The following is a 44,353-nucleotide window of genomic DNA, read 5'->3' on the forward strand; positions in this document are numbered from 1 at the left end:
TGGTGACTTCATTTTATAGGACTCAGGCTATGAGTTCTTTTTTATTTTTTTCTTACTTGTTGCACTTCAATTGTAAATTCGTCATACATAATATAAGTCTACGCTTAGCATAGCCATGATTAACTTAACGGAGGAAAATCAATGATCAAATTAATCGTAAGTGATATCGACGGTACCCTAGTCGACAGTCAAGGACAGTTATTACCGGCTACAATTACGGGAGTTCAAGCAGCGGTTGCACGGGGGGCACAAATGGTGTTGGCCTCAGCACGTTCGCCTAAGGGGATGTTTGGAATTGCACAACAACTAGGAATTAATTCGACCATGATTGCCTATAATGGCGCGCTAACGGCTACGACCGATGTGAATGATCGACTAACTGTTTTTGAAGAGCAAGCCGTTGACCCTAAACTAGCACAAGCTGTGCAAACGGTAGTAGCTCATGATTGGCCAGCTGCCTCAATTAGTATTTATTCGAATAATAACTGGTTGGTGGCTACTAATGGCCCGTGGGAACAGCAGGAAGCGACGGGAATTGGTTATGCACCCCATGTCACGGATTTGGGCACATGGTTGCAACGGATGCCGACGCCAGTGCATAAAATGATGATCATGGCCGATCCAGATATTATTCAGGCGATTGAACAACGATTAAGCCGTGATGAATTTAGCGGCTTAGCAGTTTATCGTTCGAAAGAAACTTATTTAGAAATCGTTGCGGCAGGCGTAACTAAAGCAGCCGCATTAATGAAATTATTACAGGATGATCAAGTTACCCCTGCTGAAACGATTGCGTTTGGCGATAACTTTAATGATGTTGCGATGCTCCAGACAGCGGGGATTGGTGTTGCGATGGCTAATGCGCCACAACCCGTTAAAGAGGCAGCGAACATAGTAACAACTGATAATAATCATAATGGTATTCAGCTAACCTTAGCTCAGTATTTTGCTGATGTTACGCGCTAATTAAAAGGCCATTTACGAATCATTAAAAAATAGGAAGCCCAACGCCATGTTCGTTGAACTTCCTATTTTCGTATTGTAGAAGATATTTAAGAGAAACTTACAGCTAGCTCGTTATTAGCGCGCTAAGATTTCTTTAATAGCTACACTGGCTTCCAATGGTTGACGTCCCAAGACATGAGCTAAGTCGGCTGACTTTTCAGCCAGCGCACCATCATTGATTGGGGATTGGAATGAGGCAAACAAAGCAGCGGTATCATGATTTAGACCAGTCGTTTCAAGGAATTGCACGTACGCATCCTGACTGACTTGGGTAATCTTAACTTGGTTGCCAGTTGCTTCTTGGAGTGCTTGACCGAGTGCGGCATAAGTGAGGGGTGTCCCAGCAAATTCGTACACTTCTTGAGGGGCATCTGCCATCAAAACGGTTGCTGCCGCTTCGGCATATTCACGTTCCAAGGCCCAGCCAGCTGTATTATTAGCCCAGTACAAGGTTTCTTGGTTATGGGCACCACTTTGTAAGAAGCCCATTTCGTTTTCTAAATACCAGTTGTTACGAAGAAAACTGTGCGCAATATCAGTCGCTTTTATGGCATTTTCGGTGGCCTGATGATCATTGGCTAAGGCGCTGACTGCTGCCTGTGCGTTGGGAAAACTAGTGTAGGCGACAAATTTAACATGAGCGGCGTTAAGGGCAGTCACGACGTTTTTATGAGCGGTGGCCCGGTCAACGGGACCACCAGGTTGTGATGAAACGAAGAGCACGCGTTCAACGTTCTCGAAGGCTTTCGTCATTGAGTCGACATCATCGTAATTCCCGGTACGAATTGGATTATCAGGAAACAGCTGAGCAGCTTTGTCCTGATTACGAGCAATTACTAAAACATTTTCTGCACCAACTTTAGCATTCAGCGTACTAACGGCGCTTTGACCAAATTTACCAGTAGCGGCAGTGATGGCGTATTTCATAATTAAAACATCCTTTCAAATTGCTGTAGCAATAAAAATTACAGTGATTAGCTTATCACATGTAACTTCAAAGTCAACAAGTTTGCTTCCAATAACCGAAAAGACAATTTTCGTATGCTGACATTTAATGAATGGCTAAGAAAAATAAAAACGAGTATTAGTGCGAATTTCTGTGACTAATGAAGTTTCACCGCTATTGATTTATGTCCGAAAAAATAGGATTAGACAACTTGGTGTTATCTAATCCTAATTTATAAAAGTCAGCGATAAATGGTGGCGTTTACTTATTATTCAACGACGTCAAAATTCGCTGTGATGCCTGTCCGTTGAAGTCATTGGTTTGTAGCCGTTCAAAAACGTCTTTCATAATGTGCATTAATTGTTGATCGGACAAACCTTGGGCAGATAATGTATTGAGCATGACTTGCAGCAAGTCGATTGGTAGGACCGGTCGCTGTTCAGGATGCGCACTGAAGAATTCCTGAACGGCTTGGTCGTGTAAGCGCCAGTAAACTGGGTTTTGGACATCATCAAAAATCGTTTTTAGTTGCTCTAGGGCCGGTGATAGCGGAATGTTTTTGGCAATAATCGTCGTTAGCATCCCATCACGAGCCGGGATACGAACATCCGCCACGTAATCTTTTAATAGTAAGAAATGAGTCTTGAATGGTGGCCGTAACGTAAAGGTCATCGTTAATGCAATTTGACTATCAGTAGCTGCCATGATGATTCCCCCTCATATGATTGGCAGTGAGTGGCAAATTAATGACGCTTCGTGAAGCGGACGACGGCTTCGCAACGAGCTGTTTGTGGGAACATGTCGATCGATTGAATATAGTCGACTTGATATCCGCGGGTAAGTGCTTGTAAATCCTGAGCAAGCGTCGATGGGTTACATGAAATGTAGACGAGTTTTTCCGGTGCGCTTTGTAAGATGGCATCAATTAAGACGTTATCTAAACCAGTACGGGGTGGATCAACGACCATTGCATCAGGCGCAAAACCGCTCGCTAACCATTGCGGTAACAAGACTTCCGCCTCACCAACTTCGTAATGAGCATTAGTGATTTGATTGCGTTGGGCGTTGGCATTGGCATCTGCAACGGCTGCCGGAATGGTATCCATTCCCCGAACTTCCTTAGCCACGTCGGCTAGTGATAAACCAATCGTTCCGACGCCCGAATAAGCGTCGACCAGCGTCTCATTAGGCGCTAAGTTCAAAGCTTCGCGTGCTAAGCGATAGAGTTTCTTGGTTTGCTGCGGGTTCAATTGGAAGAAGGCCCGAGCAGATAAATCGAAGACTAGGCCGTCTAGCTCCTCCGTAATAGTTGGTTTGCCGGCCAGTAATGTTGTTTGGTCACCCCAGATCAATGAAGTTTTACCAGCATTGATATTTTGCATGACCGACACGACCATTGGCAGTTTTTCAGCGATTTTCATCAATAATTGATGCTTTTTCGGTAACTTGGGTGTATTTGTGATGAAGACCAGCTGAATTTCACCAGTGGCGGCCGCTTCACGCACAACGATTGTCTTGACGATGCCAGAATTATGTTCTTCATCGTAAATCGGTACTTGGAGTTCCTCCAGCCAAGCCACGACTTGACGCATGACTGTCATTGTCGCCGGCATTTGCACCGAACAGGTCGGTAAGTCGACTAGGTCATGACTATTTTCTTTATATAAGCCAGCAGCGACGTGCCCATCAATTAAACGAACTTGAAATTGGGCTTTGTTGCGGTATTCATAAGGATTAGTCATCCCAATGGTGGGCCGAACATCATAGTGTCGATAACCAGCTGGGCGGTATTTTTCGAGTGCTTGACGAATTAAATCTTGCTTAAAGGCTAATTGGGCCGGGTAGTCGAGGTGTTCTAATTCAAAACCACCGACTTCGCCCGCATAGGCATCGCGGGGATCGACCCGGTCAGGACTAGGCTTGCGAATACTACGAATCTTAGCTTCTAGGTAACGTGGGTGCACGGCGGTTACTTCAGCAACAACGACTTCTTCAGGAAGGGCGCCCTTGACGAAGGTGATGACGTGTTTGTAATAGCCAATACCTTCACCGTTAATGCCTAAACGCCGAATGGTCAGTGGAAAACGCTGGCCGATGTTAACGGTCGCTTGCACTTTTTCATCCGGCTGTTGTCGGCGCCGATCATTGTGCGATCGGGATTGGTGCGAATAATGATTAGATTGTGGCATAAGTTTGATTTTGACCTCGTTTTTCTGTGAACTGTGTTAACCTCCATTATAGCATGTGGAAAGACACAGGATAACTGAGGAGGATTGTTTGAAAGTCGCCTAACAGTCAGGTTATAATGATTCTAAATTAGTAATCGGGGGTGGGCATATGAATTCATTGATTAGTTTAGAAAAAGTTAATTATCAAATCGCTGATCAACATATTTTACATGATGTTGATTGGCAGATTTCAGCTGGGGCTCATATTACATTGACGGGACCATCCGGTGGTGGGAAAAGCACGTTATTACGGATCATTGCGGCCATGATTTCTAAAACAAGTGGGACCTTGATTTTTGATGGGCAGCCGATTGAAAGCTATGACCCAATCATGTATCGGCGGCAAGTCTCATATTGTTTCCAACAGCCGACGCTATTTGGTGAGACGGTGGCAGATAACTTAGCTTTCCCGTACCAAATTCGTAAGCAAGTCATGGATACGCAACGAGTGGTAACGGCGTTAAATAATGTTGGGCTGTCCGAACGAACCCTGCATCAGCCGATTACCGAGCTTTCCGGTGGTGAACGGCAGCGGGTCGCGCTGATTCGCAACATCTTATTCTTACCAAAAGTGTTGTTATTAGATGAGGTGACAGCTGGTTTGGATGAAAATAATAAGCAAATCGTGCACGCCTGGTTACGACAGTTAAATGAGCAGGATCACGTGACAACGATCATGATTACTCATGACGCGACAGAGATTGCTGCGGCAGATCAATTAGCGAAAGTGGTTGCTGGCAGATTGGAGGTACATGCATGAATTTAGCAGTTAATAATACGTCGCTATTTTTGGCGGCAATGTTAGTGCTCGTCGCGTTAGGAATTAGTTTGTGGCAGAAACTTGGCTTGGATAAGGACATCGTCATTGGTGTCGTGCGGGCTGTTGTACAACTATTTATCGTGGGTTACTTGCTAAAGTATATTTTCCGAGTCAACAATTTGTGGCTAACGTTGGCGATGATGGGCTTCATTATCTTCAATGCGGCTTGGAATGCGAAAAAACGGGGGCCGGGGATTGACCATGCATTAGCCATTTCGTTATTAGCCATTTTTGTTAGTACGGGGGTAACACTCGGCGTCCTCGTGCTATCTGGTGCGATTAAGTTTGTGCCATCGCAAATGATTCCCATTTCTGGTATGATTGCGTCGAATTCAATGGTCGCAATTGGGCTGGCTTATCGCAGCCTCAATAGTCAGTTTCATGACCAGCGGCAAGGTGTGCTTGAACGGTTGGCGTTAGGGGCTGGTCTACTCGACGCTTCGATTGCCATCGTGCGTGAGGCGATTCGTACGGGGATGTCACCAACCATTGATTCGGCAAAGACTGTGGGTCTAGTCAGTCTGCCAGGGATGATGTCCGGTTTGATCTTTGCAGGGGTCGATCCAGTACGGGCCATTAAGTATCAAATTATGGTCACGTTCATGCTCTTATCAGCGACTAGTTTGGGGTCAATCATTGCGTGCTATTTAGCTTACCGTAATTTCTATAATGAACAAAAACAGTTGAAGTAATGACTCCTGATTGCAGTCCCGCGGGGAGTCCTTTATGATGGAAGCTGAAATAAAACTTAATGCGGGGGTATTGATGTGAATGACGCAGCGGTTTGGGTTCCAGTTCCAGCAATGTTTTACTGGGGCTGGTTAGTACCACTCATATTTGGAACCATTTTTGGTTGGCGTTATCATCGCGATAAGGTTCGCCTAGGTAACGGTATTTGGTTTTCGCTATTTTTCTATTCGTTTTTAACCATGCTGGCGATTACAATTTTAGGTAGCAATATCCACTGGTTGATCATTATCAGTGGGACGTTGTTTGTGTTGCTGATCCTGTTGATTGGGCTGATTTTTACCTTACAAGCCTTCTTGCTCTTATGGAATGCGTGGATCATGTGGCGTCATGAGAGTCATACGTTGGCGAATATGCTGACCTTGTACTTGGGACTGGCCATTCTGATTTTGCCATTTTTAGGCAATCTGTTGAGTAGTCATGTGCCGCAGCCCGTGAGTTATTTTTTGACGGTATTTCCGAATCTGGTCATTTTTTACCTTGGTTTTTGGTTTTATAACTATCTGACGATGCTGACGATTTATCAATTCAATTGGCCCCGTCTGCGACAAGATTATATTATTGTGCTTGGGGCTGGCTTGTTAGATGGAGACCGTGTCTCGCCATTGCTAGGGCAACGAATCATGCGTGGACTGCGCTTTTATCAGAAGCAACAACGCAAGACGCATCATCGGGCCGTGATGATTTTCTCAGGTGGTCAGGGTGGTGATGAAACGGTTCCGGAAGGCCAAGCCATGCTGGAATACGCCATTGCGCATGGCCTTCCTGCAACGGATGGCTGGGCGGAGACGCAATCGAAGACGACCTTGCAAAATATGCAGTTTAGTAAGCAATTGATTGCACAGGGCCCTGTTAAAAATCCACGCACGATTTTTGTTACAAATAATTACCATACCTTTAGAGCCGGGATGTTTGCCAAGCAAGCAGGTCTAAAAGCGGATGGTATTGGTGCGCGGACGGCGCGATTCTTCTTACCGGATGCGATCATTCGTGAGTATATTGCGATATTTGTCCGAAATAAATGGTGGCACGCGGTGGCGATGCTTGGTATCTTGATTGTGTCGCTATTATTGACGTGGTTTGATGTCTATCAAGCATCGTTATAGCGATTACTAAGGCTGAATCAGTAATTAAAATATTCCAAGTCAGGTGCACACTGGCTTGGAATATTTTTTTGGCTGGAATGTTAAAAATGAAGTTATCGAAATGGCAGGATACTTCCATTTTTTTACTGGTGGACTAAATGTTTTAAGGGCAAACGTTTTTAGTGAATTCATTTTGAAAAACCAATTTGTCTTGACAATTACTTGAAAGGTCGTTATATTAATTATGGAAACGATTCCAAATAGGGGGTGAGCTTAAATGACAACGATTAGTGAAATAGCAGCTGAGGCTGGTGTAGGTGTTGGGACTGTTTCACGGTATTTAAACCATCGGCCTAGTGTTTCAGTTGCTAAGAAGAAGCAAATTCAGGCAGCGATTGAAAAACTGGATTACACCCCGAATGCCATTGCGAGTCAGCTACGCGCGCAGAGCACTAATACGATTGGTGTACTGGTATCAAGAATCTCTAACCCCTTCTTTGCACAGTTATTTGATGCATTGGAACGGGAGTTAAACGGATACGGGTTTCAAGTGATGGTAATGCAGACTCATGATGATGCGTTGGCAGAACAACACTTTCTGGATAAACTCAAGCAGCAACAAGTGGATGGCGTCATTCTGGCATCCATTGAAAATCAACAACTAGTGGCACAATTGTCGGCGACATATGCTAATCAGATGGTGCTGTTGAATGAAGAAGCTACTGATATTGGTATTCCAATGATCAGTTTAAATCATTATCAGGCAACTAAAGATGCTTTGGCATACTTATATCATCAAGGTCATCGGCGAATTGCCTATGCCACGGGTGGTGATTTTCCCAGTACGCATCATGGACGTTCGCGGACGCAAGCCTATTTAGATTTTTGTGAAGAGCAGCAGTTAGTTGTAAACAATAGCTGGGTTTTCGCACAACAACATACGATTGCGGATGGACAAGCGTTGGGGAAGCAATTAGCGTCCTTAAACCCTATTGATCGCCCGACAGCGGTGTTTACAAATTCTGATGAGGTGGCCGTTGGGGTAATTGATGAGTTACAGCAACAACATTTTCGCGTGCCAGATGATATGGCCGTGATAGGATATGACGATCAACCATTTGCGGCGGTGGCCCAAGTTCCATTAACAACGGTTCGACAACCGGTCGCGGCAATGGCTCAATTGGCGGTCGATCAGCTATTACATCACTTGGGCCGGTTACAACGACCTGAGTTAACGATTGATCTAAGCTTAGACTTAATCAAAAGAAAAAGTGCTTAAGCCTTTTTCTTTTGATTAAAGTGGAATCGATTCCAAATATAGGAGTAGTAATTATGCAAAAAAATTGGTGGCAAAAAGAAGTTTTTTATCAAATTTATCCGGCATCATTTAAAGATGCTAATAACGATGGCATTGGGGATTTGCGTGGAATCATCCAAATGTTACCCCGGTTGAAACAGCTGGGAATTACGACTATCTGGTTATCTCCAATATATCAATCACCCATGGTTGATAACGGTTACGATATTTCTGACTACCAAGCTATTGATTCTCGGTTTGGAACGATGGCTGATTTTGATGAGTTGATGGAAGTAACTAAACGATTAGGATTAAAAGTCATTTTAGATTTGGTTATCAATCATACCTCTGATCAGCACGTGTGGTTCCAATCTGCAATTAAATCGCCGACGAGTCCGTATCGTGATTTTTATATTATTCGGCGTGGGGCACACGGCAATCCGCCTAATAATTGGCGATCAAACTTTGGTAAAGGCTCGTCATGGACGTTATTGCCAGGAAGTCAGGATGAGTATTATCACCATGTCTTTTCTAAACAACAACCGGACCTAAATTGGGAAAATCCGGCTCTAAGGAAACGAATCTATCAAATGATTAATTGGTGGTTGGCAAAAGGGGTTGCGGGTTTTCGGATCGATGCAATAACATTCATAAAAAAAGATCAAGATTTTGCCAGCATTAGTCCTGATGGTGTTGATGGGTTAGGTAAAGTCAAACGTAAAGCTGAAAATCGACCTGGTATTGAAAAGTTCTTAGCTGAATTGAACACGGCTACTTTTAAACCAGCTAACGCGGTGACGGTTGGAGAGGCTTCGGGGGTTAGTTATGACCAACTTGGACAATTTATTGGTAAAAAAGGTTACTTCTCGATGATTTTTGACTTTCATTACGCAGATATTGATATTGCATCCGGATCAGAGTGGTATCGACGAGTTAAGTGGACACCGACGGACTTACGGCGCGCAATTTTTAAAAGCCAACTGGCGATTCAAAATGTCGGCTGGGGAGCTAACTTTTTTGAAAATCACGATCAGCCGCGGAGTATTGATAAATATATTCAGACACCAGCTTATCGGAATGAAATTGGTGCCAAAGCACTAGCCTTACTTTATTTTAACTTGCGCGGTTGTCCATTTATTTATCAAGGACAAGAGCTGGGGGTGACAAATGCACGGCGTGACTCAATCACCATGTTTAACGACTTGAGCAGTCACGATAATTATGATCGTGCTATTGAAGAGGGATATTCAGCAAGCGAGGCACTTGCCTTTGTAAATGCTCGTTCCCGGGATAATGCGCGATTACCATATCCATGGGATGATTCCGTCAATCAAGGCTTTAATCAGGGTGCCAAGCCATGGATTACACCAAAACAGTCACATGATAGGGTAAACTGGCAAAGCGAACAATTAGATTCAAATTCAGTTTGGCATTTTTATCAGTCATTGATTAAGTTACGGCAAATATCAAATTTAAATCAGGATTTAATAGTCGGTGATTTTAGGCCAATTACTTGTGATTGTGACCAAGTGATTGCTTATCAACGTGGTCGAAGGGTACAGGTGTATGTTAACTTAAGCGCAAAACGGTTATTACTAACGTTACCTAATGGCCGACCTCGATTAAATAATTACGCACATTATCGACTCAATACGTTGGAACCATATCAAGCCATTCTTTTTGAGGTGAATTCAAATGAGTAAAAACTATCAGGTACTTGCGAAAAAAATTATTGATATTGTTGGTGTTGACAATGTTGAATCGGTTACTCATTGTCAGACACGGTTGCGGTTTGTTGTTAAAGATCCTAAGCAGATTGATAAAGCAGCGCTTGAAGACTTAGATGAGGTTAAGGGAGTCTTTTTCGGTTCAGGACAGTATCAGGTCATTATTGGCACTGGTGTTGTTAACGATGTGTATGACGCGATTGAAAAGTTACATTTAGTTAATGCAATTTATAGTCAGGAAACGACGACTACGCCGACTCCTGATAATCAGAAGTCACCATTGCAACGATTCATGGCAATGCTTTCGGGAATCTTTATTCCAATTATTCCGGTGATTGCAGCTACTGGACTTTTCTTGGGATTACAAAGTGCTTTGACTAACAATCAGGTTTTACAGTTGTTTGGAACTTCATCTGCCGCGATTCCGGCAAGTCTTAATACAGTAATTTCAGTTTTAACGGGGACTGTTTTTTCATTTCTGCCAGCTTTAATTGTTTGGTCCACATTTCGCTATTTTAAAGGTACACCAATTGTCGGTATTGTGATTGGACTAATGCTCGTTTCCCCTTCACTGCCTAACGCGTATTCAGTTGCGGGTGGTACAGCGAAAGCGATTATGCTTTTTGACAAGATTCCAGTTATCGGTAGTCAAGGATCCGTATTAACAGCGTTAGTTGCTGGTTTTCTTGGAAGTAAACTGGAGCATTACTTTCATAAACACGTCCCTAACGTTCTCGACCAAATTTTAACGCCCTTTTTAACGATGTTAGTTACTTTTGGTATTATGATTTTAGGGGTTGGCCCGGTTGTACACTGGATTGAAAATGTGATGATTAGTGGTGTTGAAGGGTTGATTAACTTACCATTTGGAATTGGTGGTTTTTTGATTGGAGCCGCTTATCCGTTAATGGTGCTAGTTGGTATTCATCAGATGATGATTGCCATCGAAACGTCACTATTAGCAGCTACCAAGCTCAATCCGTTAATTACTTTAGAAGCCATGTATGGCTTTGCTAATCTGGGGGTAGCTTTGGCGATGATTTTACGAGCAAAGTCACAAAAGGCTAAGGCTAATTTTATTGGCGCATTTTCCTCGCAACTATTTGGTGTTTCAGAACCAACCTTGTTCGGGGTCTTGATTCGCTATAATTTCAAGCCGTTGGTTGTAACCGTTTTAACCAGTGGGATAGGTGCTGGCGTACTGAGTGTTATGAGTGTGGCAGCAAATTCATATGGTCTAGCCGTTGTTCCCTCTTATCTGATGTATATTTACAATGCTCGTGATTTGCTGATTTATACGGTCGTCTCGTTATTGACGGTAGCAGTGGCTTTTATTGCCACTAATATGTTTGCGATTCCTAAGGACATATTAAAATCTGATCAAGTACAACCAAAGATTGTAGATGATACGATATTTTCACCAGTTTCTGGTAAAAGTATTGCCTTGAGTACGGTTAACGATCCGGTCTTTGCATCTAAGATGATGGGGGACGGCATTGCAATTAAGCCACAGGAACAGGGGCCGGTAAAAGTCTGTGCGCCACAAAGTGGTCAGATGAGTGTTGTAGCCGATACAGGACATGCCTATGGGTTAACAACCAATAATGGAGTTGAGTTGTTGATTCACATCGGTATTGATACGGTGTCATTAAAAGGGCAAGGCTTTAAAGTTATCGTTAAACCGGGGCAAACTGTTCAAAAGGGTGATCTCTTAGGTGAGTTTGACTCAACGGTGTTAAAAGCTGCTAACTTAGATGACACGGTCATGGTGATTGTGACAAATAGTAAAAATTATCAACGGATAGAATCAGAACCTAATCAGTCTATTCAGTCGGGAGCAGCACTGCTGGCGATTCAAGGGCGTCCGGAAATGACGACTGCAACAGCATCCTAAACGTAAGTACGATAAAACCGCGATTTGCCATGAGCAAGTCGCGGTTTTATTTTGAAAATTTGAGTAAGTGCAGTACTAGCATGGACTAGCTAGCACTAACCGTAATATCACCATTGCTGGTCGTCAGTCGGTATTGTACGGCTGCCGATTGGTTGACCTGGTAATCACCGCCATCGGACTGGAGATGATTGAAAATATGCAAGTCCCCATCGCTAGTGCTAGCTTTAACACCGGTTGTCCGTGGCGCGGTTATTCGAATATCACCGTCACTGGCTGTAGCGGATAAACTTTCAGTGATGCGATTATTATTGAGCATAATATCACCTTCGCTACTTGTTAGCTTAAGGGCTTTGAACTGATTATTGGTTAGATGGATGTCGCTATCAGCGGTTATAATTTTTGAAGCAGTCTTGGTAAAATGACTGTCGGTGATGCTGATATCTGGATCGCTATTGATTTGTAGACTAGGCGCCGAGACACGAGTTAACCGTAAATTATCGCCGGTCAACGTCAGCGACTGATTGACTTTGACATCCGTTAAATTAATATCGCTATCCGTACTAAGACTTTTCAATTGGTCGACGGTGACGTTTTGCAACGAAACGTTACCACTTTGACTAGCTTTGGCGGTTATTTGATGAATAGTAGTTCCTTTAGGCACCGTAATTATTGTCGTGTCAGCAAATTGTCCGACGTTATCGAACATGAAGCCCACGGTTTTGGCGTTGTGTGTCGTTGAAGTAACAGTGACGTGACCATTGTTGGTCGTAACAGTTGGTAAGGCGCGCGTGGCGGTAACCGTGATATTAGCAGCTGTGCCTTGCTTAATAGTAATATTGTTGGCCGTTGCAATCGTGACATCTTTTAGCTGACTGACGTGATAGCGTCGCGTCTTATGATGAACGATATGGAAGCCTTGATCCCAATAAACGCTTTGAATACCGTTATTGGCGATTCCAAACATGGTCAAAATCAGTCCAATGACTAATAAAATAATGCCAACTCTAATTGTCCTTCGCATGGTGGTGACCTCCTCGTTCCGCCCGATTTTTCTTAACAAATCGGTGGTATAGGTTTTGTACGATTTTGGCAATTCCTTGCAGAATAACGCTAATAAGCCAGATAAATAGTGGTAAAACTAATAGCTCGGCACCAATAATAGCAAGACCGCTACCTAGGTAGAATAGTGCGACCCATAGCGACTGGCCGAAGATACCGATGCCGGCTGTTAGCATGGCAAATGCGAGGATGGTCACGCCAATTAAGATGGCACCCGCTGCAATCACGAATGCAAAGACGGTAACGGCCAAGGCAAAGAAGACCGCTAAAATAGCTATTAATGCGGGAATTGTGATCGGTGTTGATAATAAAGCAAGCACAATTAGCCAAATCGTGCGTACGGTTGCTTGAGATTTTTGCCGTTTAGAAGTATTGGCATTGAGATTTTCGTTAAAACGAATCGAATAATCGGCTAACACTTTCCGAGCCAATTGTTTAGGCGTTCCCAGTTCGGCAACGCAGTCATCATAATTGGCGATTGCCGCGTCTAGTAAGTATTCGCGATAAAATTCAACGACCTCGTCGCGTTCATCATCGGTAAGTTGAACGAGTAACGCGTTAAATTTGGATAAGTAGTCGTTCATGGTTCATCCTCCCCCTGAAGTAAGTGGTTAATGGCCAAATAATAGGTTTGCCACTCTTGTTGAATCGCACTCAATTGTGTCAGGCCGGCGCTCGTAATCTGATAATAGCGTCGGTTGCGGCCTTGATAGGCCTGATCGTAAGTCTTGACCCAGTCATTTTTCTTGAGTCGTCGAAGCACTGGGTAGAGCGTCGATTCGGACACCGAGATGGCGGCTTGCAAGCGCTGCGTTAGCGCGTAACCATAGTAATCTTGGCCTTTAAGGCAGGCTAAAACGCACCCGTCCAATAACTCGGAACTAATTTGAATGGCCATTGCTATTCCTCCTGCTATATTATACGTCGTATAGTATTGCTCAATGAGTAGTATACAGTGAAGTGAAACTAACTGTCAAACTTAAATATTAAAATAATGATAAAAGGTAAACTACCTTTAGCCACTAGTAAACGCAAAACGTGCTTGCTAACGGTGACTGAAATAGGCCCGTACTAAAGCTTAAAATCATGATGCTCAGCGAATACCAGCTGTCCGGTACGCAAGGGTGATACTATACTGATCTGATAAGGCCTAGAAAAATGACTGATTTCGATATATAATCATTATATTGAAATATTAATACGGTTAATTGTCATGGCTGAGTTAATTATTATCGATAATATTATGACGGAGGGCAATTATGGAAACGGACATGAAGAATTGTGTGGTTTGTGGTGAACGAATTCCCCAAAGTGCCCAGTATTGTGAAAAATGCGGCAGTGGACAACCGACAGTTGCTGAGGATAAGCGTAAAGACGCGGAAACGACGACTTTAAAGCAGCCGCATCATCAAAAAAAGAGCTTACGGACGTGGTGGTTTTGGTTGCCACCAGTTATCTGTGCGCTAGTCATTGTCTTTGAGATTGGATTTAATTTGTATCAGGCTCGGGAAGCTAATACGCTTGCAGCCAATATTCAATCAGAAATCAGAACGAATAAAGCTGAATATGGCAAGGTTAAAGTGAGTTGGAATGGTGGTGCCATGCGTGTGCGAATATCAAAGCAAGCGCCAGTTATTGAAAGTGTCGATCAAGGCAAGACCGCTTCGTGGCAGTCACTAGCCAAGACACTGCAAAGCCGCTCTGAAAAAATCGCGAAGAATCACAATCAAAAATATTCACATATTGAGGTTTTGTCGCCTAAGAACACCAAATATATGTGGTTGGAAGTCAATCATGGCAAGATGAAATTCAATATTGCAAATCAGTTGAATTAGCTGACCGGGTTCACGACATAAGCAATGGTGTAAATGGTCCCGGATGGTTTTTAGCAACACAATGAGTGATAAAAGATGGTCGCTGAAAGACGCCGACACACACAAAAAGCCCGGTTTTCCGGGCTTTTTGTGACTATCAACTGGACGCTATCAAATAGATTGCGATGGCTATTGGTTTGTGACGTTACCACCAAAGTATTTATTAGACAGTTTCTTTAAGGTGCCATCTTGACGGAGTTCTTGAATCGCTTTAGACAGTTGTTTTTGGAGTGAGGCGTGCTTTTTAGTGACAATTGCGCCAATCTTTTGTGTTTTGATTTCTGAACCACCACTAATGAATTTCAAGCTGGCCTTTGGATTCTGCTTGAGGTAAGCATAGAATGCTTCCCGTGAGTTGATTGTTCCGGCGACGCGACCTTGGTTTACGAGGTCGATCGATTGTTGAAAGCCATCGGTCGGTGTGACGGTCGCACCTAAACGTTTAGCATCGGTCGCGTTATTACTAGTCGTTGTTTGGGCAACTTTCTTGCCTTTGATATCCGTGATCTTGTTAATTGAGGACCCCTTCTTGACCGCTAATTCGGATTTAGAGTAGATATAAGGCGTAGAGAAGAGGTATTTTTGTTTACGTTGCGCAGTTTCAGCGATATCGTTGATGACCACGTCGTATTTGTCGACATCCAGGCCAGCAATCAAGGAGTCGAATTTCGTTGGGACGAACTTTGCCTTGAGACCGAGCTTCTTAGCGACGGCTTTACCAAGGTCGACTTCAAAACCAGTCAACTTACCGTCTTTGCGATAGCTATAAGGCTGGAAGGTGCCTTCTAGCCCGATCGTCAACGTGCCGCTTTTTTGCAATTTGAGCTGACTACTCGTGCTAGAAGTGCTGCTTTTAGATGAGCTAGAATTACCGCATGCCGTCAAGGTGACTGTTAGTGCGAGTCCTAAAATTGTTAAACTTACTGCCTTGAGCCATTTTTTCATATCGATTACCCCCGTAGAGCTATATTTTTTTGACAAAAAAAGTCGTCCTTTATCGAAAAAGGACGACTGCTGATCGTGGTACCACCTTAGTTTCCAAGCGCGTGCACAACGCTTGGCTCAATGAGCTAATTCACTCAGTACACTAACGGGTACGACGCGTTACTGGCTTGCTAATGCTCACCAATACCATTTAGAGACCATCTTCGTATCACTGTCCGACCGTTTTACACCAACCAACGGCTCGCTTTGCGTGGCAATCACACTACTCATCTCATCACAATGTTTAGATATTGAGGCTAGTCTACAAGATTAAATAACAATTGTCAAATCGAAATCACATTTTATATTAATCTAAATGCCATTTGTTGTGAATGCGCCAGATCGATGGTTGACGTGAGACGCTAGGGGGTGCTAAAAAACGTGCATCTGACTGGGATTTTCCAGTTAGATGCACGTTAACTCAAATGAACGCTATTGGTTTGCTTTGTCTGAAATCGTGGTGAACGTCATCGCGGCTAAGAAGTCGGCAATTCGTTGCGTTGGCTGCTTAAAGAATTCAGCGGGTGTCCCGTCGAACAGAATTTTGCCATCTTCAACAAATAGGATCTTATCCGCAACTGCGCGGGCAAATTCCATGTTGTGAGTGACGATAATCATGGAGTCTTCTTCCTGAGCGAGGGCTAGTAGAACGCGGAGCACACCAGCTTCGAGTTCGGGGTCTAGCGCACTAGTTGGCTCATCTAACAAGATGAATTCGGGATCCATCGCTAACGAGCGCGCAATCGCGACCCGTTGTTGTTGCCCACCGGATAATTGTTCGGGGTAGGCGTCGGCCTTATCTTGCAAGCCGACCCGGGCCAACAATTCTAGCGCGGACTTTTTAGCCGTCGCGGAATCCTTTTTTAAGACTTGCACGGGGCCTTCCATGACATTTTTAACAACGCTGAGATGGGGAAACAGATTATAACCTTGAAAGACCATCCCAGTTTTGCGTCGAATATTGAGAATTGTTTTATTAGTCAACGGCTTAGTAAAGTCGATAGTTTCGTCATTGAAGTGGTATAAACCTTGTTCGGGCCGTTCAAGCAAATTTAGTGACCGCAGTAAGGTTGATTTACCAGAACCCGAGGGGCCAACGATGACGGTCGTCTGGTGTTCTTTAAATTCAGTATTGATATCGGTTAACGCCTGGTGATTGCCAAACGTCTTATTTAAGTGTTCTAATTTGATCATTCGACAACCTCCTAATTAAGTGGCCGTAAGTAACGTGACGTCCGCTTTTCCAAGTAGCCTTGTAGCCAGCTGAGAATCGTACATAGAATTGCGTATAGGGCAGCAACCAGGGAGTACATCACAAGTGGTTGATAATTTTGAGCAGCAATTTGTTGGCTGACTTCGAACATTTCAATAATCGTGATTGAAGCGGCCAAGGAGGTGTCCTTGACTAAGCTAATAAAACTATTGGATAGTGGCGGTAGTGAGACTCGCGCAGCTTGCGGCAAAATAATTCGTTTGAGTACTTGTGACTTGGTCATGCCAATCGAGTAGGCCGCTTCCCACTGACCTTGAGGAATGGAGAGAATGGCTGCTCGAATCGTTTCCGCACAGTAAGCCCCGGTGTTCAGTGAAAAAGTGGCAATCCCAGCAGTCCAGGGGTCGAGCTGGACCCCATTTGGAAAGAGCCCTTTGATTTTAAGGTAGGGAAGCCCGAAATAGACGATAAAGAGTTGTACTAGCAGTGGGGTACTCCGAAAGAGCCAGACGTAGAAGTTAGCGATGGCTTTTAGAATTAAAAACCAACCACGACGAGTCGAAATCTTGACGAGGGCCGTGAAAATCGCAAGTATCAAACCGAGAATAAACGAAATAATGGCAATCGGAATGGTATATTTTAAACCCGCTGCAGCAATTTGCGGCGTTGATGTGACAATGATGTGCCAGATTGAATCCATAGGGAGCCTCCTGTAACAAATTAGAATTTGGTGCTATGTATCCCGCCATAATAGCGGGCAATGGTACGTTACTTATCAGTAACGTTACCACCAAAATACTTATTGGACAATTTCTTTAACGTGCCGTCCTTACGTAATTCTTGGATTGCTTTCGAGATTTGTTTTTGCATCTTAGGGTGTTGCTTAGTGACGATGGCCCCGATTTTCTGTGAGGCAATGTGATCGCCGGAATCAATCAGCTTAATGTTAGCCTTCGGATTCTGCTTGAAGTAAGCATAGAAGGATTCACGAGAATTAATAGTCCCAGCGACGCGGCCTTGTGAGACGAGGTCGATCGACTGTTGGAAACTATCGGTTGGGGTGATGGTTGCACCTAAACGTTTAGCATCCGTTGCGTTATTGCTAGTCGTTGTTTCGGCAACTTTCTTACCCTTAATATCGGTAATCTTACTAATCGATGAGTTCTTCTTGACGGCTAATTGTGATTTAGAATAAATGTAAGGGGTCGAGAAGAGATACTTCTTCTTTCGGGCCGCCGTTTCGGACATGTTATTCATGACAACGTCGAATTTGTTTGTGTCTAAACCAGCTACTAACGAATCGAACTTCGTTGGTACAAATTTAGCTTTTAGTCCCATCTTCTTGGCAACGGCTTTCCCGAGGTCAACTTCGAAACCAGTTAATTTACCGTCTTTACGGTAGCTATATGGTTGAAAAGTGCCTTCTAAGCCAATCGTCAACGTCCCCGATTTTTGCAATCCGAGGTCGTTAGACTTTGAACTGCTGCTAGTGTTACTACCACAGGCGGTCAATGTAACTGCTAAACCTAACCCAAGCACTGCAACGCTTAATTTTTTAACCCATGACTTCATGATTCACACTCCTAGAAATTTTTCACAACACTCCTAGTTTATCCGAAAATGAAGCTGTTAACAAAAAATAAGCATTGAGTGTCGCAAACGGACCAATGCTTATTTTATAATCGGCTAGTATAGCGTTAGTGTAGCGAATCAGAGAAGGACTGTCAAACCCTTTTTTATCAGTAAAAGCGACGCAAGCGCGGGTGCTCAAACTGATACAGTATAAATGGTCGTAAAGCGTACGGCTTATTTGATGTGGATCCTGATATAAAAAGTGCTAATATTCAGGATCACGACCACTCATTACAGCTGACAGATGTAATCAAAAAATGCGACTAATCGCAATTATTACGGTTAGTCGCATGATGAGTGGGTCAAGTTAGAATTGGGGTGCGAACGATGCTGCTGGAACAATTACTGGTGCCGGTTGTAAGATGTGGCCAAGGCGTTTAATTCCCAGCGTAATCGTTTCGACGTCGAGACTGGTGAAATTCAACCGGAACCCGTTTTTAACCTTGCGACTTGCGAATTGGCAAGCGGATGGCACATAGGCAACGTGTGCTTGCGGTAAAACAACGTCATTGAGCAAGGTTTTAGCATCAATTCCTTCTGGCAAGGTTACCCAGATGAAGAAGCCCCCATTAGGACGGGTGTAGTGGACATTTTGCGGGAAGTATTGATCGAGTGCGGCTAACATCGCGTCACGTTTAATCCGGTATGAAGTACTAATAGTTGCAACGTGATCGTCGATGTCGTGTTGATCTAGGTAGCTGTTGATAGCAGCCAGTGTTACATTTGGCGATTGAACATCGATTGCGGATTTCAGTCCGACCAATTCGTGCATGATTGCGTCGTCAGCAACAATCCAGCCTGTTCGCAAGGCCGGGGAGAGAATCTTTGAGAAACTTGAGATAAAGATGACGCGGCCTTCAGTATCGTAGTGTTTGATAGCCGGAATATTTTGACCACTATAACGGAGGTCCCGGTACGGGCTGTCTTCCAAAATAATGACGTCGTACTGATTGGCAAGGGCAACGAGTGCTTGACGACGTTTGGCACTCATCGTCGTACCCGTTGGATTGTGGAAGTCAGGAATCGTGTAAATCAATTTGATCTCAGGATGAGCTTTCAAGGTTTTACGAAGTTGACGAATATTCATCCCATTATCATCAACTGGAATTTCGTAGTAAGTCGGTTCGTAAGTGTCGAAGGCGGCTAAAGCCCCCATGTAAGTCGGGCCTTCGACGACCATGGCATCTCCATGGTTCAACATGAGCTTCGCCACGAGGTCGATGGCTTGCTGACCACCTTGGGTCATCATGACATTGTCGGCACTAACTTGAACGTCAGCATGAGTCGCCATTCGATCTGCAATTTTTTGGCGTAATGCCGGCAACCCTTGAGTTGATGAGTATTGGAAAATGCCTTGACCATCGTGTTCAATAGCATCACGATAGGCTTGCTTTAAGTCGTTGTCAGGGAATAAGTGCTGATCTGGAAAACCACCAGCGAAGGAAATGTTTTCCGGGTTTGCACTATTCTTGAAGACCTCATCTAGGTCGGAAGTGTCATTGTTTAACACGCGATTTGCAAATAATTTTTTCATAATAATTTTCCCCCACTCAGTTTTTTGTACTTAAACTGTTTTCTTTGATTATCAATATGATAAAATAAAGCTTGTAATTAGTAAAACTCAACTTTTTCAATAATAAGTGAAATAAATTCACCTAAGAGAGGTAAATCATTATGGCAAACTTCGCATATGAAGTCTTTTCAACGGTCGTTGCCCAACATACATTCTATCAAGCGGCCGCTACGCTTAACGTTACACCAAGTGCGGTCAGTCATTCGATCAATCAGTTGGAAAAAGAACTGGGTTTTCCGCTATTCATCCGTAACCGTTCAGGCGTTGAACTTACTAGTGATGGGCGGCAGGTTTTACCCTATGTTCAAGAGATTCTGAATACGGAAAGTAACTTGCGACAAGTTGCCGATAATATTCAAGGATTGCACTCTGGATCGGTACGGATCGGCGGTTTCAGTAGTGTCTGTATCAACTGGTTACCCCGAATTATTCGCGAATTTAATCATAAATATCCTGATATTAAGATTTCAGTCATGCAAGGTAACTTTAATGAAATAACCAACTGGGCCAAGATCGGTACTATCGATATTGGGTTTACGTCGATGCCAGTCAATGAGAACTTATTAGTGCATTCACTGATCAATGATCCAATCTATTGTGTGACGCCCGCTGATTTTATCCCAGAAAATGGTGAATTCATCACGACTGATGACGTTGCGGATAAGAACTTTATTCTACAACAAAGCGATTATGACCGGGACACCAAGCTGGCACTGGACCACTACCACGTTACTAATAACTTTTTACGATTCTCGATTGATGATCAATCTATTATTTCAATGGTAGAATCCGGTTTAGGCATGGGCATTTTGCCTCAGCTAGCACTACGGAAGCTAACTGGAGATGTTAACACGTTTTCCTTTGCCGAACCTTATAATCGTGAGATTGCCTTAGTTGCCAACAAAACCCAGGCAGCCGCTCCTTCAACGGCTATCATGATTCGTGCTATTAAACAGTTTTTGACCAAGGAGTATCCGGATCAGATGTTATGGCAGTAGCAAAGTTAGGCAGAGCGTTGGCGTAGCCAGCACAGACTTCAGTGGCATTGAGCATGTTTCGGGAAGCCACTCGAAAGGTAGATGAACGACCGCCTAACTGGTGCAATTAGTCGTTAAATTATTATTTACTACTAAGAACTTTGAACAAATGTTAATGGGACATCAACTGTTTTGAATACCTCAGTATAAAGATCATGGAACAGTCGTAATTCTATTATCAGACTGACAGTTATATGGCAAAGTCGCTGTCGCTAAAATAGCCACGGCCAATTCATCAGAAACGGAATACGCACATGTCCGCCATTCGAACGCTATCCCGACTGGAAGGCGTTGTAGGACGCGCTCAACCAGGCAGGGTTGGCACTAACTTAAACTTTTTTCAGCGGACTTAAGCTGGCTGCTTTTAACGTTAAAGGCTTACTACGACCAGATCGCACAATTAAAGCTAAAAATAGCCGCTTTTCCAGTAGACCAAGTTGGTTGTCAGGAAAGGTGGCTATTAATCTTTTAGATATGTTTTAGATAAGCACTCTGAGCAAAAATGATGGCTAGGTCGATTGGACGGGTGAAATCAGTTTATAAACGTTTGAATCGTATTACCGATTTGATGGTTGTTGAGTAAGCCGGATTGGGTGCGCCATGAGCGCAACACTTTTTGTTGATAGACCTTTACCACTGGCTTGAAGATAGATTGACCAGTCAGGGCACTTTGCAGTGGTAGGGGTTGGTCAGCTTTGATGGCTTTTCCAGCGACAATCAATACCTGCATCTTGGAATCAATGGTATGGCGGTGTGCAATCAATTTAGCTAGTGTGGCCGTTTGCGACTTGGCGGCAACCGGCGTCGTTTGGCGACGATTGTTACTTTGGCGGCTGGTACCGTTAAATGGGGTGGCCATCAGTACAAGGTGTTGTGGTGATAAGCTTGTTGTTGTGTGTTCGACATAGTTAGTGGCAGTAAGACCGCCACGACCGTAACTGACAAGGTTAAACCGGCGAAATTTAAACTGCTGGCGGGCGACGGTTAGGAGTTGCTTTAATAAATGCGTTTGTCGGTTTGAATCAAGGTTCTTGGGCAGTTGCACTTGTATGTAGGGGCGGTTGTCACTGTTGAGCAATTGTCCTTTAAATGTCACGGTCCCCGTCGCTGTAATTTTGGCGGTGACCAGTGTCTGAGTGGCACTACTGTTCTGAATATGGGCAGTTAATTGCTGAATCTGATTGTGAGTTAAGTGGTCATCTAGTAAGAGCACCATTGGAATACGTTCAGTAGAAGTCACTGTTATGGTGGTGACCGGTTTTGACTTGTGGACTTGTTGTTGCCAAAGCATGGTACCACCGATCATTGCTAGCAGAACTACTAGCCAGGTAGCGCCTGTCAATACTTGTTTTGTCGTTGCTTTCATATTTCCCGTTACTCCATATCTCCAAATAAACTGCACTTTTAATGTAAGCCACTCACAGTCAACTTGCAACTGTTTATACACACTTTTAGATAGCAAAAGTCCCGACCAAGTAAATTTGGTCGGGACTCCTTAAAGGTATCAGTCATGTGCTCCGAATAGGGCAGAGACTGATGCTTTAAGATTACATATGGTACTCAAAAAGCATCACCCCCTTTCATTAATTGTCCGTAGTTTAGTCCCATTTAATGGTCAGGTCAACTAATTAGTTCGCAAACGGACTAAACGCGGTATAATAGAATTCCTTGGCAGGGGCACTCCGCGGTTGCGGGGGACTTAACGACTGAATTTTCAGTTGTCATCAAGTCAGTTCATCATTGGTTTATTATTCAAAATGGGAGCTGATAGAAAAAGTTCGATTCAATGACGAATCGAACTTTTTTGATCAGAAAGCATGAATTACGTGTAAATTTTAATACGAGAAAATAGACTGGAGTTCTTACTGGTTTGATTGATTATGCAACCAAGCGTGTGATTGCCAAAGGATACTAACCAGTAGAAGCAAAAGGCCAATTAACGAAATTATAGCGCCCAATCGTAATCCGGGGTGTATGATATTGTAATTTGACTTTATGCTGACCAGCGGGAATTTTTGCACCAACGAAACCTGTATTAACAACTTGAGTCTTAGTTGGTTTGTCATCAACTGTTAAGTGCCAACCAGTTGAATATGGAATCGAGGTAGTTAATACGCTGGCAGTTTGTGCTTGAGTGCGACCCGTAATGGTGTTGTTAGTTACCTTTTGTTGTTTAAGGCCGTGCTTTTGAATGGCCTTGATTTGACGCTGGTAGCGCCCCTTAAATCCAACTGCCATTAATTTTACATGATGGATTTTTAGTTCAGGCACTTGACTAAAACGAACGGTCACGATTCTTCGTAAATGACTTGAATAGCCTAAATTTAAAATAACACGTTTTCGAATCGAATAATTCGAAAGATTAGTTGGTGATTGTTGTGAAAAGTTGTTACTTCGATAAGCGGTTGATGCGGATAAATAGTAACCGCTGAGTTGCCAATCAGTATGAAGTGCCTGGCGAAACTGTTGAATCTTAGCTAATGTTGTATTGGGGCGATTAGCAAATACGGCATTAGCCGCATTATTTTGCAAAAATTGATTCAACGTAGGTTTGACCATTGTCATACCGCTAACCTCTAAATATAACTCTTTATTTTGCCACTTTTCAGGATGATCAAGAATTAAATCATAGGTCAATTGATGTCCCTGACAATCACTAACTAATTGATGTAGACCATCTTGGTTAGTGGTTTGATTGTCATTAACAATTTTTTTATTAGTAGTGACTAATTTCTGGCTTAGTCGGCTTGAAGAGTTGACTGGCCTGTCGGTAATATTCCTAACTTTAACGGTATAGGGGACAGTGGTGGCTATTTTTTGAGGTTGCACTTGTTTAACACCAGTTATTGGCTTATCAGTAATCGGCGCTTGTATCATTGCTTGCTCTTTATCAACAGCATTTAATCGTTGATATTTGGCTGCGCTAATCTGAGCGTTTTGCGTGGATACTAATGGTAAAAAGTTGTCATTAACAAAAACGATAGTTCCGGTTTTGTTAGATAATCCACCGGCCACTGGTTGATCTTTAAATATACGCACGTGCCCATCGTTGTTTTTTAAAGCATGATAGCCTACGGGAATATTTTTAGGGTCATAACGGTCTGCTAGTTCAAATATATAACGGACCCCCAGAAGGTTGCGTGTTGTTGTCCGACCATCAGCTGTGCTTAGTGGTGAATTAGGATCGGCCTCTTGATTGCCAATTGACTGTGAAAATTGGCTAATACTTCTATTCTGTACTGAGAAATAGGATGCAATATCATGGGTGCCGAGCAACATTGAGATGTTTTTCTTTCCAGAAGCAGCTCCTCTAGCATAGAATCCAGGGGTTAATGTAGTTCGATAGAAATTATCATTACGCGGTAAAGCTTTTTGAGCACCATCCAAATATTTATTAATCCAACTCGTGGCACTTCCACGATATAGTTGTTGTGGATTGGCAACTCCGGAACTGGTCATAGTTGCACCAAAGCCAGTATTAATTAGATTAAGACATAGCAGAGTGAAACAGCCAATTATCAGTGTTAAGCGGCTTAAATGCATCGCACTTGACCCGATAAACCAGGTGATTAAGACGAATAGTAATATATATGATATTAGGTCGCGCGCACTAACGTTAAAAGTAAAACCATTTACGACCCAAATAATTATAATTAAGCCAACACTGGCGCCTAGAAATAGTCGGTAATCCCAACTATCAAGTTTTTTCCAGTCATCGATGAGTCGCATTGTAAGAACGCTGAACAGCAAAGTGCTTAATAATAGCCAACGATTGGAGGGCGAAGATAGAACGTTGAATGTGGCTGCAACAGCTGGAAGTAATAGGCCTACTAATAAAATAATGAGTAGACTATTTAAGTCCCATCGTTGTTTAAAATGACGTAACGAATGTAAAATAGCTAACCAAGTTAGGCTACTGATACCTAAAATGACCCAAAACGGCATCCCATCACTATTTAAAACCAAATTGGGTAGCGCAATATAATAACTTAATGGGTAGAGCGATAATCCGTTGGCAAATTGGCCACCTGTACGTGTCGAGTGCAACATGGCGAGGACGGTCGGAATAACTAACACTGCTGCACACGCTACACCGACTAAAACAGCGCTTAATAAGTGGTAAATCAATTGCCAAAATCGTGCATACGTTTTTGTTTGACGATATTGTTGCCAATAACGCCAGATTGTGTAAATAACGCTCCCGAGTGCTAATACGTAAGCAAAGTAAACGTTACTGGCAACCGTGATTGCAATTACTATTGCCAGGGGCCACCATGATTTTCCTCTGAATACTCGCTCAATTCCCCAACATAATAATGGGAAAAAGATGAGGGGTAATAAGAAGAAGGGATGATGCATGCCGATGTGAAGTGCAAAAGCAGTGAAGGTATATGTTAAAGAACCAATTAAAAGACTTAAGCGGCTAAAGTGCCATATCCTAGCAAATGTTAAAAAAGCTAGGCCCGTAGCATATAAGCGAATCAAAATCAGAAACTGATATGCAAATTCAATTTTAGTAGTTGGAAATAGAGCGACTAAGTAGTTGAATGGATCGCCGACAACGTAATACGCAAAAGTCGTCATTTGATCGGCTCCTAGGCCAAGATTCCAGGACCATCCAAATAATGATTGTGTGCCAATTCCCTTAAGCATTTTTTGGAATGCTGTTAGTATTGGCAAATGCTGTGAAATCCCATCTACTGTCCAAATCAAAGACCGTCCGTCCAGAAATAGTGGACTATAAATGATGCAAGTTAAAATAATAAAGGCTACTGTATAAGTAATCCAAACTGGTACTTTCCCCAAATGACGCATGAAATTCTCCTTTGTATATTGGCATAAAGTTTTAAAAAGATTAACTAAAAATAATTGAATGCAACCAACATAGAGATATAGTCAATCTCAATGATTCCCGGGTTGTAACAACAAAAGTCTATTATCTGCCAAGTAACTGGTGATTTTCAACTGTTATTTAATGATTTGAGGTATTTATTAACTGATAATGATTTATTAAATTGGCCCTTGATTGATACAATGACTTTGAATTACGGGTACTTGCGGTGAGAAATATAGGTAAATTGAATCATGATACTTTAATTTTACAGATTATAATGTGTGGGTTTTATTATTGCTATTAGTTTGTAACTTAACGACTTAGAGAATACTCAGATAAATTACTAAGTTAATAAATTAATTCTAGTCACAATAAGTTAACGGTTAATCAAGATGGGCCTAAATTTTCGATCTCTGATTAGCAGAATTACTAAAATTTAGAATGAAATTGGGCAGACATAACTAAAATTCTCACGGTTACCAGCACTATCTGGACGGGGCCTTTCAATAAATTGGTACGGCCTAATTAAGAACTTAAGCTTTTCTTTAAAAAGTGCTACCGCAAGTGCGTATTAAATGGTAAATTAATAGAAGTAATTTTGTCATATTTCTTACATTCATAGGGAAGAGGGATTATTCACATGGTCTTTAACTTGGTAGTTAATATTATTGGGATTGTGGTTTTTATTGCCATTGCCTACTTATTCTCCAAGCAAAAGCACGCCATTAACTGGCGTTCAGTTGGTGTCATGTTAGTACTAGAAGTCTTATTGGCATGGTTCTTAACGGGTTCACAAGTCGGTGTCGACGCGGTTAAAGCAGCGGCAGATGGCTTCACTTGGCTCGTCAATGTATCATACGATGGGATCGCCTTTGCGTTAGCTAGTTGGGTTAACGTTAAGTCGATGGACTTCGTCACTAGTTCATTATTACCAATCTTGTTGATTGTGCCATTATTCGATATTTTGACCTATATTGGCGTATTACCATGGATTATCAAATGGGTTGGCCGGGGCTTAGCTTACATTACTGGTCAACCAAAGTTCGAATCATTCTTCGTTGTTGAAATGATGTTCTTGGGCAACACGGAAGCTCTTGCTGTTTCGCAGTTACAATTGAAGCAGATGAAGGCACAACGAAACTTGACGATTGCGATGATGTCAATGAGTTGTGTGACGGCATCGATCTTAGGGGCTTACATTAAGATGATGCCTGGTCAATTCATTTTGACGGCGGTGCCAATGAACGTCTTAAACGCTGCGATTATTGCTGCAATCTTGAATCCGGTAGAAGTTAAGCCGGAAGAAGATACCATTGCGAAAATCTCAGGTAGTGCGGCTGTTGAAGAAACTACTGCCACCACTGAAACGAGCGGTTCTGAAGAATTAGCTAATGAACAAGTTAAGGAAGCTAAACCAGCTCGCGAACCATTCTTCTCTTTCTTGGGTGATTCAATCTTAGGCGCTGGTCGCTTGATTTTGATTATTGCTGCTAACGTTATTGCTTTCGTAGCGTTAGCCAAATTAATTGATAAGTTGTTAGGTTTAATCAATAGCAATTTATCACTTGAAAACATCTTTGGGGTTGTCATGTTCCCATTTGCATGGTTACTTGGTTTTAACCCAAGTGATGCTTTCCAAATGGCTTCATATATGGGAACGAAATTAGTGACTAACGAATTCGTTGTCATGGGTGAAGTTTCCAGCAAAGTTAACGATTTTGCACCGCATTTCCGGGCAGTCTTAACGGTCTTCTTAACGTCCTTCGCGAACTTCTCAACGATTGGGATGATTATTGGAGCTTTCAAGGGAATCGTTGATCGTGAAAAGAACGATTTGATTTCACGGAATGTTGGTTACATGCTATTATCTGGGATCCTGGTCTCCTTACTATCAGCCGGTGTCGTTGGGTTGTTCGTTTGGTAGTCGGTGATATAATTTAATCTTGAATTAAACGTAAGAGTGTCAGCTATTCGGCTGGCCTCTTTTTTATTAATGAATCATCGGGTCATACTTTTATCCGGTGTCGTTTTTAACGGTGAGATGTTCAAGGCAGTTCATGAATTTGACTAGAAAAATTGCAAACTAGAATAGCTGTCAATGATGGCTGTAAAAGCAGACTTTTCAAGGGTTATTGCGATTTTAACAGCGGGGCTGTGCATTGATTTTAAGTGTTATTTACGTTAAAGTTATGAGGTGACGTGAAACATTGAGTTGTTTCACAAAAAGAGGACGAATGTGACCCCTTTAAGGAGAGCTATTACTAATGAATCCAGAAGAATTTAAACAAGCGTTAGCCCAACACGAGATTGCGCTGACGGCAAAACAATTGGCACAATTTGCGCTGTATTTTCAACTATTGGTCACGACTAATAAGCAGTTCAACCTGACCACGATCACAGCGGAACCAGAAGTTTATCTTAAACATTTTTACGATTCACTCACGCCAGCATTCTACGTTCCTGCGCTGCGTGATCAACCGCTCACGATTTGTGATGTTGGCGCTGGAGCCGGTTTCCCGTCGATTCCGCTCAAAATTGCGTTCCCACAGTTACAAGTGACGATCGTTGATTCATTGAATAAGCGAATCAATTTTTTAAATGATCTAGTCCAACAATTAGGCTTAACGGGTGTGAAAACGTTCCATGATCGCGCTGAAACGTTTGCTGGCAAGAAGTCTGCTCACCGGGAAAGCTACGATATCGTGACGGCTCGGGCAGTAGCGCGCCTATCAGTATTGAGCGAACTCTGCCTACCACTCGTTAAAATTGGCGGCCAGATGATTGCATTGAAAGCAGCCAATGCCCGTACTGAAACGGCTGAAGGGACATACGCCGTTCAACAATTAGGGGGCCAAATTGTTCAGGACGAGGCCTTTAGTTTGCCCGTGACTGCTGATCCGCGCCATATCATTGTTATTGATAAGAAGAAGCCGTCACCGAAGCGGTATCCACGCAAGCCGGGGACACCGGCGAAACAGCCGTTAACGGCACCAATGTAAGGTGGGAGGTAATTTCAATGGCATTTTCATTATTTGGTTCTAATCGTGATAAACATAAAACCGAGGCGGCCACGACCCCCACGGAGCAACAAATTGTCCGTATTCCGGTCACTGCCATTATCCCCAACCGGTTTCAACCCCGGCAAGTCTTCGATGAAACTGGTATTGCTGAATTGGCTGCTACGATTGCGGATCACGGCTTGTTGCAGCCAATTGTCTTGCGGGAATACGAACCGCAGAAATACGAAATTATCGCTGGTGAGCGGCGGTTCCGCGCCATTTCTTCACTTCATTGGGCAGATGTGCCGGCCATCATTCAAAAGATGGATGATGGTGAAACCGCGTCAATGGCGCTGATCGAGAATTTACAGCGACAAGATTTAACGGCCATTGAAGAGGCTCGGGCCTACCAAGAACTGATGGAACTCAACCAATTAACGCAATCGGCGCTAGCGAAAGAATTGGGCAAAAGTCAGTCGTTAGTTGCGAATAAGTTGAGATTGTTGAAGTTAGCACAGCCGGTTCAAACGGCGTTGTTGCAGCGACAAATCAGCGAACGGCACGGCCGCGCACTACTCAACTTGGCTGTGGAGCAACAGGCTGCGGTTTTGAAACGGGTGCTTGATGATCAATTGACGGTCAAAGAAACAGAACAGCTAGTGGCGAAGACCCAAACGCCGCCGAAGCCCAAACGCAAACGTGCACGGGGGTTGACCGGCGATACGCGAATTGCTGTGAATACGATCAAAAAATCAATTAAGATGGTAACTGATGCCGGCTTACCCGTGAAGACCCATGAAGAGGATACGGATGACGGGTATCGGATTACGATTGAAATTCCAAAAAATCAACCAAGGGGTGATCAATAATTATGGGAACCGTAATTGCACTCGCTAACCAAAAAGGTGGCGTTGGCAAGACAACCACGAGTATTAATCTCGGGGCTAGTCTGGTCGAATTAGGCCAAAAAGTTTTATTAATTGACACGGATGCGCAAGGGAATGCGACCAGTGGTTTAGGTGTTCAAAAGTCGACCATCGAACGTGAAATCTATGACGTTTTAATCAATGACGTTCCCATTAAAGAAACCATTATCCCAACGAGTCATAAGGGTTTAGATATCGTTCCGGCTACAATTCAGCTTTCTGGGGCAGAAATCGAACTGACACCGATGATGGCACGTGAGACCCGCTTACGTGATGCCATCGATGACGTGAAGGATGATTATGATTATATTTTGATCGATTGTCCACCGTCGTTAGGCTTGCTGACCATTAATGCGTTTACGGCTTGTGATTCGATTTTGATTCCGGTTCAAAGCGAGTACTATGCTTTGGAAGGGCTGAGTCAGTTATTGAATACGATCAAGCTCGTACAAAAACATTTTAATAAACAGTTGCGAATTGAAGGCGTGCTATTGACTATGTACGATGCCCGTACCAATCTCGGAGCCCAGGTCAACGAAGAAGTTCGGAAATACTTTAAGGACGCCGTCTATAAGACGATTATTCCCCGCAATGTGCGGTTATCTGAAGCACCTAGCCACGGCCTATCGATTGTCGATTATGATGCCCGTTCGAAAGGTGCGCAAGTCTACTTAGCTCTAGCAAAGGAAGTGTTGGCCGCTCATGGCAAGTAAAGATAAAGATAATAAGGCGCTGGGACGCGGTATTGGAGCCCTGTTTGCCGATGTTAACGAACCAGCTAGTGAAGAAGCCGTGGTTGATCTAGATCTTAAGGATATTCATGCCAATCCGTACCAACCCCGGCGAACTTTTGATCAGACGGCACTTAAGGAGCTCGCCAGCTCGATTGAAAAGTCCGGCGTTTTCCAGCCAATCATTGTACGACAACCGGATGCCGAGCTGAATAAATATGAAATCATTGCTGGTGAACGGCGTTTTCGGGCGTCGAAGCTCGCTCATCAAACGACTATTCCAGCCATTGTCCGTGATGTTACCGAAGAACAAATGATGGAAGTAGCGGTGCTTGAAAATCTACAACGGGAAGATTTAACTCCGCTTGAAGAAGCTGCGGCCTACGATTCGTTGATGAAGAAGCTGAAGTTGACGCAGGCGGAAGTCTCAAAGCGCCTAGGCAAGAGTCGGCCATATATTGCTAATTATTTGCGGTTATTGGGCTTGCCAGATGGGGTCAAACAGTATATCCAAAAGGGCCAACTGTCCATGGGCCAAGCTCGAACGCTTTTGTCTTTGAAGAATAAAACCAAGTTAGCGCCATTAGCGAAGCGCGTCGTGAAGGATAACATGACGGTCCGTCAGTTGGAACAAATCGTGGCGCGTTATAACGGCGAGTCCAAGGAGCCGGCCAAAAAAGTTGCACCCAAGAAGTCACCGTACATCCGTGCGAGTGAAGAACAATTACAAGAGAAGTTTGGGACGGCCGTTTCGATTCAAACTAAGGCGAACAAAGCTGATCAAGGGAAAATTGAAATTCCGTACTTGTCAAATGAAGATTTGACACGGATTTTAGAAATTCTCAGTATTGATTTAAATTAATTAATTTATAAAGGGGCGTTGCGCATGTATGATTTAGGTGATATTGTCGAGATGAAAAAGGCGCATCCGTGTGGTGTCAATCGCTGGGAAATTACCCGGATGGGCGCTGACATTAAGATTAAATGTACGGGATGTGGTCACGTGGTCATGATGCCACGTCGTGAGTTCAATAAAAAACTCAAAAAGGTATTAGAAAGCAAAGCCGATCAAGCTTAATTATTAAAAAAGGAAGAGTGAATAACCGATATGGCACTTACAGCAGGTATCGTTGGGTTACCAAACGTTGGTAAATCCACATTGTTTAACGCAATTACGAAGGCGGGCGCCGAAATGGCCAACTATCCATTTGCGACGATTGACCCCAACGTTGGGATGGTTGAAGTTCCCGACAAACGACTAGACCGAATTCAAGAAATCATCCCCGCAAAGAAGGTCGTTCCCACGACTTTTGAATTTACGGATATCGCCGGGATCGTCAAGGGTGCTAGTAAGGGTGAAGGACTTGGGAACAAGTTCCTTGAAAACATCCGCCAAGTTGACGCAATTGTGCACGTGGTCCGGGCCTTTGATGATGACAATATCACCCATGTGACGGGTAAAGTCGATCCGCAAGATGATATTGAAACAATTAATCTAGAATTGAGTTTAGCGGACTTAGAAGCTGTTGATAAGCGTTTGGCTAAAGTGCAACGGGCTGCTAAGGGGAGCGATAAAGAAGCTAAGGCTGAGCTCGCTGTTTTGCAAAAGATCAAACCTGCCTTGGAAGCCGGCAAACCCGTGCGTTCACTAGAATTCAACGAAGATGACCAACAAATCGTCAAGGGCTTATTCTTATTAACGTCTAAGCCAGTGCTGTATGTAGCCAATATTGCCGAAGATGACATGGCCGATCCAGAAAACTCTAAGTATTTCCAAGTGGTTGCGGACTATGCTAAGCAAGAAGGAGCCCAAGCCATTGGTGTTGCTGCTGAAACTGAAGAAGAAATTGCCGAACTAGATGATGACGACAAGGCCGACTTTTTAGCAGCTGAAGGCGTTGAAGAGCCTGGCTTGAATAAGCTGATTCGGGCTTCTTACAAGCTATTAGGACTGGAAACCTTCTTCACGGCTGGTGGTAAGGAAACCCGGGCTTGGACGTTTAAACGCGGTACTAAGGCCCCTCAAGCAGCGGGAATTATTCACTCTGATTTTGAACGTGGATTTATTCGGGCTGAAGTGATGTCTTACGATGCTTTGGATGAAGCCGGTTCAGAAGCAAAGGTCAAGGAAAATGGTAAGCTGCGTTTGGAAGGTAAGGACTATGTCATGCAAGATGGCGACATCGTCGAATTCCGCTTCAACGTTTAAGCTGAAAGGAGCAATTGTATAGTGAGTGAGAGCGAAACTTCAAAGACACCTAGGAACGCCGCGGCCGGGGCCAAACAGGCTCAAGCCGCAGAACGGCCAGTTCACGAAGCGACTGAGTTGACGAAGCGCAATGCTGAATATATGCGTCAGATGCGCAAGTCACTTGATGCCACAGCGTTGAGTGGTGAGAAAAAGACGGCAGTTCTGAATGAAATGACGTCTACATTGTTAGCGGAACAAGGTCGGGGAACCACGGCTCGTCAATTATACGGGACCGTTCAAGAACGGACCGAAGAGATTGTGAATCCAAAAAAGACACCGGTAGAACGTCAAAAGGCAAACTATTGGGTCACGGCGCTGGATAATGGCTTGATGCTATTCATGATTTTCTGCTTAATGTACGGGATCATGGGCTTCATCGGCACGAACGCTACTAAGAATTCAGCTGGTGCCAACGGGATCACCGCTATTCTGATTACGTCCGCCATTGGTGGTTTGGGCGTTGCTAAGTTATTCGAATACTTAATGCCTGCTAAAGATGGCAAGAAAGTTTCGTTATGGAAGAAAATCGCGTGGTCAGTACTGGCTATCATCGTTTGGATGTTAGTCTTTACAACCATGTCAATGATTCAAGGACCATTGAACCCGGTCTTACCAGGAATCGCGTACTTGATCATTGCCGTCGTCGTCTTCTTCGCCCGGATGTGGTTGAAGCGGCGCTTTAATATTACGACGAGCATGTTTTAGGCTCGGACTGAAAGACAAGCTGATGGCGTGCATTGGCTTGTCTTTTTGTCGATTGCAAGTGGTCATTGCTTGTTATTCACCTAGTTAGCTTTTAAACTGGTGATACGGATGTAATGACTGAATGAAAGTTGTGTGTGAAGTACGCTCGGCCCAACCTGGAACATTCGGTTGGGCGTTACAGGCTTAAAATAAGAACTTTCTGAAAATCTGCGCAACCCCTTGCATTTATCGCGATGTTTTGTTACCTTTACAGATAAAAATAAAAACATAAGGAGCTAACGTTCAATGTCTAATTGGGATACAAAGTTTGGAAAAAAGGGTTATACGTTCGATGATGTACTATTAATTCCGGCCGAAAGTCATGTTTTACCGAATGAAGTCAATTTAGGTGTTAAACTTGCCGATAATTTACAGCTGAATATTCCAATTATTAGTGCGGGAATGGATACTGTTTCAGAATCCGCAATGGGAATCGCGATGGCCAACCAAGGTGGCTTAGCTGTTATCCATAAGAACTTAAGCATTGAAGCGCAGGCTGAAGAAGTTAAGAAGATCAAAGCGGTCGTTAAGGATGATGATCACCCACACGCTGCCGTTGATGCCAACAATCACTTGTTGGCCGTTGCGGCTGTTGGGGTCACTAGTGATACCTTTGACCGGGCTGAAGCCCTATTTGCCGCTGGTGCGGACGCCATCGTTATTGATACGGCTCATGGTCATTCCGCTGGTGTGCTTCGGAAGATCAAGGAAATTCGGGCCCACTTCCCTAAGCAGACATTGATTGCTGGTAACGTTGCGACGGCAGAAGGCACGCGTGCTTTATTTGAAGCTGGTGTTGATGTTGTTAAAGTGGGGATTGGCCCTGGTTCAATCTGTACGACCCGGATTGTCGCTGGTGTCGGGGTGCCACAATTAACAGCGGTTTATGATTCTGCCAGCGTTGCTCGCGAATACGGCAAAGCTATCATTGCTGATGGTGGGATCAAGTATTCCGGTGATATCGTTAAGGCCCTCGCTGCTGGTGGCAACGCCGTGATGCTTGGGAGTATGTTAGCCGGAACAGCCGAAGCACCGGGTGAGGTTGTCTTTGACGATGGCCGTCAATACAAGTTCTATCGGGGCATGGGTTCCGTTGGGGCGATGTCACAAGCTCATGGTTCGTCTGACCGGTACTTCCAAGGCGGCGTGAACGAAGCGAACAAGTTAGTTCCAGAAGGTGTTGAAGGACGTGTGCCATTCAAAGGCAGCGTTGATGATATTATCTTCCAAATGTTAGGTGGTTTACGTTCTGGCATGGGCTACGTTGGCGCTAAAGACATTGATGCCTTGATCGAAAACGCCCAGTTTGTTGAAATCTCTGGCGCTGGGCTCCGCGAATCACATCCACATGAAATTCAAATTACAAAGAATGCACCGAACTATTCAGTCAACGGTTAAAATGACGATATCGTATGAGTCAGTCTGATTGGTTTAGTTGAATAAGCATCAAGTAAGCGTAGAACATCAACTTTGTTCTACGTTTTTTTGTCTGGTGAGTACCAGCGGAAGATATAGGCAGATGTAACGTTCGTGTAGATTGACCGTAGTGTTTCTTTCTTGTTGGGACGTTGATACTAGCTCTGTACACGATTGTGTTACTTATTAAGTTCATTAGATTTTTAATGATATCGTGGCATTAGTGATGCAAAGAAAGGGGCTAATATAAATGAAGTATCGGTTAATAGGGGTAGGTGCGAGTCTAGTCGTCGCAGTCATGTTAACAGGGTGTCAAGCGAAGGCTACGACATTGGTCAAGTCAGATGCTGGCCAGGTCACACAAGCGGAAGTATTTAAACAAATTGAAAACCAAGCGACGACGCAACAGGCTGTTCAAGAATTGACTCTAAACAAAGTCCTTAATCAACGATATCATGTTTCACAAGCTGAAGTAACTGCTAAATTAAAAGCATTCAAACGGCAGGCGGGCGCAAATTATCACATGATTTTAGAACGTAATCATGTCACTGAACCGCGTTTAAAATCGCAAATCAAAGCGAATTTATTGATGGAGAAAGCCGTTAGTGCTAAGTATCCAGTGACTAAAGCGCAACTAAAAAAAGCCCGAGCAGCTTATATGCCAATGACAACGGTTCAACACATTGCGACGGCCAATGAGAAGCAAGCGCAAAAAATTATTGCTGAACTGAATGCGGGTGCTAGCTTTGATTCGCAAGTGCGAAAATATCAGAATAATCGACAAGCGCACACAACTGCTGGAAAATTAGCGCAGTTTGACAGTTATAATCAAACTCTAGCACCAGCAATTGTACAGGCCACAGCTAAACTACGAGTGGGACACTATGTCACGAAACCGGTCAAAACAGTTATGGCAACTGCCGACACGAAAGACAAACCAACTTATGAAATTATCAACGTTGTCAGTCGTCGATCTAAGACTGCGGCTGTAACTGATGATAGCGGTAAGCAGATTGATGTGACAAATTATTTGCGTGAAAAAATCCAGCAACAGCGGATGATGGACAAGCAGACGCAAGTTGCGACGATTCGGTCAGTTTTCAAAGCGGCCCACGTTAAGGTAGTTGATGCCCATTTCGCACCAGCGTTTAATGATTATTTAACCACCCAAAATAGCTAACAATAGAATCATCAGCAATGATGTGATGATTATGAACGCGTCTCTTAACCTGTCATGGGTTAAAAGGCGCGTTTTCGTTAGGTACTGATGATTAATTGCGCTATGATGGACTTATTAAAACGTATTGTACCAGTTTAGTGAGGTGCCAAATTCAACATATTAAGTAGGTGAGTAGATGCAACGGTTTCAGTCACGCCATTTATTCCAGTTACGAGAAATTGGCTTGGGCTTAACCTGTATCGGTGGCTTTATTGACGCATACACATTCATCCAACGGGGTGGTGTCTTAGCAGCTGGTCAAACGGGTAATTTGATTTTTCTCAGTGTTGATGTGGCACAGTGGAATTTACCGGGTGTGTTGACTAAATTAGCAACAGTCCTCTTTTTTACACTAGGTGTGATTGTCGTGGGTATACTGAAACAATGGTTGGGCGCGCGGTCACACTACTGGCGCTTGCCCGTTTTGGTGGCAGAGCTGGTTGTTTGTTTAATGGTCGGCATGCTACCAGCGACTGTTAGTAATGCGATGGTGGTCCCACCACTCGCATTCGTGATGGCGATGCAGACGACAGCCTTCAGCGCAATCGCCGGCCACGGCTATAATAACGTGTTCTCTACCGGTAATCTCAAGAAGGCAACGATCGCGCTGACGAATTATTGGTTGACAGGCGTGCGCATGGAGCTTGACACTGGTTTAGTGTATTGGGAATTAGTGTTGAGCTTTGCTACGGGCGCGATTGTTTCGGCGATATTGCAGCGGTGGTGGACATTACGGACGATATGGGTTGCGGCGGGATTATTGATCTTAGTAGGTGGATACTATACCTGGTTATTAGTTCACCGTACGGCAAATGACGCGGAATAGTTGCGTTTTCTCTAAAATCAATCGTTAACTGCCAAGCCCGGACGCTTTTTTGGTAAAATAAAAACAGAATTATTTAAGGAGAAAAATAAGATGAAAATTTTAGTAGTCGATGACGACAAAGAAATTGCACAACTATTAGAAATTTATATTAAAAACGAAGGCTATGAACCAATTAGCGCCTATAATGGCCGTGAAGCTTTGACTAAATTAAATACGAATCCTGATATTGCGTTAATGATTTTGGATATCATGATGCCTGAAATGGATGGGATTGAGGTCATCAAAGAAGTACGGAAAGATTCCCAACTTCCAATCCTAGTCTTGTCGGCCAAGACTGGCGATATGGACAAGATTCAGGGCTTGATTACGGGAGCTGACGATTACGTCACCAAGCCATTCAATCCGCTTGAAATTATGGCACGGGTCAAGTCACTATTACGACGTTCTGAAAATAACGTGACGACTACCGAGCCTGATATTTTGGACATTGGACCGTTAACGATCAATAAAGATTCGCACGAAGTTAAAACGTTGACGGGTAAGGATATTCAATTAACCGCGTTAGAATTTGGTATTTTGTATTTGCTCGCAAGTCATCCTAACCGAGTCTTTTCAGCTGATGATATTTTTGAACGTGTTTGGCAGCAAGAAAGTATTGTCTCAGCTAAGACCGTGATGGTGCACGTGAGTCATTTGCGGGATAAGATCGAAGAAGCCACGGATGGAGAAAAAGTCATTCAGACCGTTTGGGGCGTTGGCTATAAGATCGAATCGCGTTAAGAGTGAGGGTTAGCTTTTGAAATTAACGGGACGCGAAAAAAGTGAATTATTTTTTGAAGGGGTAGTGACGGTGATTTTGCTACTCCTTTTAAACTTGTCGATCGTAGTACTGATCAACAGTACGATTGCGCATAATCCGGGGTTACAGAGCGGTATTTTCCAAATTAAACGATCGATTACCATTGGTCCCAATAACTACCAGCTATGGAGTTATGAAAACATCTTTATTGGACTGATGCTGATTGCGGACGGTTTCGTATTATATTGGCGATTAATTCGACGATACAAACAGATGCAGTTACGACATATTATTAGTGAGTTGCATTATATTGCGGCCGGCCACTTTGACCATCGGATTGACTTTAATCTGACTGGTGATACACAACGAGTCGTTGAAAGTGTTAATGCCTTAGTAGACTCGGCAATCCACTCGATGGACGAGGAACGGGAAATTGAGCGGTCTAAGGATGCGTTAATTACGAATGTCAGTCATGATATTCGAACGCCGTTGACGTCAATTATCGGCTATTTAGGCTTAATTGAGAACAAACAGTACCAATCAGAAGAGGATTTAATTAAATATGCGCATATTGCCTATTTGAAGGCAACACAAATGAAGTCACTGGTTGAAGATCTGTTTGAATATACGAAATCACGGCAGACAGAGACACCGTTGGCCATTAATCGGTTAAACTTGACGGCCATGTTAGAACAGTTAGCGGCAAGCTTTGAGCTGGAAGCGAACAAGAAGCATCTGAAGATTGAAGTAGAAAGTGGCACGCAGCCTATTTACATTGAAGCCGATGCTGAAAAGCTGGGGCGGGTCTTCAGCAATTTGATCACTAATGCGTTTAAATATGGAACTGGTGCTAAAAACGTAGTATTACAAGCTGAACAACGTGGTGAAGAAGTCGTGATTCACGTCACGAATGATGGTCAGCGTATTCCAGCTGAGTCGTTGGGACGCTTATTTGAACGGTTTTATCGGGTTGAAGAATCGCGTTCTAAGGCGACCGGGGGTTCTGGACTGGGCTTAGCGATTGCCCAAAGTATCGTGGATCACCACGGCGGCTATATTTATGCGCAAAGTGATGATGAGCAGACAAGCTTTGTTATTCATTTGCCAGTTAAACATGACCACCCATTAACAAAAAAACAATCGGATATGATAAATTAACTTGTTTCCACAGACATAATTATTTAAACTAAAACTAGCATTAGCAATTAAGAAAGGGATAATTGAGAAATGAGATTTGCGGGAAAGTTAAAGAAAGTTATGATTGCCCTCGTTGCGGCAGTCACGTTTAGTACAGCTGGTTTAGGCATTGCGGGGGCTGACCTCCAGGCCCAAGCAGCCAGTACACCATCGATCTCTGCGAAAGCCGCCATTGCGGTTGACGCGTCGACCGGTCAGATCCTGTATGATAAGAACAGTAGTAAGCCAATGGCGATCGCATCAATGACGAAGATGTTAAGTACATATTTAGTGCTTAAGGCGATCCATGAAGGTAAGTTGTCTTGGAATCAAAAAATCAGTGTTAGCAAGGCAGTCGCTAAGATGAGCCAAAACACGGAATATGCGAACGTACCGTTATTATCAACGAAGACGTATTCAGTGCGGCAATTATATAACGCGACTGAAATCTATTCCGCTAACGCCGCTATCACAGCCTTGGGTGACGCGGTAGCCGGGACGCCCCATAAGTTTGTTAGCTTGATGCGGAAGACGGCTAAAGCATGGGGGATCACGGACGCTACCATTATTAATGCCAGTGGATTAACCAATAAAGAGGTTGGCAGCACAATTGGGTACAGTACCGTTGCCGCCAGTGCTGAAAACGAAATGTCAGCACAAGATGTTGCTACCGTTGCGCAAAAGCTATTATCAGATTACCCAGAAGTTTTAAAGACTTCTAGTATTGCCCATGCTTGGTTTGAAAAGGGTACTAGTTCAGCAACCAAGATGGATAACCGAAACTACATGCTCAAAGGATTAGTTAAACATTACTCCGCACTTCCTGTGGATGGTTTGAAGACTGGGACTTCCACTAAGGCTGGGAATGCCTTCACTGGGACCGTTAAGTTTAGCAATGGTAACCGGATCATTACGGTCGTCATGCATGCCGGTGCCGCTAACGATAGTGGGACGGAACGTTTCACTCAAACGGCTGAAATCATGTCATATGTTTACCACAACTACACGACTACGACGATTAACAAGAATGGCAAGATCAATGGTGTGAAAGCCGTTGATGTCCAAGATGGGAAGTCCTTAACGTCGCAACTCGTTTCAAATAGTGGTGCAACCAAGATTTACTTGCCAACCGGGACGGATGCTAGTGCCGTTACTGGTAAGGTTAGCTTGAAGAAGTCGGCGACAACCGATGGTAAATTACAAGCACCCGTTAAGAATGGCAAGACTGTCGGTACTGTTAACTTGAACCTAAGCAAGAAAGCTATCAAGGTAGTTGACGGAACGACTAGTAAGAATATGACCATCAATGTAACGCCTAAGAAGTCCATCGACAAAGCAAATATCTTTGTACGGATGTGGCGCGGGGTTAAGAGCTGGTTCAACTAAATTATAGCAGTTAGTGTATTGGATTCTGTGGGTGCATTAGCTTAGTAAACGCTACGAGATATTTCTTAAAAGATATATTCCTCTTTGAGTAGGCAAGCTAGTAATTGAGACTTGCCTGCTCAAGGAGGATTTTTTTGTTGGCAATAGTGATTCATGACAGGCAACTAATGACCAGGGCTGTGCCACTGATTTAGCTAATTAAAAATAATTAGCATCCAGAGTAATTTCAAAAAGGCACTGTCAAGGATGACCAAGTTGAACGGCTGCGGATGTTATGATAAAAGAGTACTAATAGTCTTCATTTGGCGATGCTAAAAAAGCAACGTTTAAATCGGGATAATTATGAGGTGCTTTGTTAAAAATTATTTCCTAAATTAAGCTGTGTGCCTATCTTAGCCACTACTTCGACTATTCGCTACAAGCGTTCCAGTTTGAGTGTTCTTTCTTTTTTTGCTAATATTTGAATGCTAGCTTTGCGGATAAATTGCGGTTCCATTTATGTAGAATTTGTTAGCATGATCCACGATTAACTGTATAATGAAGACTGATAACAGTAGTTAAACCGAATGGAGTGAAAGTCACCTATGAGCGTATCATTACGAACTGCAACCATGTCAGATTTACCCATTATTGTAGATATTTACAATCAAACGATTCCCAGTCATCAAGTGACGGCTGATCTTAAACCAGTTACGGTTGAGCAACGTCGAAATTGGTTTTTGAGTCATACCCCTGAACACTATCCGCTGTGGGTTGTTTTAAAGGACGACTCAGTAGTCGGTTGGGTTAGTCTGTCACCATTTTATGGACGGGCAGCGTATGCAAAGACGACTGAAATTTCAGTTTATTTGGATCGCAGTGTTCAAGGACAGGGAATCGGTAGCCAGGTTTTGACATTAGTTCCTAAACAATTACCTGTGTTGGGATTAACAACGATTATCGCTTATATTTTTTCAAGTAATATTCCAAGCATTAAGCTGTTCAAAAAGTTTGGGTACGAACAGTGGGGGTTTCTGCCAGAAGTCGCTGAATTAGGTGGCCGACCGAATGACTTAGTGATTCTGGGACAACATTTCAAGTAAAAAATGGCATTGATACCGCTTACATACACTTAAAAACTTAACAAGGTGTAGGATTGCAATAAAAAACATGTTAAAATTAAGTCCGAGTGTCTAAGTAATTTGACACTCGCTATTGTTGCTAGAATTCTTTACTGGTATGGTACTGGAGGCATTCTTGGTGAAAAAGAACGAGCCAAATTGGTTAGTGGTATTACGAACAGTAATGCCGCTTGGGCTTAGCTATATTCCCATCGGGTTAGCTTGTGGGGTTTTATTGCATGCGGCCGGGTTCAACCATCTACTGACAGCGTTAATTTCGGTAATGGTCTTTTCCGGTGGTGCCCAATTTTTAATTGCATCGATGTTGACGATTAATGCACCGATGACAACCATTATTTTGATGATGTTTTTCTTGGAGTTACGGTACGCCTTATTAGGTTCCAGCTTATCGCGCTATCTGAAGGGGCAATCATTACCGTTCATTTTAACGTTTGCGTTTTCGATGAATGATGAAAATTACGCGGTCAACTATTTAAAGTTTGCGACGGACAAGCATTGGAAGCCATCGCAGGCCTTAATGGTCGAACACTATTCGTTATTATTTTGGACGGTAAGTAATATTATCGGTAGTTTGATTGGCAGTGCATTGACGATTAATCTCCAAGTGGTGGATTTTGCGCTGACGGCACTATTCATTTATATGGCAATTATGCAAGCTAAGAGCCGCTTGATTATCTTAGTGGCAGTTTTGTCTGGCGTTCTAACGATAGGTTTTCTGGTCTTAATGAAGAGTACGCTGGGCCTAGTGGTGTCAACATTACTCGCGTCGTTGACCGGTTACTTTATTGAACGTTACTTGTTGGCACATAAGCCAGAAAGTCATTTACTCTATAAGGTTCACGATCCTACTGGCCAAACAGCCATGGAAGAATCTGACAAGTAGGGCACAGAGGGGTTTTTCTTATGCAATCAGTCAGCTCAATGAGTAGTATGGACCATTTTTGGTTGGTCATTTTTTGTGCGTGTGTGGCTTTCATACCACGCTTTTTCCCGCTACTGTTCTTTACGAAGCGGAAGATCCCAGAATGGTTTAATGAATGGATGCGGTTCGTACCCGTCTCACTATTCACGGCGTTAGTTGTTAAAAGTGTCTTTATCGATAGTAAGTACGCAGTGATCACTTCTGGCAATCTGGGGATGATTATTTCTGCTATTCTCGTTGGATTTGTGGCTTATCGCACGCGTTCAATGACTTTATCAGTGGTGATTGGTCTAGTCTCAGTGATGATTTTTGTGTTACTAATTCATATTTAGATTTTGTTGGAACTGGGTGACCCGGTTCTTTTTTATTATGATGAAAAGAGGATACGTTGATGGTATGGTTATTGGTTTTCTTACCCGGATTATTGGCTGGTCTGGTCAAAGGGTTAACGGGCTTTGGTGCGGCCATCGTCATGATGATCTTTTTACCACAGTTGTTTCCGATTGCTCAAAGTGCGGCCGTGGCGGGCGTTATTATGGCAGCCAGTGTCATAACATTAGTTTGGCGTTATCATCAGCATATCCACTTTCGTCAGATTATTGTGCCGTTTATCGTTTATGCCAGTGTGGCGGCCTATTCGGTACATCTTGGTCAAGTTTTAGATGTGCAATTATTACGACGGTTATTAGGTGCGCTGTTAGTTTCGTTAGCCGGGTACTTTAGTCTGAGCAAACGTGCGGCAAATCAGACTTATCCGTGGTGGTTAGCCGGTCTCTTCATGATTATTTCGGGGTTCTTCAATGGGTTATTCGGTATTGGCGGCCCGCTGATGGCCCTTTATTTTCTATCACTTGCCGATACGACTGCGGATTACTTGGGAAATTTGCAGACTTTCTTTTTGATCGATGTGGTCTATATTTCGACAGTCCGCGTACTGAACGGTATTCTGACGCCAGTCTTGCTCCCCCATATTATGATTGGTATGGTAGGTGCGGTCATTGGGACGGCGCTGGCGGCACGAATTCTGCCGCGGCTACCCATGACGACAGTCCGGCATTTGATCTACTTGTTCATTGGACTTAGTGGCGGGTATTATTTGATTGCGCCAGTTTAGAACGAGGTATTTATCACCTTCACTACGAGTTAATTTTAGTGGTCAGGCGCAATGCGTTTGGCCTTTTTTGATGGGTAAGAAACGTTGAATTGTTAACAAAAAATTTCGAAGAGTAGCGCTATCACCTTGATGACCTATCCTTGGTTAGAAGCGAGTCAACTTAAATGTATAAAATGAGCATTACTAATTTAATAATCAAGGATTTGTTGGCTACAGTTGTGACAGTGGTTATCTGTTTTGGGAACAGACGTGGATGCGTAAGATAGTGCCATTGAGCGTACCTGACTGTAGCTTCTTAATCGGCCTTGCGCACGGTTCTAAAGTTGAACAACCGGGATTGAAATATTTATTGTTGAAGATTTTTTATTTTAACGATGCTTAATTACAGGTGCTACATAGCTGAAAAAAGCATTGGCTTATTGGTTTCCTTTTAGTATAGTTTTATTCTAAGAACTGCTAAATTGGGGAGACATATGAATAGCTACAGACGAATTCAAGTTATTACAGGGATTTACTTGCTGATATACATTGCGGCACTTTACTTTTCGACGGGGGTTCAGGTTGGATTTAAGCTGGATAGTAATCAGCTCACTGGGTATGTGAGTTGTGGGCTGTTGCTGGCCGTAATTATGGGGTCAGAGTTTGGCAAACGATTAAGGATAAAAAAGCTATTTTCCATTTTGATACTAGGGACTGTCTGAAAACTAAAAATTCAGGTATAATCTGAGGAAAAACGAATCGAGGCATTCCGATGACAACACCTAAACG

The 44,353-nt window shown here is 43.4% G+C and carries 40 protein-coding genes and 1 other annotated feature; of the genes, 27 read left to right on the forward strand and 13 right to left on the reverse strand.

Going from position 1 to position 44,353, the window contains the following annotated elements:
* Positions 1-141: 141 nt before the first annotated feature.
* Positions 142-966 (forward strand): Cof-type HAD-IIB family hydrolase, encoded by an 825-nt coding sequence (locus ACOV1R_RS12565; protein ID WP_003645316.1) that lies wholly within the window; start codon positions 142-144, stop codon positions 964-966.
* A 114-nt stretch (positions 967-1,080) separates the two neighbouring features.
* Here the strand turns inward: ACOV1R_RS12565 and ACOV1R_RS12570 are convergent, their stop codons facing one another.
* The 3 genes from ACOV1R_RS12570 to rlmD form a co-directional block, all read right to left on the reverse strand.
* Positions 1,081-1,932, reverse strand: a complete 852-nt coding sequence (locus ACOV1R_RS12570; RefSeq protein WP_217203293.1) for an SDR family oxidoreductase — start codon at positions 1,930-1,932, stop codon at positions 1,081-1,083.
* A 280-nt stretch (positions 1,933-2,212) separates the two neighbouring features.
* Positions 2,213-2,656: a hypothetical protein gene (locus tag ACOV1R_RS12575; protein WP_003642455.1), complete on the reverse strand. Its 444-nt coding sequence runs from the start codon at positions 2,654-2,656 to the stop codon at positions 2,213-2,215.
* A 38-nt stretch (positions 2,657-2,694) separates the two neighbouring features.
* Complete coding sequence (gene rlmD / locus ACOV1R_RS12580; RefSeq protein ID WP_003642454.1) at positions 2,695-4,140, reverse strand: 23S rRNA (uracil(1939)-C(5))-methyltransferase RlmD; 1,446 nt, start codon at positions 4,138-4,140, stop codon at positions 2,695-2,697.
* Positions 4,141-4,288: 148 nt separating this feature from the next.
* Between rlmD and ACOV1R_RS12585 the strand changes: the two genes are divergently transcribed.
* The 6 genes from ACOV1R_RS12585 (at position 4,289) to ACOV1R_RS12610 (ending at position 11,749) form a co-directional block, all read left to right on the forward strand.
* Positions 4,289-4,939: an ABC transporter ATP-binding protein gene (locus tag ACOV1R_RS12585; protein WP_003643459.1), complete on the forward strand. Its 651-nt coding sequence runs from the start codon at positions 4,289-4,291 to the stop codon at positions 4,937-4,939.
* Positions 4,936-5,691 (forward strand): ABC transporter permease, encoded by a 756-nt coding sequence (locus ACOV1R_RS12590; protein WP_003643458.1) that lies wholly within the window; start codon positions 4,936-4,938, stop codon positions 5,689-5,691. Before ACOV1R_RS12585 ends, ACOV1R_RS12590 begins: the two co-directional genes overlap by 4 nt.
* Before the next feature lie 75 nt (positions 5,692-5,766).
* The gene (locus ACOV1R_RS12595; protein ID WP_003643457.1) at positions 5,767-6,852 is read left to right on the forward strand and encodes a YdcF family protein; all 1,086 of its coding nucleotides are present in this window, start codon (positions 5,767-5,769) and stop codon (positions 6,850-6,852) included.
* A gap of 256 nt (positions 6,853-7,108) precedes the next feature.
* Positions 7,109-8,110 (forward strand): LacI family DNA-binding transcriptional regulator, encoded by a 1,002-nt coding sequence (locus tag ACOV1R_RS12600; RefSeq protein ID WP_015380985.1) that lies wholly within the window; start codon positions 7,109-7,111, stop codon positions 8,108-8,110.
* A gap of 53 nt (positions 8,111-8,163) precedes the next feature.
* Entirely contained in the window at positions 8,164-9,831 is a 1,668-nt protein-coding gene (locus tag ACOV1R_RS12605; RefSeq protein WP_016511889.1) for an alpha-glucosidase, read from the forward strand.
* Positions 9,824-11,749: a sucrose-specific PTS transporter subunit IIBC gene (locus tag ACOV1R_RS12610; protein ID WP_015641013.1), complete on the forward strand. Its 1,926-nt coding sequence runs from the start codon at positions 9,824-9,826 to the stop codon at positions 11,747-11,749. The genes ACOV1R_RS12605 and ACOV1R_RS12610 overlap by 8 nt, the downstream gene beginning before the upstream one ends.
* Before the next feature lie 85 nt (positions 11,750-11,834).
* On the opposite strand, the gene ACOV1R_RS12615 is transcribed toward ACOV1R_RS12610, so the two are convergent.
* From ACOV1R_RS12615 to ACOV1R_RS12625, 3 genes are read right to left on the reverse strand one after another with little or no spacing between them, the layout of a single operon-like run.
* Positions 11,835-12,770, reverse strand: a complete 936-nt coding sequence (locus tag ACOV1R_RS12615; protein ID WP_003645322.1) for a DUF4097 domain-containing protein — start codon at positions 12,768-12,770, stop codon at positions 11,835-11,837.
* Positions 12,754-13,392, reverse strand: a complete 639-nt coding sequence (locus tag ACOV1R_RS12620) for a DUF1700 domain-containing protein (protein ID WP_003642446.1) — start codon at positions 13,390-13,392, stop codon at positions 12,754-12,756. The genes ACOV1R_RS12615 and ACOV1R_RS12620 overlap by 17 nt, the downstream gene beginning before the upstream one ends.
* Positions 13,389-13,706 (reverse strand): PadR family transcriptional regulator, encoded by a 318-nt coding sequence (locus ACOV1R_RS12625; protein ID WP_003645324.1) that lies wholly within the window; start codon positions 13,704-13,706, stop codon positions 13,389-13,391. Before ACOV1R_RS12625 ends, ACOV1R_RS12620 begins: the two co-directional genes overlap by 4 nt.
* A 361-nt stretch (positions 13,707-14,067) precedes the next feature.
* Here ACOV1R_RS12625 and ACOV1R_RS12630 point away from each other — a divergent pair, with 361 nt between their 5' ends.
* Positions 14,068-14,643 carry a zinc ribbon domain-containing protein gene (locus tag ACOV1R_RS12630; RefSeq protein WP_003645325.1) on the forward strand — a complete coding sequence of 192 codons (576 nt, stop codon included), beginning with the start codon at positions 14,068-14,070 and terminating at the stop codon, positions 14,641-14,643.
* 168 nt (positions 14,644-14,811) lie between these two features.
* On the opposite strand, the gene ACOV1R_RS12635 is transcribed toward ACOV1R_RS12630, so the two are convergent.
* The 5 genes from ACOV1R_RS12635 to ACOV1R_RS12655 all read right to left on the reverse strand — a co-directional run bounded on the left by ACOV1R_RS12635 (position 14,812) and on the right by ACOV1R_RS12655 (position 20,045).
* Entirely contained in the window at positions 14,812-15,627 is an 816-nt protein-coding gene (locus ACOV1R_RS12635; protein WP_003643451.1) for a transporter substrate-binding domain-containing protein, read from the reverse strand.
* Between the two features lie 55 nt (positions 15,628-15,682).
* Positions 15,683-15,914, reverse strand: a binding site (T-box leader).
* Positions 15,915-16,098: 184 nt separating this feature from the next.
* Positions 16,099-16,860, reverse strand: a complete 762-nt coding sequence (locus ACOV1R_RS12640) for an amino acid ABC transporter ATP-binding protein (protein WP_003642441.1) — start codon at positions 16,858-16,860, stop codon at positions 16,099-16,101.
* A gap of 11 nt (positions 16,861-16,871) precedes the next feature.
* Entirely contained in the window at positions 16,872-17,579 is a 708-nt protein-coding gene (locus tag ACOV1R_RS12645) for an amino acid ABC transporter permease (protein WP_003642440.1), read from the reverse strand.
* A 68-nt stretch (positions 17,580-17,647) separates the two neighbouring features.
* Entirely contained in the window at positions 17,648-18,451 is an 804-nt protein-coding gene (locus ACOV1R_RS12650) for a transporter substrate-binding domain-containing protein (RefSeq protein ID WP_003642439.1), read from the reverse strand.
* Between the two features lie 367 nt (positions 18,452-18,818).
* Positions 18,819-20,045, reverse strand: a complete 1,227-nt coding sequence (locus ACOV1R_RS12655; protein ID WP_003642438.1) for a PLP-dependent aminotransferase family protein — start codon at positions 20,043-20,045, stop codon at positions 18,819-18,821.
* Between the two features lie 140 nt (positions 20,046-20,185).
* On the opposite strand from ACOV1R_RS12655, the gene ACOV1R_RS12660 reads away from it, so the two are divergent.
* On the forward strand, positions 20,186-21,082 hold the full coding sequence (locus ACOV1R_RS12660) for a LysR family transcriptional regulator (RefSeq protein WP_003642437.1): 897 nt from the start codon (positions 20,186-20,188) through the stop codon (positions 21,080-21,082).
* Positions 21,083-21,653: 571 nt separating this feature from the next.
* On the opposite strand, the gene ACOV1R_RS12665 is transcribed toward ACOV1R_RS12660, so the two are convergent.
* Together ACOV1R_RS12665 and ACOV1R_RS12670 are read right to left on the reverse strand one after the other, a co-directional pair.
* Positions 21,654-22,487: an alpha/beta hydrolase gene (locus ACOV1R_RS12665; protein WP_015380980.1), complete on the reverse strand. Its 834-nt coding sequence runs from the start codon at positions 22,485-22,487 to the stop codon at positions 21,654-21,656.
* A 545-nt stretch (positions 22,488-23,032) separates the two neighbouring features.
* Complete coding sequence (locus tag ACOV1R_RS12670; protein WP_236039348.1) at positions 23,033-25,936, reverse strand: YfhO family protein; 2,904 nt, start codon at positions 25,934-25,936, stop codon at positions 23,033-23,035.
* A gap of 659 nt (positions 25,937-26,595) precedes the next feature.
* Here ACOV1R_RS12670 and ACOV1R_RS12675 point away from each other — a divergent pair.
* From ACOV1R_RS12675 to ACOV1R_RS12760, 18 genes are all read left to right on the forward strand, one after another.
* A complete protein-coding gene (locus ACOV1R_RS12675) occupies positions 26,596-27,879 on the forward strand; it encodes a NupC/NupG family nucleoside CNT transporter (protein WP_003642434.1) in 1,284 nt (427 codons plus the stop codon).
* Between the two features lie 340 nt (positions 27,880-28,219).
* Positions 28,220-28,954, forward strand: a complete 735-nt coding sequence (rsmG, locus tag ACOV1R_RS12680; protein WP_003643445.1) for a 16S rRNA (guanine(527)-N(7))-methyltransferase RsmG — start codon at positions 28,220-28,222, stop codon at positions 28,952-28,954.
* A gap of 17 nt (positions 28,955-28,971) precedes the next feature.
* The gene (gene noc, locus ACOV1R_RS12685) at positions 28,972-29,823 is read left to right on the forward strand and encodes a nucleoid occlusion protein (RefSeq protein ID WP_003645330.1); all 852 of its coding nucleotides are present in this window, start codon (positions 28,972-28,974) and stop codon (positions 29,821-29,823) included.
* Positions 29,824-29,825: 2 nt separating this feature from the next.
* The gene (locus ACOV1R_RS12690) at positions 29,826-30,593 is read left to right on the forward strand and encodes a ParA family protein (protein WP_003642431.1); all 768 of its coding nucleotides are present in this window, start codon (positions 29,826-29,828) and stop codon (positions 30,591-30,593) included.
* Complete coding sequence (locus ACOV1R_RS12695) at positions 30,583-31,473, forward strand: ParB/RepB/Spo0J family partition protein (protein WP_003645331.1); 891 nt, start codon at positions 30,583-30,585, stop codon at positions 31,471-31,473. The genes ACOV1R_RS12690 and ACOV1R_RS12695 overlap by 11 nt, the downstream gene beginning before the upstream one ends.
* Before the next feature lie 24 nt (positions 31,474-31,497).
* Positions 31,498-31,689, forward strand: a complete 192-nt coding sequence (locus ACOV1R_RS12700; protein ID WP_003639829.1) for a DUF951 domain-containing protein — start codon at positions 31,498-31,500, stop codon at positions 31,687-31,689.
* 30 nt (positions 31,690-31,719) lie between these two features.
* Positions 31,720-32,820 (forward strand): redox-regulated ATPase YchF, encoded by a 1,101-nt coding sequence (gene ychF, locus ACOV1R_RS12705; RefSeq protein WP_003642429.1) that lies wholly within the window; start codon positions 31,720-31,722, stop codon positions 32,818-32,820.
* A 21-nt stretch (positions 32,821-32,841) separates the two neighbouring features.
* Positions 32,842-33,567: a DUF1129 domain-containing protein gene (locus ACOV1R_RS12710; protein WP_003642428.1), complete on the forward strand. Its 726-nt coding sequence runs from the start codon at positions 32,842-32,844 to the stop codon at positions 33,565-33,567.
* A gap of 285 nt (positions 33,568-33,852) precedes the next feature.
* The gene (guaB, locus tag ACOV1R_RS12715) at positions 33,853-35,004 is read left to right on the forward strand and encodes an IMP dehydrogenase (protein WP_003642427.1); all 1,152 of its coding nucleotides are present in this window, start codon (positions 33,853-33,855) and stop codon (positions 35,002-35,004) included.
* A 268-nt stretch (positions 35,005-35,272) separates the two neighbouring features.
* On the forward strand, positions 35,273-36,202 hold the full coding sequence (locus tag ACOV1R_RS12720; protein ID WP_003645333.1) for a foldase: 930 nt from the start codon (positions 35,273-35,275) through the stop codon (positions 36,200-36,202).
* Between the two features lie 175 nt (positions 36,203-36,377).
* A complete protein-coding gene (locus ACOV1R_RS12725; RefSeq protein WP_021357083.1) occupies positions 36,378-37,067 on the forward strand; it encodes a YoaK family protein in 690 nt (229 codons plus the stop codon).
* Between the two features lie 90 nt (positions 37,068-37,157).
* Positions 37,158-37,847 (forward strand): response regulator transcription factor, encoded by a 690-nt coding sequence (locus ACOV1R_RS12730; protein ID WP_003642424.1) that lies wholly within the window; start codon positions 37,158-37,160, stop codon positions 37,845-37,847.
* A gap of 16 nt (positions 37,848-37,863) precedes the next feature.
* On the forward strand, positions 37,864-39,024 hold the full coding sequence (locus tag ACOV1R_RS12735; RefSeq protein ID WP_003642423.1) for a sensor histidine kinase: 1,161 nt from the start codon (positions 37,864-37,866) through the stop codon (positions 39,022-39,024).
* Positions 39,025-39,093: 69 nt separating this feature from the next.
* Entirely contained in the window at positions 39,094-40,428 is a 1,335-nt protein-coding gene (locus tag ACOV1R_RS12740; RefSeq protein WP_021357082.1) for a D-alanyl-D-alanine carboxypeptidase family protein, read from the forward strand.
* A 584-nt stretch (positions 40,429-41,012) separates the two neighbouring features.
* On the forward strand, positions 41,013-41,510 hold the full coding sequence (locus tag ACOV1R_RS12745) for a GNAT family N-acetyltransferase (protein ID WP_015826012.1): 498 nt from the start codon (positions 41,013-41,015) through the stop codon (positions 41,508-41,510).
* Between the two features lie 136 nt (positions 41,511-41,646).
* A complete protein-coding gene (locus tag ACOV1R_RS12750; protein ID WP_027822421.1) occupies positions 41,647-42,432 on the forward strand; it encodes an AzlC family ABC transporter permease in 786 nt (261 codons plus the stop codon).
* Between the two features lie 20 nt (positions 42,433-42,452).
* Complete coding sequence (locus ACOV1R_RS12755) at positions 42,453-42,803, forward strand: AzlD domain-containing protein (RefSeq protein WP_003642419.1); 351 nt, start codon at positions 42,453-42,455, stop codon at positions 42,801-42,803.
* A gap of 59 nt (positions 42,804-42,862) precedes the next feature.
* Positions 42,863-43,585, forward strand: coding sequence for a sulfite exporter TauE/SafE family protein (locus ACOV1R_RS12760; protein WP_217203295.1), 723 nt, complete (start codon positions 42,863-42,865; stop codon positions 43,583-43,585).
* Positions 43,586-44,353 lie beyond the last annotated feature (768 nt).

Source organism: Lactiplantibacillus sp. YT640 (assembly GCF_049745435.1).
Lineage (GTDB): Bacteria > Bacillota > Bacilli > Lactobacillales > Lactobacillaceae > Lactiplantibacillus > Lactiplantibacillus plantarum.

What these genes read in the sequence shown, in the direction of transcription:
- ACOV1R_RS12565 (WP_003645316.1), top strand. Translation starts at nt 142, where the DNA reads ATGATCAAATTAATCGTAAGTGATATCGACGGTACCCTAGTCGACAGT.
- ACOV1R_RS12570 (WP_217203293.1), bottom strand. Translation starts at nt 1,932, where the DNA reads ATGAAATACGCCATCACTGCCGCTACTGGTAAATTTGGTCAAAGCGCC.
- ACOV1R_RS12575 (WP_003642455.1), bottom strand. Translation starts at nt 2,656, where the DNA reads ATGGCAGCTACTGATAGTCAAATTGCATTAACGATGACCTTTACGTTA.
- rlmD (WP_003642454.1), bottom strand. Translation starts at nt 4,140, where the DNA reads ATGCCACAATCTAATCATTATTCGCACCAATCCCGATCGCACAATGAT.
- ACOV1R_RS12585 (WP_003643459.1), top strand. Translation starts at nt 4,289, where the DNA reads ATGAATTCATTGATTAGTTTAGAAAAAGTTAATTATCAAATCGCTGAT.
- ACOV1R_RS12590 (WP_003643458.1), top strand. Translation starts at nt 4,936, where the DNA reads ATGAATTTAGCAGTTAATAATACGTCGCTATTTTTGGCGGCAATGTTA.
- ACOV1R_RS12600 (WP_015380985.1), top strand. Translation starts at nt 7,109, where the DNA reads ATGACAACGATTAGTGAAATAGCAGCTGAGGCTGGTGTAGGTGTTGGG.
- ACOV1R_RS12605 (WP_016511889.1), top strand. Translation starts at nt 8,164, where the DNA reads ATGCAAAAAAATTGGTGGCAAAAAGAAGTTTTTTATCAAATTTATCCG.
- ACOV1R_RS12610 (WP_015641013.1), top strand. Translation starts at nt 9,824, where the DNA reads ATGAGTAAAAACTATCAGGTACTTGCGAAAAAAATTATTGATATTGTT.
- ACOV1R_RS12615 (WP_003645322.1), bottom strand. Translation starts at nt 12,770, where the DNA reads ATGCGAAGGACAATTAGAGTTGGCATTATTTTATTAGTCATTGGACTG.
- ACOV1R_RS12620 (WP_003642446.1), bottom strand. Translation starts at nt 13,392, where the DNA reads ATGAACGACTACTTATCCAAATTTAACGCGTTACTCGTTCAACTTACC.
- ACOV1R_RS12625 (WP_003645324.1), bottom strand. Translation starts at nt 13,706, where the DNA reads ATGGCCATTCAAATTAGTTCCGAGTTATTGGACGGGTGCGTTTTAGCC.
- ACOV1R_RS12630 (WP_003645325.1), top strand. Translation starts at nt 14,068, where the DNA reads ATGGAAACGGACATGAAGAATTGTGTGGTTTGTGGTGAACGAATTCCC.
- ACOV1R_RS12635 (WP_003643451.1), bottom strand. Translation starts at nt 15,627, where the DNA reads ATGAAAAAATGGCTCAAGGCAGTAAGTTTAACAATTTTAGGACTCGCA.
- ACOV1R_RS12640 (WP_003642441.1), bottom strand. Translation starts at nt 16,860, where the DNA reads ATGATCAAATTAGAACACTTAAATAAGACGTTTGGCAATCACCAGGCG.
- ACOV1R_RS12645 (WP_003642440.1), bottom strand. Translation starts at nt 17,579, where the DNA reads ATGGATTCAATCTGGCACATCATTGTCACATCAACGCCGCAAATTGCT.
- ACOV1R_RS12650 (WP_003642439.1), bottom strand. Translation starts at nt 18,451, where the DNA reads ATGAAGTCATGGGTTAAAAAATTAAGCGTTGCAGTGCTTGGGTTAGGT.
- ACOV1R_RS12655 (WP_003642438.1), bottom strand. Translation starts at nt 20,045, where the DNA reads ATGAAAAAATTATTTGCAAATCGCGTGTTAAACAATGACACTTCCGAC.
- ACOV1R_RS12660 (WP_003642437.1), top strand. Translation starts at nt 20,186, where the DNA reads ATGGCAAACTTCGCATATGAAGTCTTTTCAACGGTCGTTGCCCAACAT.
- ACOV1R_RS12665 (WP_015380980.1), bottom strand. Translation starts at nt 22,487, where the DNA reads ATGAAAGCAACGACAAAACAAGTATTGACAGGCGCTACCTGGCTAGTA.
- ACOV1R_RS12670 (WP_236039348.1), bottom strand. Translation starts at nt 25,936, where the DNA reads ATGCGTCATTTGGGGAAAGTACCAGTTTGGATTACTTATACAGTAGCC.
- ACOV1R_RS12675 (WP_003642434.1), top strand. Translation starts at nt 26,596, where the DNA reads ATGGTCTTTAACTTGGTAGTTAATATTATTGGGATTGTGGTTTTTATT.
- rsmG (WP_003643445.1), top strand. Translation starts at nt 28,220, where the DNA reads ATGAATCCAGAAGAATTTAAACAAGCGTTAGCCCAACACGAGATTGCG.
- noc (WP_003645330.1), top strand. Translation starts at nt 28,972, where the DNA reads ATGGCATTTTCATTATTTGGTTCTAATCGTGATAAACATAAAACCGAG.
- ACOV1R_RS12690 (WP_003642431.1), top strand. Translation starts at nt 29,826, where the DNA reads ATGGGAACCGTAATTGCACTCGCTAACCAAAAAGGTGGCGTTGGCAAG.
- ACOV1R_RS12695 (WP_003645331.1), top strand. Translation starts at nt 30,583, where the DNA reads ATGGCAAGTAAAGATAAAGATAATAAGGCGCTGGGACGCGGTATTGGA.
- ACOV1R_RS12700 (WP_003639829.1), top strand. Translation starts at nt 31,498, where the DNA reads ATGTATGATTTAGGTGATATTGTCGAGATGAAAAAGGCGCATCCGTGT.
- ychF (WP_003642429.1), top strand. Translation starts at nt 31,720, where the DNA reads ATGGCACTTACAGCAGGTATCGTTGGGTTACCAAACGTTGGTAAATCC.
- guaB (WP_003642427.1), top strand. Translation starts at nt 33,853, where the DNA reads ATGTCTAATTGGGATACAAAGTTTGGAAAAAAGGGTTATACGTTCGAT.
- ACOV1R_RS12720 (WP_003645333.1), top strand. Translation starts at nt 35,273, where the DNA reads ATGAAGTATCGGTTAATAGGGGTAGGTGCGAGTCTAGTCGTCGCAGTC.
- ACOV1R_RS12725 (WP_021357083.1), top strand. Translation starts at nt 36,378, where the DNA reads ATGCAACGGTTTCAGTCACGCCATTTATTCCAGTTACGAGAAATTGGC.
- ACOV1R_RS12730 (WP_003642424.1), top strand. Translation starts at nt 37,158, where the DNA reads ATGAAAATTTTAGTAGTCGATGACGACAAAGAAATTGCACAACTATTA.
- ACOV1R_RS12740 (WP_021357082.1), top strand. Translation starts at nt 39,094, where the DNA reads ATGAGATTTGCGGGAAAGTTAAAGAAAGTTATGATTGCCCTCGTTGCG.
- ACOV1R_RS12745 (WP_015826012.1), top strand. Translation starts at nt 41,013, where the DNA reads ATGAGCGTATCATTACGAACTGCAACCATGTCAGATTTACCCATTATT.
- ACOV1R_RS12750 (WP_027822421.1), top strand. Translation starts at nt 41,647, where the DNA reads ATGGTACTGGAGGCATTCTTGGTGAAAAAGAACGAGCCAAATTGGTTA.
- ACOV1R_RS12755 (WP_003642419.1), top strand. Translation starts at nt 42,453, where the DNA reads ATGCAATCAGTCAGCTCAATGAGTAGTATGGACCATTTTTGGTTGGTC.
- ACOV1R_RS12760 (WP_217203295.1), top strand. Translation starts at nt 42,863, where the DNA reads ATGGTATGGTTATTGGTTTTCTTACCCGGATTATTGGCTGGTCTGGTC.